The organism is Streptomyces sp. NPDC056987 (assembly GCF_042673865.1).
Classification (GTDB): Bacteria; Actinomycetota; Actinomycetes; order Streptomycetales; family Streptomycetaceae; genus Streptomyces.
In genome coordinates, this window is the sequence record NZ_JBHURV010000005.1 from 257,926 (window position 1) to 312,607 (window position 54,682).

41 protein-coding genes and 4 pseudogenes are annotated in these 54,682 nt (G+C 69.3%); 19 read left to right on the plus strand and 26 right to left on the minus strand.

Features of this window, described 5'->3' with window-relative positions; genetic code table 11:
- Positions 1-272 precede the first annotated feature (272 nt).
- Positions 273-558: pseudogene (locus ACFTZC_RS08820) on the plus strand (ISAzo13 family transposase); the annotation flags it as partial.
- A 22-nt stretch (positions 559-580) separates the two neighbouring features.
- On the opposite strand, the gene ACFTZC_RS08825 reads toward ACFTZC_RS08820, so the two are convergent.
- Positions 581-2,758: an RNA degradosome polyphosphate kinase gene (locus ACFTZC_RS08825; protein WP_382888064.1), complete on the minus strand. Its 2,178-nt coding sequence runs from the start codon at positions 2,756-2,758 to the stop codon at positions 581-583.
- A 477-nt stretch (positions 2,759-3,235) separates the two neighbouring features.
- Between ACFTZC_RS08825 and ACFTZC_RS08830 the strand changes: the two genes are divergently transcribed.
- The 3 genes from ACFTZC_RS08830 (at position 3,236) to ACFTZC_RS08840 (ending at position 10,371) form a co-directional block, all read left to right on the plus strand.
- The gene (locus ACFTZC_RS08830) at positions 3,236-7,498 is read left to right on the plus strand and encodes a Pls/PosA family non-ribosomal peptide synthetase (protein ID WP_382888065.1); all 4,263 of its coding nucleotides are present in this window, start codon (positions 3,236-3,238) and stop codon (positions 7,496-7,498) included.
- On the plus strand, positions 7,495-8,844 hold the full coding sequence (locus ACFTZC_RS08835) for a M1 family metallopeptidase (protein WP_382888066.1): 1,350 nt from the start codon (positions 7,495-7,497) through the stop codon (positions 8,842-8,844). The genes ACFTZC_RS08830 and ACFTZC_RS08835 overlap by 4 nt, the downstream gene beginning before the upstream one ends.
- Positions 8,845-9,615: 771 nt before the next feature.
- On the plus strand, positions 9,616-10,371 hold the full coding sequence (locus ACFTZC_RS08840; RefSeq protein WP_382888067.1) for a transposase family protein: 756 nt from the start codon (positions 9,616-9,618) through the stop codon (positions 10,369-10,371).
- Positions 10,372-10,425: 54 nt separating this feature from the next.
- Here the strand turns inward: ACFTZC_RS08840 and ACFTZC_RS08845 are convergent.
- A pseudogene (locus tag ACFTZC_RS08845) lies at positions 10,426-11,354 on the minus strand (LysR family transcriptional regulator).
- A 112-nt stretch (positions 11,355-11,466) separates the two neighbouring features.
- Between ACFTZC_RS08845 and ACFTZC_RS08850 the strand changes: the two are divergent.
- The 3 genes from ACFTZC_RS08850 (at position 11,467) to ACFTZC_RS08860 (ending at position 12,603) form a co-directional block, all read left to right on the plus strand.
- Complete coding sequence (locus ACFTZC_RS08850; RefSeq protein ID WP_382888114.1) at positions 11,467-11,994, plus strand: sugar O-acetyltransferase; 528 nt, start codon at positions 11,467-11,469, stop codon at positions 11,992-11,994.
- Positions 11,995-12,137: 143 nt separating this feature from the next.
- On the plus strand, positions 12,138-12,260 hold the full coding sequence (locus ACFTZC_RS08855; RefSeq protein WP_382888115.1) for a transposase: 123 nt from the start codon (positions 12,138-12,140) through the stop codon (positions 12,258-12,260).
- A 97-nt stretch (positions 12,261-12,357) separates the two neighbouring features.
- Complete coding sequence (locus ACFTZC_RS08860) at positions 12,358-12,603, plus strand: VOC family protein (RefSeq protein ID WP_382888069.1); 246 nt, start codon at positions 12,358-12,360, stop codon at positions 12,601-12,603.
- A gap of 442 nt (positions 12,604-13,045) precedes the next feature.
- On the opposite strand, the gene ACFTZC_RS08865 is transcribed toward ACFTZC_RS08860, so the two are convergent.
- Positions 13,046-14,005 carry a helix-turn-helix domain-containing protein gene (locus ACFTZC_RS08865; protein ID WP_382888070.1) on the minus strand — a complete coding sequence of 320 codons (960 nt, stop codon included), beginning with the start codon at positions 14,003-14,005 and terminating at the stop codon, positions 13,046-13,048.
- 70 nt (positions 14,006-14,075) lie between these two features.
- Between ACFTZC_RS08865 and ACFTZC_RS08870 the strand changes: the two genes are divergently transcribed.
- Positions 14,076-15,353: an MFS transporter gene (locus ACFTZC_RS08870; protein WP_382888071.1), complete on the plus strand. Its 1,278-nt coding sequence runs from the start codon at positions 14,076-14,078 to the stop codon at positions 15,351-15,353.
- A gap of 835 nt (positions 15,354-16,188) precedes the next feature.
- On the opposite strand, the gene ACFTZC_RS08875 is transcribed toward ACFTZC_RS08870, so the two are convergent.
- The 5 genes from ACFTZC_RS08875 to ACFTZC_RS08895 all read right to left on the minus strand — a co-directional run bounded on the left by ACFTZC_RS08875 (position 16,189) and on the right by ACFTZC_RS08895 (position 23,504).
- On the minus strand, positions 16,189-16,827 hold the full coding sequence (locus tag ACFTZC_RS08875) for a DAK2 domain-containing protein (RefSeq protein WP_382888072.1): 639 nt from the start codon (positions 16,825-16,827) through the stop codon (positions 16,189-16,191).
- 1,963 nt (positions 16,828-18,790) lie between these two features.
- The gene (locus ACFTZC_RS08880) at positions 18,791-19,399 is read right to left on the minus strand and encodes a barstar family protein (RefSeq protein WP_382888073.1); all 609 of its coding nucleotides are present in this window, start codon (positions 19,397-19,399) and stop codon (positions 18,791-18,793) included.
- A gap of 578 nt (positions 19,400-19,977) precedes the next feature.
- Positions 19,978-20,964, minus strand: coding sequence for a hypothetical protein (locus tag ACFTZC_RS08885; protein ID WP_382888074.1), 987 nt, complete (start codon positions 20,962-20,964; stop codon positions 19,978-19,980).
- Between the two features lie 83 nt (positions 20,965-21,047).
- Entirely contained in the window at positions 21,048-22,616 is a 1,569-nt protein-coding gene (locus ACFTZC_RS08890; protein WP_382888075.1) for an ISL3 family transposase, read from the minus strand.
- Between the two features lie 177 nt (positions 22,617-22,793).
- Positions 22,794-23,504, minus strand: coding sequence for a hypothetical protein (locus tag ACFTZC_RS08895; RefSeq protein WP_382888076.1), 711 nt, complete (start codon positions 23,502-23,504; stop codon positions 22,794-22,796).
- Between the two features lie 95 nt (positions 23,505-23,599).
- On the opposite strand from ACFTZC_RS08895, the pseudogene ACFTZC_RS08900 reads away from it, so the two are divergent.
- Positions 23,600-23,850 (plus strand): annotated as a pseudogene (locus ACFTZC_RS08900) (NADP oxidoreductase); the annotation flags it as partial.
- A gap of 165 nt (positions 23,851-24,015) precedes the next feature.
- Here the strand turns inward: ACFTZC_RS08900 and ACFTZC_RS08905 are convergent.
- Together ACFTZC_RS08905 and ACFTZC_RS08910 are read right to left on the minus strand one after the other, a co-directional pair.
- The gene (locus tag ACFTZC_RS08905) at positions 24,016-25,005 is read right to left on the minus strand and encodes an NAD(P)-dependent alcohol dehydrogenase (protein ID WP_382888078.1); all 990 of its coding nucleotides are present in this window, start codon (positions 25,003-25,005) and stop codon (positions 24,016-24,018) included.
- A gap of 438 nt (positions 25,006-25,443) precedes the next feature.
- The gene (locus ACFTZC_RS08910) at positions 25,444-26,304 is read right to left on the minus strand and encodes a hypothetical protein (RefSeq protein ID WP_382888079.1); all 861 of its coding nucleotides are present in this window, start codon (positions 26,302-26,304) and stop codon (positions 25,444-25,446) included.
- Between the two features lie 146 nt (positions 26,305-26,450).
- On the opposite strand from ACFTZC_RS08910, the gene ACFTZC_RS08915 reads away from it, so the two are divergent.
- Positions 26,451-26,585: a hypothetical protein gene (locus ACFTZC_RS08915; protein WP_382888080.1), complete on the plus strand. Its 135-nt coding sequence runs from the start codon at positions 26,451-26,453 to the stop codon at positions 26,583-26,585.
- A gap of 787 nt (positions 26,586-27,372) precedes the next feature.
- Here ACFTZC_RS08915 and ACFTZC_RS08920 read toward each other — a convergent pair.
- Positions 27,373-27,600, minus strand: coding sequence for a hypothetical protein (locus ACFTZC_RS08920; protein WP_382888081.1), 228 nt, complete (start codon positions 27,598-27,600; stop codon positions 27,373-27,375).
- Positions 27,601-28,316: 716 nt separating this feature from the next.
- Positions 28,317-29,285 carry a nitrilase-related carbon-nitrogen hydrolase gene (locus ACFTZC_RS08925; protein WP_382888082.1) on the minus strand — a complete coding sequence of 323 codons (969 nt, stop codon included), beginning with the start codon at positions 29,283-29,285 and terminating at the stop codon, positions 28,317-28,319.
- Between the two features lie 49 nt (positions 29,286-29,334).
- On the opposite strand from ACFTZC_RS08925, the gene ACFTZC_RS08930 reads away from it, so the two are divergent.
- From ACFTZC_RS08930 to ACFTZC_RS08950, 5 genes are all read left to right on the plus strand, one after another.
- Positions 29,335-30,273 carry a LysR substrate-binding domain-containing protein gene (locus ACFTZC_RS08930; RefSeq protein WP_382888083.1) on the plus strand — a complete coding sequence of 313 codons (939 nt, stop codon included), beginning with the start codon at positions 29,335-29,337 and terminating at the stop codon, positions 30,271-30,273.
- 703 nt (positions 30,274-30,976) lie between these two features.
- Complete coding sequence (locus ACFTZC_RS08935; RefSeq protein ID WP_382888084.1) at positions 30,977-31,993, plus strand: STM4015 family protein; 1,017 nt, start codon at positions 30,977-30,979, stop codon at positions 31,991-31,993.
- 504 nt (positions 31,994-32,497) lie between these two features.
- A complete protein-coding gene (locus tag ACFTZC_RS08940) occupies positions 32,498-32,977 on the plus strand; it encodes a hypothetical protein (RefSeq protein ID WP_382888085.1) in 480 nt (159 codons plus the stop codon).
- A gap of 486 nt (positions 32,978-33,463) precedes the next feature.
- A complete protein-coding gene (locus ACFTZC_RS08945) occupies positions 33,464-34,159 on the plus strand; it encodes a DUF402 domain-containing protein (protein ID WP_382888086.1) in 696 nt (231 codons plus the stop codon).
- An 89-nt stretch (positions 34,160-34,248) separates the two neighbouring features.
- Complete coding sequence (locus ACFTZC_RS08950; protein ID WP_382888087.1) at positions 34,249-34,740, plus strand: DUF4265 domain-containing protein; 492 nt, start codon at positions 34,249-34,251, stop codon at positions 34,738-34,740.
- A 12-nt stretch (positions 34,741-34,752) separates the two neighbouring features.
- On the opposite strand, the gene ACFTZC_RS08955 is transcribed toward ACFTZC_RS08950, so the two are convergent.
- Positions 34,753-35,361 carry an SUKH-3 domain-containing protein gene (locus tag ACFTZC_RS08955; protein ID WP_382888088.1) on the minus strand — a complete coding sequence of 203 codons (609 nt, stop codon included), beginning with the start codon at positions 35,359-35,361 and terminating at the stop codon, positions 34,753-34,755.
- A gap of 646 nt (positions 35,362-36,007) precedes the next feature.
- Between ACFTZC_RS08955 and ACFTZC_RS08960 the strand changes: the two genes are divergently transcribed.
- On the plus strand, positions 36,008-36,184 hold the full coding sequence (locus ACFTZC_RS08960) for a hypothetical protein (protein WP_382888089.1): 177 nt from the start codon (positions 36,008-36,010) through the stop codon (positions 36,182-36,184).
- A 69-nt stretch (positions 36,185-36,253) separates the two neighbouring features.
- Here the strand turns inward: ACFTZC_RS08960 and ACFTZC_RS08965 are convergent, their stop codons facing one another.
- The 4 genes from ACFTZC_RS08965 to ACFTZC_RS08980 form a co-directional block, all read right to left on the minus strand.
- Positions 36,254-37,456, minus strand: coding sequence for an aminoglycoside phosphotransferase family protein (locus tag ACFTZC_RS08965; protein WP_382888090.1), 1,203 nt, complete (start codon positions 37,454-37,456; stop codon positions 36,254-36,256).
- A gap of 174 nt (positions 37,457-37,630) precedes the next feature.
- Positions 37,631-37,954, minus strand: coding sequence for a hypothetical protein (locus tag ACFTZC_RS08970; RefSeq protein WP_382888091.1), 324 nt, complete (start codon positions 37,952-37,954; stop codon positions 37,631-37,633).
- Positions 37,955-38,020: 66 nt separating this feature from the next.
- Complete coding sequence (locus ACFTZC_RS08975; protein ID WP_382888092.1) at positions 38,021-38,779, minus strand: hypothetical protein; 759 nt, start codon at positions 38,777-38,779, stop codon at positions 38,021-38,023.
- 290 nt (positions 38,780-39,069) lie between these two features.
- Positions 39,070-40,053 (minus strand): ATP-dependent DNA ligase, encoded by a 984-nt coding sequence (locus tag ACFTZC_RS08980; RefSeq protein WP_382888093.1) that lies wholly within the window; start codon positions 40,051-40,053, stop codon positions 39,070-39,072.
- Between the two features lie 23 nt (positions 40,054-40,076).
- Between ACFTZC_RS08980 and ACFTZC_RS08985 the strand changes: the two are divergent.
- Positions 40,077-40,308 (plus strand): annotated as a pseudogene (locus ACFTZC_RS08985) (IS5/IS1182 family transposase); the annotation flags it as partial.
- Between the two features lie 76 nt (positions 40,309-40,384).
- On the opposite strand, the gene ACFTZC_RS08990 reads toward ACFTZC_RS08985, so the two are convergent.
- The 6 genes from ACFTZC_RS08990 to ACFTZC_RS09015 all read right to left on the minus strand — a co-directional run bounded on the left by ACFTZC_RS08990 (position 40,385) and on the right by ACFTZC_RS09015 (position 46,295).
- Positions 40,385-41,404, minus strand: coding sequence for an SGNH/GDSL hydrolase family protein (locus tag ACFTZC_RS08990; protein WP_382888094.1), 1,020 nt, complete (start codon positions 41,402-41,404; stop codon positions 40,385-40,387).
- Between the two features lie 191 nt (positions 41,405-41,595).
- Entirely contained in the window at positions 41,596-41,841 is a 246-nt protein-coding gene (locus ACFTZC_RS08995; RefSeq protein ID WP_382888095.1) for a DUF6207 family protein, read from the minus strand.
- 294 nt (positions 41,842-42,135) lie between these two features.
- Positions 42,136-43,698, minus strand: coding sequence for a carboxylesterase/lipase family protein (locus ACFTZC_RS09000; RefSeq protein ID WP_382888096.1), 1,563 nt, complete (start codon positions 43,696-43,698; stop codon positions 42,136-42,138).
- 15 nt (positions 43,699-43,713) lie between these two features.
- A complete protein-coding gene (locus ACFTZC_RS09005; RefSeq protein WP_382888097.1) occupies positions 43,714-44,355 on the minus strand; it encodes a GPP34 family phosphoprotein in 642 nt (213 codons plus the stop codon).
- 114 nt (positions 44,356-44,469) lie between these two features.
- The gene (locus tag ACFTZC_RS09010; RefSeq protein WP_382888098.1) at positions 44,470-45,129 is read right to left on the minus strand and encodes a response regulator; all 660 of its coding nucleotides are present in this window, start codon (positions 45,127-45,129) and stop codon (positions 44,470-44,472) included.
- Complete coding sequence (locus ACFTZC_RS09015; RefSeq protein ID WP_382888099.1) at positions 45,129-46,295, minus strand: sensor histidine kinase; 1,167 nt, start codon at positions 46,293-46,295, stop codon at positions 45,129-45,131. Before ACFTZC_RS09015 ends, ACFTZC_RS09010 begins: the two co-directional genes overlap by 1 nt.
- 328 nt (positions 46,296-46,623) lie before the next feature.
- Here ACFTZC_RS09015 and ACFTZC_RS09020 point away from each other — a divergent pair, with 328 nt between their 5' ends.
- On the plus strand, positions 46,624-47,589 hold the full coding sequence (locus tag ACFTZC_RS09020; protein ID WP_382888100.1) for a replication-relaxation family protein: 966 nt from the start codon (positions 46,624-46,626) through the stop codon (positions 47,587-47,589).
- Positions 47,590-48,112: 523 nt separating this feature from the next.
- Here ACFTZC_RS09020 and ACFTZC_RS09025 read toward each other — a convergent pair.
- Positions 48,113-49,294, minus strand: a complete 1,182-nt coding sequence (locus ACFTZC_RS09025) for a hypothetical protein (protein WP_382888101.1) — start codon at positions 49,292-49,294, stop codon at positions 48,113-48,115.
- Positions 49,295-49,647: 353 nt separating this feature from the next.
- Here ACFTZC_RS09025 and ACFTZC_RS09030 point away from each other — a divergent pair, with 353 nt between their 5' ends.
- Complete coding sequence (locus ACFTZC_RS09030) at positions 49,648-49,809, plus strand: hypothetical protein (RefSeq protein WP_382888102.1); 162 nt, start codon at positions 49,648-49,650, stop codon at positions 49,807-49,809.
- A 1,267-nt stretch (positions 49,810-51,076) separates the two neighbouring features.
- On the opposite strand, the gene ACFTZC_RS09035 is transcribed toward ACFTZC_RS09030, so the two are convergent.
- Together ACFTZC_RS09035 and ACFTZC_RS09040 are read right to left on the minus strand one after the other, a co-directional pair.
- Complete coding sequence (locus ACFTZC_RS09035) at positions 51,077-53,587, minus strand: Helicase associated domain protein (protein ID WP_382888103.1); 2,511 nt, start codon at positions 53,585-53,587, stop codon at positions 51,077-51,079.
- Positions 53,588-53,610: 23 nt separating this feature from the next.
- Entirely contained in the window at positions 53,611-54,126 is a 516-nt protein-coding gene (locus ACFTZC_RS09040; RefSeq protein ID WP_382888104.1) for a hypothetical protein, read from the minus strand.
- Between the last annotated feature and the right edge of the window lie 556 nt (positions 54,127-54,682).

The window sequence follows — 54,682 nt, forward strand, 5'->3', positions numbered from 1 at the left end:
CCTCGACCAGGGATGGAGCGCCGTGCTCCTGCCCGTGCATGCCCGTGAGGAGCTTGGCGGTGCCGTCGATCTCGGTCTGCTGAACGCGGCGTTCGGGGTTTGCGCTCTCACGGGGGCGCTGGTCTATGGGGCGGTGGGCAGCCGCTTTCGGCGGTGGCCCGTGTTCACGATCGCCTTTCTCATCCTTGACCTGTCCCAGGACCTGGATCAGTGCGGTGGTGTCGTAAGACCCACCACACCCACAGAACCAACGAAAAACTCAGTAGGCCCGGATTTTGGGTCACGGCCGCATCCGCCGTCGCGCGGGCCGCCCAGGTCAGCGAGACGACGGTCCGCAAGGGCGTGGACGAGTTGGAGGCCGGCGAGGAGCCAATGAACCGGGTCCGCGGGCCCGGTGGTGGTCGGAAGAAGGCCGTGGACCTTGATCCGGGTCTTCGGTCCGCGCTGCCGGCACTGGTGGAGCCTGACGAGCGGGGCGATCCGATGTCGCCGCTGGGCTGGACGGTGAAGTCGACCGGAAGCCTCGCAGCCGAGCTCACACGTCTAGGGCGCCGGGTGCCGTGCCGGTCCGGCAGACGGCTCAGGCCAGCGATCGGCAGGGCGGTTGCAGGCCCGGGTACGCAACCCGGCTGGCGATGAGCAGTTCCTGGATGTCGCGCAGGGGTGTGCCTTCGGCATCCTGCGCGTGTCTGGCCCAGCTGCCGTCCGGGCCCAGGTGCCAGGACGCGGTCCCGTGGGACATTCCGAGGTCGAGCAGCTCGGACAGCTGTGCCCGGTGTTTGGGGGCGTTGACCCGAACGAGGGCCTCGATGCGGCGGTCGAGGTTGCGGTGCATCATGTCCGCGCTGCCGATCCAGACTTCGGGGGCGCCGCCGTTGGCGAAGGCGAAGATCCGCGAGTGCTCCAGGAAGCGTCCGAGGATGCTGCGCACCCGGATGTTCTCGCTCAGCCCGGGCACGCCTGGCCGGATCGCGCAGACGCCGCGCACCCACGCGTCCACACGCACTCCCGCCTGGGAGGCGCGGTAGAGCGCGTCGATCAGTTGTTCGTCCACGATCGAGTTGATTTTGAACTTGACGTATGCGGGCCTTCCGGCCTTGTGATGCGCGATCTCGGAGCGGATGCGCGAGACCAGCGTGTCCCGCAGGCCGCGCGGCGATGTGAGCAGTCGGCGGTAGTTGTGCTGGCGGGAGTAGCCGGAGAGCCGGTTGAACAGGTTGGACAGGTCGGCGCCGACGTCCGGGTCCGCGGTGAGCAGTCCGAGGTCCTCGTAGAGCCGGGCGGTCTTGGGATGGTAGTTGCCGGTACCGATGTGGCTGTAGCGGCGCAGTGTTTCGCCTTCCTGGCGGATCACCAGTGAGAGCTTGCAGTGGGTTTTCAGCCCGATCAGGCCGTAGACCACGTGGCAGCCTGCCCGTACCAGCGTGCGGGCCAACTTGATGTTGGCGTGCTCGTCGAACCGGGCCTTGATCTCGACGAGGACCAGCACCTGCTTGCCCGCGTCGGCGGCGTCGATCAGTGCGTCGACGATCGGCGAGTCGCCCGAGGTGCGGTACAGCGTCTGCTTGATCGCCAGTACGTGCGGGTCGGCCGCGGCCTGTTCCAGGAAGGCCTGGACCGAGGCGGCGAAGCTGTCGTACGGGTGGTGCAGCAGTACATCGCGCTCGCGCATCACGGCCAAGATGTCCGGCTGCGAGGCGGATGTGACGTCGGACAGGACGTCGCACGCGGTGCCGGCCACGAACGCGGGGTACTTCAGCTCGGGTCGGTCCTGGTCCGCCAAGCCCAGCAGGCCGGTCAGGTCGAGCGGCCCGGGCAGTGCGAAGACCTCGGCCTCGGTGATGTTCAGTTCGCGTACCAGCAGATCGAGCAAGAAGGGGTCGATCGACTCCTCCACCTCAAGGCGCACCGGCGGGCCGAAGGGGCGACGCATCAGCTCGGTCTCCAGCGCTGTCAGGATGTTCTCGGCGTCGTCCTCCTCGACCTCCAGGTCCTCGTTGCGGGTAACCCGGAAGGCGTCGTGGGCAAGCGTCTCCATCCCTGGGAACAGGTACTCCAGGTGCGCGCCGATGACGTCCTCCAGGGGCACGAACCGCTGCGGGGAGACCTCGAGGAACCGGGAAAGGGACTGCGGGACCTTGACCCTGGCGAAGTGTCTTTGCCCGGAGGCAGGGTTGCGCACCACCACCGCGAGGTTCAGCGAGAGACCCGACACGTACGGGAACGGGCGGGCAGGGTCCACCGCGAGCGGAGTCAGGACGGGGAAGATCTGCTCGCGGAAGAGGGTGTGCAGGTGGGCCTGTTCCTTCGCCGACGCGTCCGGCCAGCGGATCAGCTCGATGCCCTCGGCTGCGAGATGCGGCCGGACCTCGTGCTGGAAGGCCGCGGCGTGCCGAGCCATCAGCGTGCGGGACCTGCTCCAGATCTGCTTCAGGACCTCTCCCGGGTGCGACCCGGACGCGGAGCACTGGGCCACCCCTGTCGCGATCCGATGCTTGAGACCAGCGACCCGGACCATGAAGAACTCGTCCAGGTTGCTTGCGAAGATGGCGAGGAACCTGGCCCGCTCCAGCAACGGGACCTGCGGGTCCTCGGCGAGCTCCAGCACTCGCTCGTTGAACGCCAGCCAACTGCGCTCCCGGTCGAGGAACCGCCTGTGCGGCAGCTGCTGGCCGTCCGACAGCTCCTGCGTCTGTGGTCCTGCCCACGTCAGCGGTTCGGAGTCGGTTCGTCTCGATGGCACAAGATGCGTGGTCATCAGGCTACTTTAAGTTATATATCCTTTATGTCGCCATTTGTGAATCTTGTAAGCCGTGGAGCCTCGACGGTCCGGCCGTATCGCGATCCGGCCGCCGTCGGTTCCGACTCCGCGTTCGGCTCGTTCGGCTCCGACGTGAGGGTGCGGTGGGCTTCCGTCTTCGCGGCTGCGACGCCGGATCGCGCCGCGAGCTCGGCTCGGCCGGAGCTGACGGGGCGGACCGCGGTCCGGGATCCGGATCGGTGACCCTTTCACATTGAAATACTCATACTTGTCGCGTATCTCTGGACTCGCCCGTCAGAGTGGCCACCTCATCAACAAAAGACCGAAATGATCCCTATTTGCCAGATCCTCTTGACATGGTGCAACTTGTTTTATTTTGGGGCCGAGTGTCCTGTCTGCAGGAAGACACCTGCCCGGCCCTTCGAGCCGGGCATCCGTCAGGACAGGGATCGACGGGACGAGGAGCACATGGTGGTGACCGCGCGGAGCGACATGCTGCGGGAGGAGAATCGGACCGCCGCCGAAGGCTGCGGAACCGAGCAGATCCAGTCGGCTGAAATGCCGAGCAGAGGGCCTGTCGAGGAGAGCGAGCCGGCCCTGGCCGACGGCACAGAGCCGCTCGACGCGACGGCAGTGCTCGAAGCGGCGCCTGCGGCCGACGTGGCGCCCGCGGCTGAAGCGACGCCCGCAGCCGACATCACGGCCGGGGGCGACGGCTCCGCCCCGGTGGCCGGCATCGAGCCGATCACGCTCGCCGAGAACCCCGCACCGGCCGTTGCGGCCGCCCCTGTAGCCCAGGCCGACGCGGTCGGACCGTCCGTGAGCCCGCCTGCGTATTTCCCCGGGCGCCCCGCCGCCGCGCCGCGGACGCTGCTGGACGTGTTCGAGGCCACGGTACGGGCCCACCCGCACGAGACGGCGCTCGACGACGGCCGTAACGCCCTCAGCTACCGGGCCCTGGCCACCGAGGTCGAGGAACTGCGCCGGAGGCTCGCGACCGCGGGCGTCGGCGCGGGCGACCGGGTGGGAATCCGGGTCCCGTCGGGCACCAACGACCTCTACATCGGCATCCTGGCCGCCCTCGCCGTAGGCGCCGCGTACGTCCCCGTCGACGCCGAGGACCCGGACGAGCGCGCGAAGTTCGTCTTCGGCGAGGCTTCGGTGACGGCCGTCCTCGGGGCACAGCACCGTCTCACTCTGACGCGAAGCGGTGCCGCCCCCACCCCCCAGCGCCCTCCCAGGCCCGAGGACGACGCCTGGATCATCTTCACCTCCGGCTCCACCGGAAGGCCCAAGGGCGTCGCCGTCACCCACCGCAGCGCGGCGGCGTTCGTCGATGCCGAGGCCGGGCTTTTCCTGCGGGAGAAGCCGATCGGGCCCGGTGACCGGGTGATGGCCGGCCTGTCGGTCGCCTTCGACGCCTCCTGCGAGGAGATGTGGCTCGCGTGGCGCAGTGGCGCGTGCCTGGTACCTGTACCGCGCTCCCAGGTCCGCGGCGGCGCCGACCTGGGCTCCTGGCTCGCCGAGCAGGAGATCACAGTGGTCTCCACGGTGCCCACGCTGGCCGCGCTGTGGCCGGCCGAGTCACTCGACGAGGTACGGCTGCTGATCTTCGGCGGTGAGGCGTGCCCGCCCGAACTGGTCGACCGTCTGGTCACCGAGGGCCGCGAGGTCTGGAACACCTACGGCCCCACCGAGGCGACCGTAGTGGCCTGCGCCGCCATCCTGACCGGTCGGGGACCGGTCAGGATCGGCCTGCCGCTGGACGGCTGGGAGCTGGCCGTGGTGGACGAGGCCGGCGTACCCGTGCCGATGGGCGGCAGCGGCCAGCTCATCATCGGCGGGGCCGGCCTGGCCCGTTACCTCGACCCCGCCAAGGACGCCGAGAAGTACGCTCCGCTGGAATCCCTCGGCTGGTCGCGCGCCTACCGCAGCGGCGACCTCGTCCGGGCCGACCCCGACGGGCTGGTGTTCCTGGGCCGCGCCGACGAGCAGGTCAAGCTCGGCGGCCGCCGGATCGAGCTCGCCGAGGTGGACGCCGCGCTCCAGGCGCTGCCCGGCGTGGCCGGCGCCGCCACGGCGGTCCGCACCGCCCGGCACGGCAACCAGCTCCTGGTCGGCTACGTGGTGACCACCGCCGGCTGGGATCGGGCCGCGGCCGTCGACCTCCTGCGCGCGCAGCTGCCGGCCGCCCTCGTGCCGCTGCTCGCCTCCGTCGACGTGCTGCCCACCCTCACCTCGGGCAAGGTGGACCGCGCGGCCCTGCCGTGGCCGCTGCCCGGCGCCACGGAGGGCAGCGGGAAACCGGTCACAGGGGACACCGCCGCGCACCTCAACGCTACCGAGGCGTGGATCGCCGAGCAGTGGGCCGAGGTCCTCGGCATGCCGGTCACCGACGCCCGCGACGACTTCTTCGTGATCGGCGGCAACAGCCTGGCCGCCGCCCAGCTCACCACTCTGCTGCGCTGCCGCCACCCGGCGGTTGCCGTACTCGACATCTACCAGCACCCCACGATCCGCAAGCTCGCCCGGATGCTGGAGGCCACCGCACGCACCGAGACCAGGGCGCACGAGGTCGCGCCCGTCCCGACCCGTGCCAAGATCGTCCAGCTGCTCTTGCTGCTGCCTCTGTTCACCCTGGTCGGGCTGCGCTGGACGGTGGCGTTGCTGGCCCTCGGCAACGTTCTGGCGTGGTTCGGCGGGTTCCCGTGGGCACCGACCGCCTCCTGGTGGCTGGTGACGGCCGCAGGCGCGGTGCTGTTCAGCCCGCCAGGCCGGCTCGCGCTCTCCGCGGCAGGGGCGCGCTGGCTGCTCGCCGGGGTCCGCCCCGGCAGTTACCCACGCGGCGGCAGCGTCCACCTGCGGCTGTGGGCCGCTGAGCGGTTCGCCGAGGTCACCGGGGCGACATCCCTGTCCGGGGCGTGGCTGATCCGATACGGCCGTGCCCTCGGTGCCCGGATCGGCCCCGACGTGGACCTGCACTCCCTGCCGCCGGTCACCGGGATACTCAAACTCGGCCGGGGCTGCGCCATCGAGGCAGAGGTAGACCTGTCCGGCCACTGGGTCGACGGCGACCGGCTGCACATCGGAGCAGTGAAGGTCGGCCCCGACGCGGTCGTCGGCACCCGCAGCATCCTGCTGCCCGGCACCCGCGTCGGCAAACGAGCCCAGGTCGCAGCCGGCTCCAGCATCACCGGGCAGGTACCCGCAGGCCGGCACTGGGCCGGCGCGCCCGCCGTCGAACGCGGCCGGGCCGAACGCCGCTGGCCCAAGCACCGCCCCCCGCGTCGGGCCCGATGGGTTGCTGCCTACGGCGCCAGCGGATACGCACTGAGCCTGTTCCCGATGGCCGCCGCGGTCCCCGCCCTCGCCGTGGTCGGCGCCATCATTCCGGTCGGCGCCGGCCTCGGCGGCGCGCTGCGCGGCGCGCTGGCCGCCCTGGTTCCCGCCACCTTGGCCTTCGGACTGGCCTACGCCGTGCTGCTGTGCGCCGCCGTTCGGCTGCTGAGCATCGGACTGCGCCCCGGCTGGCACCCCCTGCACAGCAGCACGGGCTGGCAGGCATGGACCGTCAGCCAGCTGATGGACGCGGCCCGGCAGTGGCTCTTCCCACTCTACGCAGGGCTGATCACCCCCAGCTGGCTACGCGCATTGGGCATGAAGATCGGCCGCCGGGCCGAGGTGTCCACCGTGCTGGCACTGCCGAGCCTGACCACCATCGGCGACGGCGCCTTCCTGGCCGACGACGCCCTGGTCGCCCCGTACCAGCTCGGCGGCGGCTGGCTGCGGATCGGCGCCGCAGAGATCGGCGAGCGGGCCTTCCTCGGCAACTCCGGGATGACCGCCCCCGGGCGTACCGTGCCCGACCGCGGATTGGTGGGTGTGCTGTCGGCCACACCGAAGAAGACCAAGAAGGGCCGCTCCTACCTGGGGATGCCGCCGGTACGCCTGCCCCGCTCGGCCGACAGCGCCGATCAGAGCCTGACCTACGCACCGCCGGCCCGCCTGGTGTGGGCGCGCGGCCTGGTCGAGGTGTGCCGGCTGGTCCCCGTCCTGGCCTCCGGGGCCCTTGCCGTCCTGACCCTGGCCGCACTCGCCGAACTGGCAGAGGCCGGCTCCCCGCTCTTGACGGCGCTGGCCTCCGGCGTCGTGCTGCTGGCCGCAGGCACCGCGGCGGCCATCGTGTCCATCAGCGCCAAGTGGTTGCTCGTCGGCCGGTTCCGGGCCGTGGAACGCCCGCTGTGGAGCGGCTTCGTGTGGCGCAACGAGCTCGCGGACACCTTCGTCGAGGTACTGGCGGTGCCCTGGCTGGTCGGCTCGGTGACCGGCACCCCGGCGATGAGTCTGTGGCTGCGCGGACTGGGGGCCACGATCGGTCGGGGCGTGTGGTGTGAGAGCTACTGGCTGCCCGAGGCCGACCTGGTCACCCTGGAGGACGCGGTGAGCGTCAACCGGGGCTGTGTCCTGCAGACCCACCTCTTTCACGACCGCATTATGCGGATGGATACGGTGGTCATGCGCGCAGGCGCGACAATCGGACCGGGCGGGATCGTGCTACCGGGCTGCGAGGTCGGCGCCCGCAGCACGCTGGGACCGGCCTCACTGGTCATGCGCGGCGAGTCCATCCCGCCGGACAGCCGGTGGCTCGGCAACCCGGCCCAGGCCTGGGCCGGGCATGGTGAGGCACGTCCCGACGCAGCACGATCCGCGGACCACGAGAGAGAGCAAGACCGTTGAGGCAGAAGCAGGCAGCCGCCCCGGACACGGACCCCTACTTCCCCGCCCACGGTGACACCCGCTACCGGATCCACCGCTACGAGCTCGCGCTGGCCTACCGGCCCACAGCCAACCGGCTCAGCGGGACCGCACGCCTCAGCGGCGTGGCCGACCGCGGGCCGCTGCGTGAGTTCTCCCTGGACCTGGCCGACTTCCGGCTGAACCGGGTGACGGTCGACGGCCGCACCACGCACTACACCCACCGGGGCGGCAAACTGCGGATTCGCCCGGAAAGGACGCTGGAGGCAGGAGCGGCGTTCACCGTCGAGGTGCACTACGCCGGCAATCCGGCACCGATTCGCAGCCACTGGGGCGGTCTGGGCTGGGAGGAGCTGACCGACGGCGCGCTGGTCGCCAGCCAGCCGATCGGCGCCCCCTCCTGGTACCCGTGCAACGACCGCCCCGGAGACAAGGCGTCCTACCAGATATCGCTCACCGCACCGTCCCCGTACACCGTGGTCGTCGGCGGCCGACTGCTTGCCAGGACCACCCGGGCCAGCAGCACCACCTGGGTGTACGAACAACCCGCGCCCACCCCCAGCTACCTGGTCGGCGTCTCCATCGGCCGGTACGAAACCGTACCGTTCACCAGCCGGGCCTCATCGTTCGACGCCCGCCGGCCTGTGCCGCAGACGGCATACGTACCGGCCCGGCTGGTGCCCGAGTTCACCAGGGACTTCGCCCGGCAGCCACAAATGATGAAGTATTTCGAGGATGTCTTTGGGCCGTATCCGTTCAACGAGTACGCCGTGGTCGTCGCGGACGAGGAACTCGATGTCCCGGTGGAGGCGCAGGGGCTGGCCACCTTCGGGACGAACCACCTCGACGGGCAGGGCGGCTCGGAACGCCTGGTCGCCCACGAACTGGCTCACCAGTGGTTCGGCAACAGCCTCACCGTCGCGGACTGGCGGCACATATGGCTCAACGAAGGCTTCGCCAAATACGCGGAGTGGCTTTGGTCCGAGCATGCCGGAGGTCCAACCGTCCAGATCCTGGCCGCGCGGGCACACGCCCATCTGCGGCAGCATCGGCAGGACCTGCGGCTCGCCGATCCGGGACGGCGATTGATGTTCGACGACCGCTTGTACGCACGCGGCGGGCTGGCAGTCCACGCCGTGCGCTGCGCTCTGGGCGAGGACCCCTTCTTCCGGATGCTCAAGGGCTGGACGACGATACACCGCCACGGCCTGGTGACGACCACCGACTTCGCAGCCCACGCCCAGCAGTACACCGCCCGGCCGCTCGGCCCGGTCATCGACGCGTGGGTATGGCAGTCCGTGCTGCCGCCACTGTCGACTCCGGGATAGGCCAGCGCGATGGTCTGCGGGGGAGTGCCAGTAAAGCGTCGTCATTTCGATGTCGGAGGCGTGGCCCTAGCCTCGCGCTTTCATGAAGTGTGCTGTTCGGAGCGTGAGCATGAGAGGTAGAGGTAGGGCTGACCTGCAACGACAGGATCTCTGAGGACGCTACGACCGCGAGTCGGGGAGCACTTCTCAGGTGAATCGCTGCGTCGGATCGCACATGCATGTCCGCGTAAAGCGGCGGTTGTGGAGTGGTTACCCAGACCGGGTTGAACGTTGGTGGCGGCGGGCTGTCGCCAGACAGCATCGGGATACCCGTAACCTTTGCGACACCCTCCTGGCCCTTGCCTTCGTGGTCGCGCTACGCCGGAACCGCTAGAACGACATCAGCCTGCCCGTGGGGCATAGTGACCGCGACGGGTGGCCGAGGGATTCCATCGACAGCCTTCCGATTGATCGAGGAGGATCGTTCTCAGCAGGGGCGGCCGTGGTCGATCAGCGTGTATCCGCAGCGGACACGCCGCAGCGTTGCCCCAGCAGAGGTGGAGGAACTCTCCCCCGGAATCGAGGTCAACCGGAGAACCACACAGTTCTGGCGACCCAGGCCATAGCCAACAAGCACGCCATGCCCGCCGCCAGAAGCACCGGGACAGCACTGAGCCCTTTCCAACCTGGCTGTGGCGTCGGTGTGTTGGTGGGTAGGGGTTGTACGGAACAGTGAAGTTCCTGGTAGACGGGTTCTCGACCAAGATCACCCGTGTCCGCCAGGAGCTTCGCGTGCTTGTCTGCCCGTCGTCGATCGATCTGTCCAGCCGCACGCTGCAGCACCTGACGAGGCAACTGGCCTCTCACCGGCGGGAGACAGGTACGCGATGGCGGCGTCCGCCCGTCGGTCGTCAGGCCCTGCTCGCCCTGGCCCACCTGCGATGCGGCGACACGTGCGCCCAGTTCGCCGCGGGGGTCGAGATCGGTATCGCGGCTGTCTACCGCTGCACACGCGAGGCCGTCGAAGTGCCGGCCGCTCAGGCGCAGACCCTGGCCGAGGCAATGACGACCGTCCGGACGAAGGCGTACGTGATCCTGGACGGCACCCTCCTGCCCATCGACCGGATCGCCGCCGACACCCCGTACCACTCCGGAAAACAGAAGCGCTACGGCATGAACGTCCAGGTCGTCACGGATCCCTTCGGTCGACTGCTGTGGGCTTCCGCGGCCCTGCCCGGCTCCACCCACGACCTGACCGCCGCGCGCGAACACGGCATCATCGACGCGCTCGCAACGGCAGGGCTGAAGTGCTGGGCGGACAAGGCGTACCAAGGGGCCGGCCGCAATGTCCGCGTACCTTTCCGGGGCCGCCGGCTCAAGCGCTGGAAGCGACGGCACAACAGCACCCACGCCGAAATCCGGTGCCTCGGCGAGCAGGCCATGGCCGTCCTGAAGGGCGGGCGCCTGCTGCGCAAGCTCCGCTGCAGCACCAACCGGATCACCAACATCGTGAAGGCCGTCGTCGTCCTTCACCACGCCTCAACTTGAGGTTGGAAAGGGCTCCCTCTGCCCTCGGACGTGTCTGTTAACTCGGTCGTCCGGTCAGCGGTCCACCCAGTCCGGTGCCCACACGTCGTGCGGGGTTCGCGGGCCTGCGGTGCGCAGATGGCCGCGTAGCGCGGTCAGCACGGGGTGCTGGTCTCCGCTGCGGAAGAGCAGCATGTGCGGGTAGACCGGGGTCGGATTGTGCAACGGGATGCGCCGTAGGTCGTGGGTCTGCGGCCACAGGTACCGGTCACCTCTGCCGATGAGGGTGGCCAGAGAGGCCGAGTCGGCCAGCGCGTCCATCAGGGCCTCGTCACCGAAGTTGGGGCCGAGCGCGTCGATGCTCAGGCCGAAGGCCTCGGACAGCGCCTGGTAGAACGCCGCCCACTCCGTGCCTGGCCTGATCCCGGGGATCCAGATGCGGTGGCCGGCCAGGTCCGCAGGACTGACCCAGGGGGCGTTCGCCAAGGGGTGGCCGGGCCCGACCAGGAGCTCCAGGGTGCGTCCAGGAGTCGTTCGGCGCTGATCCCGGCCGGGACCTGGTCTGCCGGCAGGGCACGGAAGGACGCGTCGACGGTCCCTTCGAGCACCGCCTGGGCGGCCTGGGCAGCGTTCTCCTTGCTCAGCGTGACCGCGTCCAGGTCTGTCTCGGGGTGGGAGCGGTAGAACCGGTAGACGGCCTGGGCCGGGGAGATGCGCCGATTGAGGACATCGACGCGCAAGGGACGGCTGCCGGGGCGCACGGCCTGTTCGGCCTGCTCGACGGCCGCCAGGACCTTTTTGGTGTGCGGCAGGAAGACCTGCCCGTCCAGGCTCAGCCGGGAGCCTCGGGAGGTTCGCACCAGGAGCGTGACCTCGAGGTGTCTCTCCAGGGCTGCGATCCGCTTGGAGACCGCCTGCTGGCTGATCCCCAACTCGTCGGCCGCGGCTTGGAACTGGCCGGTCCCGGCGACGGCCGCGAACGTCCGCAGCGCTTCAACATCCACGCTTTCACCCTACCCACAACCGTTGGTTGTGGCTGTTGTGGTGCCGGGTTGTTTGATCGATTGTCCTGCGCGGTGGTGGGATCAGCGCATGTCTACCCGCACAGAGCAGGTCATGTATGTCCGGACGCCTGAGTTCACGCGTCATGCGGAGCGGATCGTGGAGGTGACCGATGCGACGTCTCGACTGAATGTGCTTCCGTTCAGCGACAGCGAAGGTCGCGCGGAACTACTTTCTGTTGTGTTCGGTGGCCCGCTGCCGGAGTCCGTGGTGATCTACCCGCCGTTCTTTACCGAGTACGGGCTGAACACGACCTTCGGGGAGAACGTCTTCGTCAACCAGGGGTGCACCTTCATGGACAGGGGAGGCATCCGTATCGGCAACGGCGTCATGATCGCCCCGAAGGTCAGCCTTATCACGGGAGGCCATCCACTGCCCCTGGCCGAGCGCCGCGAGTACCTCTCCTTCGCCCCGATCGTTATCGAGGACGACGTCTGGATCGGGACGGCTGCCGTGATCACGCAGGGGGTGAGCATCGGGGCCGGTTCGGTGGTCGCTGCCGGTGCGGTGGTCACTCGTGATGTTCCTGCCGACACCGTGGTCGCGGGAGTGCCCGCCCGGGTGATCAAGGCCATCGACTGAGCCCTGCCGAACTGCCGGGCCGGGTGCACAGCACCTCTACGGTCTGATCCTGATGCCTCGTCATGCCTGCCTGACCGGCCGGCAGTGGGACCGCATCCGATACCGGTCGTCCCGGCATGCCGTGGGCCGGTCACCGCCGCATGATGGAGGCGATCGTCTACCGGTACCGTACCGGTATTCCTTGGCGAGACCTCCCAGCCAGGTTCGGGTCCTGGAAGACCGCGTGCTCGGCGTCCTGCTCGCCCGCGCGGAGGACGATGGGCTGATCGACTGGCGGGTGGCGGTGGACTCCACTACCACCCGGGCCCACCAGCACCCATCGCCCCGAGAAGTGCCGGGGGACGTCCGGCGGACACCCGGCCGATGCCGTCACTGGCGGACTGGCATCTCACTACAGGGGGCTGGCTCTCGGTCTTCGAGGACACCGAGCGTTTTGGTTCGGCGCTCCTGAATCTTGAGGTTCCTGATCTGGACGAGGCTCTTGCACAGCTCAAGGAACGCGGTTTGGCTGCGGGGCCGGTGCAGGCCGGCGGTACGCGCACCCGGTTCGCTGCCCTGGAAGACCCGGACGGCAACCGGGTCACCCTCCTGGAGAACCCCGTGGCCTGACCCTCGGACAGCGCAGGGACAGGGCCGCGCTGACGGTCAGCACTTCTTGGACCAGTCGGTTCGGGGGCCTGTGCGGGTGGCTCTGTTCACGTCGCAGAGCAGCATTTCTGTCCTTGGACAACGAAGTCAGGCGTTGATCAGTTGTCCGACCTGGGCGGACCGGGTTGGGTGGCAAGAACCTTGATGACGGCTGGTTGGCTTCGGCTGCGCGCGACGGGGCTTCGGTGAGCCAACCAGCAGGTCTGACTCGGCGGCACGCTCAGCGGACAGAGAGTTCCGGTCCACACTCACCACGGTTGGTCTCGCACTCGCTGATCGGGCCGGCGTCTGCCTGGCCAGGGTCATCGGGGTGGACGTCAGTCGTTTCACGGTTCTGCGGCCGCGTGATCGTTGCGGGGCTGTCGTAGGAGGACGAATTCCGATGGTTGAACTCCCGCCGTGATCAGTTGCCCGACAGTCTCTGCGGGGTGGTGGCCCGGAAGGCGCGCCGGTACGCCGCCGGGGTCATTGCCAGCGCCCGGTGAAAGTGCTGGCGCAGGCTGTCCGCGCTGCCCAGCCCGCTGCGCTCCGCCACCGTGTCCACTCCCAGATCCGTCGTCTCCAGCAGTTCCCGCGCCCGCGCCAGCCGCTGCTGGTTGAGCCACTTCAGCGGGGTGGCGCCCACCTCCGCCGCGAAGCGGCGGCCGAACGTCCGCGTGCTCATCCCCGCCCGGGATGCCAACTCGGCGATCGTCAGCGACCGGTGGAGCCGGGACAGCGCCCAGTCCAGCACCGGCCCGAGGCTCTCCGCCTGCGGTGGGACAGGAGCTGGCGGTAGCGCGTACTGAGTCTGGTCGCCCTCCCGATGCGGGGCCACGACCATCCGGCGGCCGACCTCCGCCGCCGCTGCCATGCCGTAGTCGCCGCGCACGATGTGCAGGCACAGATCGATGGCCGCGGCCGTGCCCGCACTGGTGAGGATCGAGCCGTCGTCGACGTACAAGGAACGGTCGTCGACGCGTATGTACGGATAGCGGCGGCGCAACTCCTCCGCGTACATCCAGTGGGTCGCCGCCGGACGCCCGTCCAGCAGCCCGGCTGCGGCCAGCACGAACGCCCCCGAACAGAGGGAGGCGATCCGCGCCCCGCGGGCATGCGCCTCACGCAACGCCTTGAGCAGGGCGGCCGGCGGTTCGTAGCCGTCCATCATGCAGGCAGGGACCACGATCAGATCCGCCTCGCACAGCGACTCAAGGCCGTACTCGGCCTCCAGGCGCAGACCGCCAGGGGCGCGCTGGGCGCCTTGCGAGGAGGTGGCGCACAGCGTCAGCTCGTACCCCTCGCCCGCGAACACCGCGCACGGCACGGCCAGTTCGAACAGCGAGGTCTCCTCCAGCAGGATCACCACCACACGAAGCACCATGGCGCAAATCTAGGGGAAACTGACGTTTTCGCCAATGGTGCGACGGAGACGCCGACCGGATGGTGGGGGCATGGCATGGAACTCACTGACCACACCCGGCCACCGCCTGGCCCTCGCCGGGATCTCGGCGATCGGCGTGACCTTCGGTTTCGCGCGGTACGGATACGGCCTCTTCCTCCCCGAACTGCGCGAGGAGTTCGGACTCTCCGTCTCCCTCGTCGGGCTGATCGGCAGCGCCACCTACGTCGGCTATCTGGCCGCACTGCTGATGGTGGGCGCCCTCATCGCGCGCTGCGGGCCGCGCCCGCTCGTTCTCGCCGGCGGGCTCTCCGCCGCCGTCGGAATGGCGCTTGTGGCGCTCGCTCAGGGGCCGGGGCTGCTGATCACCGGGCTGATCCTCGCCGGTACGAGCTCCGGCTGGACCTGGGCCCCCTACTCCGACGCGGTCGACCGGATGGTGCCGACCGGGCGGCGCGAGCGCCTTTTGGGCACCATCGCCAGCGGCACCGCCTTCGCCGTCGTGGTCGCGGGCCCCCTGGCGCTGCTCGCCCACGGCAGCGGATGGCGGTACGCCTGGCTGGCCTTCGCCCTGGCAGCGCTGGCATCGACCGCGTACAACGCCCGTGTGCTACACAGAGGTTCGGGCCGACGGACACGGAGCAGCAGTCGGCCGACGTACCGTCGCAGCGCACTGCCGCTCCTGCTCACCGCCGTCATCTACGGCCTCGTCGGCGCCGTCTACTGGTCTTTCGCCGTCGAAGCGGTCACCGACGCGGCGGGTACCGGTTCCGCAACCGCGCCCCTCTTCTGGTCCCTGATGGGCGCGGCCGGCACGGCGGGCGCGCTGACCGGCCACGCCATCGCGCGGTACGGACTGCGCCGTGTCCACACCGGGCTTTTCTTCGGCATCGCCGTCGCGGTCGCCCTGCTTGGCCTCGCTCCCGGCTCGCTCCCCGCAGTCGCCCTCTCTGCCCTGCTCTACGGCCCGTGCTTCATGGCTGGATCCGGGATGCTCGGGGTGTGGAGCTACCGTGTCTTTCCCGAGCGGCCCTCCGCCGGCTTCAGCCTCACCGTCTTCTTCCTGGGGCTGGGCACGGTCGCGGGACCTGCGCTGCTCGGCGCGTACGCCGAACTTCATGGCCTGCGAGCAGCGTTCCTCGTCACGGCGGGCGCCACGGCACTTGCCCTGGTGTGCGCTCCGAGCCGTAGCACGCGCGAGCACGAAAGCCATCAGGGAAAGGACCAGGACACCGGGACTTCGGAGCGGGACCGAGGCCAACCCGCCAACGCGTTTACCTCACAGGACGAGATTCGTTGGCAAGGAAGCGACAAGGACTGGGTTCGCTGACAAACGCCTCGATTGAATGACCGCAGACAGACCTCCTCGGGAGGCGCTTGCCTCACCCGGATCTCGATGTCGATGAGAACGGAAGGCACCCGCCAGCACTCGGCAACGGCGGGACGACGGCCGCCCCCTACGCCCGTAGCCAGCGCTTTTGTCACGGGCCCCGAACGAGCGGCACACGGCGTCTCGCCGGTCGGCATCGAGCCGCCGTCCGAAGCCATCGACCTTCGACGTGGGCAGCGCCTCCCGAACTGCCCGAGAAACGCTGCTCCTCGTCATCGACAGAGCCAGTCTGACCGACTCGGGAAGCGGTGGGGGGCTTGGAGGCCATGACCTAGACGGTAGCCGAGCAGATACACAGGGCCGGGAGGGGGCCATGGCTGCCTGCCCGCAGGGTCTCTTCAGTGCCTGTAGGCGACAGGGTGGGCTGCGATGCGGGCGCGGTCGCCTGACGGCTGTTGAGTCCGGACCATGCAGGCTGTTCGCTGAGTCCGCCGCATCTTCCAGCCGGCCGGAGAGTTCCGCCAGCTGCCGCCGACCGAGGTGCTGCGTGAGATCACCGAGGATCAGTGGCTGAGCACCTACCGGGGTCGGGACGTCGGCATAGTGGGGGCTCGCGTCGCGCCCGACATCGTCCCGGACGCGGCCGCACTGGGCGTGGCCTCCTGGCGCTGGCGCAACAACACCGCGGTGGAAGACCACCATCTGGAAACAGACATGCCGGTGGCGTGCCCCAACACCGTCGCCACACGCGTTACCCCCCCTGCAGAACGTCCTCGACCTCGCCTCCACCGGGCCGTCCCACCTGGCAGACGACGGACATCCTGAGCCGGTCGGACTACAGCGTGTCGCAGTGGGGAGCGAGCGCCGAAGCGCTCAGGCCGCTGGCGAGGTAGGTGTCGACGGTGTGAAAGTCAACGGTCGACATGTGGGCTTCATGGTGTGAGTCGACGGGGAAGCGGTCGCCCAGGCGGCGGGGGAGCGCTACCAGGTCACCGGCCTCGGCGATGTTGGCCCAATGGCGAATGCATGGGGACCGTGTTCCGTTGCCGGACGTGTCGGGCGCCGGATCCAGCATGTCGAACACGGCTCCGGGTACCCCGAGCGGAGAGCCGACCGTAACCAGGACCTCGACACCGAGACCGGGATGGGCGCGGGATCGGAGGTCGGCGGTGGTGGCCGCGCCGTTGAGAGCGGCGCGGGCGGCGGCGGTGAGGGCCGCGGTGCGTTCGCCGTCGGCGGCGGTGAGGGTGTCGGCAGCGGGGGCGAGCGCGTCGAGGAGGGGCGAGTCGCCGATCTGCGCGCCGCCGATGCGGCTGATGGTGGCCAGCGCGTTGGTGCTGGCGGCGGCCAGTGCGGGGATGTCCGCCGTCGTCTCGTTGCCGAGTGCACGGGACAGCTGGTCGAAGAAGAGTCCGAACAGGGGGCCGCTGGTGCCGCCGACGTGGTCACGGAACTTGGCGGCGAGTGCGCTCATGCCGGCGGTGCCGTCCTGGCGGGCCGTGCGGCGGCGCCCTCCACTCCGCGGGCCCAGTTGTCGCCGAAGTCCCCGTCCCTGACGCTCTGGTCGAGCCGGGTCAGGGCCGCGTGCACGATCTTCGTGAGCCGCGAGAGGCGTTCCAGCGTGTCGCGTCGCCCGGGCGTTCGCGCGGCGGGCGCTCGGACCGGTGTGTCCTCGGGCCCGGCATTGCCGGTAGCGTCGCCGCTGGTGTGGGGGCTGGCGGGCCCGGGGAGGTGCAGGGCGGTCTGTGAGGGAGTGGACCACAGGTCGAGCCAGCCGGGGCGGAGCGCGGTGAGCTCTCTTTTCGCTCAGCCCTGGCCACGGCGGACCCAGGTTGACCCGTGCGCCCATTCGAGGGCCTTGCGGACGTGCTGCGAGCCGGAGGCGGCGTGGAGGGCATGTATGCGGAGCGAGGTGACCTTGGGATTCGTGAGGAGATCAGCTGTGTACGCAGTCGTTCGGCGGTACGAAGGGGTAACTGATCCTGCCGAGGCGGCACGCCGAGTGGGGGATGGATTCGTGCCCCTTCTGCGTCAAGTCCCCGGTTTCGTGGCCTACTACTGGGTCGACGCCGGAGATGGAGTGATGCTCTCCACCAGCGTCTACGAAGACCAAGCAGGGGCCGACGAGTCAGTCAGGAGGGCGGCGGACTTCGTACGGGACAACCTCGCGTCACTGCTTCCCCACCCTCCTCAGGTCACAGCCGGCCCGGTGGTGGCTGGTGGGTAGCGACCTGCGCGGCGGCGCCGGGCCCGCAGTGTCCTCGTGCTGCTGACCTGGCGATTCACGAAACTCCGGGCAGAGCCAATTTCGAAGATCGTCATCACCCTGCGCCTGGACAAGCTCCACCAGGCCAACGAAGCCCTACACCGACAACTCCAGCACGCCGATGCCACCGTCACACTCCTGCCCGCCCCGCCGTAACGAGGTCGTTAGCGTCTTCCGGTCGGCGCCTGCCGCTTCTCAACGGCCAGTCCTTGACCCCGCTGCACGACCCATCTGCGGGGCTTCCGATGACGAGGCATCACCAGGGGTTCACACTGTTCAGCCTGTCGGCCTTCCCCGTGACCTTTAGCTCCCAGATGGAACGGGAGCCCTTGGGCCTGGAGACCTGAGCTTCGCCCCCCCGCCGTTACCAGCGACGCACGTCAGGCCGGGGACAGATCCTCGAACACTGATCCGTAACTACACCTTCGGCATCAGCCGACCTCCTTCGATGAAGCTCACTCAACTCGTGCGACTTTCGTGTCGCACCCCGGCCTCGGAGTACTACGGCGGCTCCGCCCCGTCCCCAACCGATCAGCGGTCGATGCGCTCAGCCCCGGCAGCCTGATGGAGACAGGTGACAGGGCGAGGTTTGGGACGGCTCCCGTGTTCACTGTGGTTCGCTCGATGAAGGAGGAGCCCGACTGTATCCCTGCGGCATCGCCACGAGTACGCCGCAGGCTTTCCTCGTGCGCCTTTCGGCCAGCTTTCGTATACCGGCCCAGGAGTTGTCAGACCACCCGAAAGGATGACCTGCATACGCACCGCTACCGGCCCTGATCTGCCAGGTTCGAGCCGGAGGCACTTTAAGAGACGTAAAACGCCGGTTCCTCGCGTACTCCTCTCCATCACGCTTGCCGGACCCGCCCCATCTGGCAGTACTGGAATCGTCCCGGCGTTGTCAGGGCCGCTCTCACCCTCCCCGGCATCACCCGGATCAGGCTGCCCTCAGCTTCAACCCGACTGCTGCGACAGCGGGTTGGTGCAGGTCTTCCACCTCCACTCGAACCAACAGCGCCTCACGGCGCAAACAAGATCAGCGCCAGAGCCCACAACTTCGTACGCGGTAGTGCACTCAAAGGAGTACGCGGACACCACCTCGGCATCCCCGCACGCCGCCGTCCGCAGGAGTCCGAATGACGTCCCCAGACCGATGCCTCGAAGCAACGAGCTGTCACCGAAGGATGACGCTCACACCTCGTTCCTCGAAGATCTCCAGGAGGAGGTCGAACATCACAAGCTCGCGATCACCAGCGGGCACGCGTTCCGCCAACCGCGTCCGCGCCTCGGCAGAGAAGTCCCAGTGCAAGGTGAACGGAGTGGTCGCGCCCCAGCCGCCTCTCAGACAGTCGTCCAGAGCGTCCAGGTTCCAGCCGAAGTAGCCACCGGGTCCGTTGATGGCCTCACCGATCGCGCAGTAGAAGGTGTCCCGGTCAACGATGTGTCGGCCGTCCAAGGTGAACACCTGGCCTGCAGACGCATCGGACTTCCCTTGGCGTTGGTACTCCCGGGACCACAGGGCCACCGACAGCCACGCGTGTCGGTCCTTGGGTGCGAGTTCGTGCCACATTCCGGTGTGGTTCAGGTGACCGCTGCGGACCAGCTCCCACGGTTGTTCCGCTCCGGGCAGGGCGTTGTCGCACCAGAGCGTCACCGTGGGGTCGACGAGGCCGGCACCACTGGCGGAGGGCCTGACGTCGATGACGGTGACCTCGTTGACGAAGTAGGACCCCATGGTGGCACCGTCACCGTCGAGGAGCTCGAACCAGGCGTTCCCCGCCACGGCACGACGACTGCCGACGTGGTCAACGCACCTCAGTAGGCCACCCTGCGGGAGGCAACCCGCGAGATGCACTCGGCGAGCTCCTTCCTCATCCGGCAGCGGCGTGAACAAACCCTCGGCCTCGTGAGCGAAGCCCCAGAAGTCGCTGTCGTCCTCGTCCGAGGTCAGCGAGTACTTCTGCCCCTCGCTGCTCCGCCCTGATGTTCGCATCGCACCCCCAAAGAAAGTGCTGATCTTACCGACGACGGGGGACTTGCTCGGCAGTCGCCGAGTCCACCACCCCTGCCCGCATCTCATCCATCTCGGAGGCCCTTTGACGAGTCACATACCCGCCTTCACCCGTGAGAGTGAAGTGCAGAGAAGTGAAGGTGAGTGCAGACGTGGCACCCACCCCGGCCGGTGCCCCAACCTGCACGGACAGCCCGCGTACGGCACCGGCTCGCGCGTCGTCCTAACGACCGCGCACCTCGATCACACGCCGGAGAACTGCGATCCTATTGGTAGCCCCGGCTATCGGAACCTGCGGAATGCTGAGGAGCAACAGGCGGCGATCGCGTCGGGAGGGTCTGCTGTCGCCGTCAGGATCGCGGGGCCCATGGGTCGTCGTGCGCCGTCGGATCAGACTGTTCGGGGTGGAGCAATTCTTGGACGCAGCGCCGCAGTCCCGTCTCGTTCGATCCGCCGGCGGCGGCCATCCAGGGCAGGTCGTCCATGGCGTGGGCGCGCTCGTCGGTGGAGAGGTTGTCGACGACGGCGCGCAGGTCGTCGGGGGCGGGTTCGTCAGTGAGGCAGAGCCAGCCGATCGCGGCGGCCAGCCGGTCCTCGGGAGCTTGCGCCCGGTCCCGCCAGCGTTCTCGCATCCACACGGTGGTCGGCGGATGGGGGTGGGCACGGGTGCTTTCGGCCGTGGCGAAGACCAGGGCGGCGCGGACAATCGGGTCCTGCTCGGCGTCGAGCCAGGTGCGGAAGGCAGCACGGACCGCGCGGTCGAGGTCGGTAGCGGCGGCCAAGGCGTAGGCGGCGCGGATCCGGATCGCAGGCTCGGGGTCGTGCAGAAGGGGCTTCAGGAGGGTGGCGTCGGCGGTGACCGCGGCCCGGGCGGCGGCAACCGACCAGCCCGCCGGGTAGCCGGTCACCTCGACCCCGTAGTCGTCGTAGAGGTCCTCGTGCTGGGTGTCGGCGCGGTGGAGCAGCAGTTCGCTGCGGGAGGCGACGCCGAAGTAGCGGGCGCGGGCCGGGGAGGAGACTTCAGCGAGCGCGTCGGCCCGGCATGGGTGTCGGGGGTCGGCAGCGATCCGGATCAGGAATGGTACGGCGAGCACAGCGGCGGCCCGCATGTCGTTGGTGCACAGGCCGCTCACAACACCCGTTCCGGTGCGAACGGATGAACTGCCAGTACAGAGCAGGTCAATGGCCTCCCTGACGTGATCCCCCTGCGGGAAGTTCTCCCAGGGGACTTCATCGAGCAGGAAACCGTCCTTGACCTCGGGCCGCATCGCGGCCACCACCGCACGCACATCGAACGGCCCGCCCACGAATGAGGACAGGTCCGCCCCGTCCGCCAACGCTCGGCACATCGCGAACGTCGGATCAGTTCCCCACTCGCCCACGTCACACCACCCCGCCCGCTGAGTCCGATCGGAGTAGATCATGCCCGAGCGGACCGACATCGCTGTCGAGGCACTGCCCACGCGCCGACGGGGGGGGCGAACGCGAGGCCGGTGCTTCCCCAAGCAGGCCGTACGGACGGGTGATCGTCAGGCCTTGCTGTTCGAAGCTGGACGTTAAACGACAAGCTGACGGAAAGGGTTAAATGACCGGTCCTCGGCGGGTCAATCGCCTCAACGGCGAATTCCCGCGTCAGAATGACCGCACTATCCCTTACCGGCCCGGATCCCTCGATTTCGGGGCAGTTGGCCAGGACGTTCTTCAGATGGAGGTGTTCGGTCTCGGAGAGGGCTTCCGGGCGGCGGAGTACCCACCCGGCGACGGCCCGGGGCGAGGGCGGACGGGCTGTCACGGGCCGCGGCGAGGTGCGCTTCTGGCGGAGGTAGGCGCGAACGCGCTGGTAGCTGCCCTGATAGCCGAGCGGGACGATCTCTTCCCACAGTTTCCAGGCGTTGGTGCGGCCCTCGTTCCAACGGTCGTCGAGGTAGGGCTTGTACTCGTCGAGGACGGAGGCCCGCATCTGCCACTGACCGGTGAAGAGGTCTTCCGGCCGGGCGGCGTCCGCGTACCGTTTGACGGTTCGGCTCGTCATGCCGAGCTGCCGCTGGATCGCGCGACGGCTATGCCCTGCCTCGACCAGGGCGTGGACAGTGGCGTGGACGGTTCGGGTGCGGTCGGCAAACCGGTGGCCGGTCGGCCACGGTGAGCCGGACGACTCCTCAGTCGGGTCGGTCTCCGCCTCGGTCGGTTCAGGCGTCTCGGGTACCAGGACTCGCAGACATTGCCGGTGCTGGGCGATGCTCCGCTCGGCGGCCTCGCTGAGGTTGTGCCAGAGGTGCCACCGGTCCGCGACCTGCACGGCCTGCGGAGCACCGGCGCTGGCTCCCTCGGCAAAGAACGGTGCACGGTCCCGGCAGACAACCTCGATTCCGGGCCGCTGGACCAACCACGCGGCCAGGCTCGATGACTCCCGGTCGGGCAGCAGATCGACGGGCCGGCGGGTTTCGACGTCGACGAGGACGGTGCCGTAGTGGCGGCCCTTGCGGGTGGCGTATTCGTCGACGCCGACCACCCGCGGAGCGGGCACTTCCGGCTCGGGAAGCGCGTCGAGCAGCCGCAGGACGGTGCTGCGACTGACAGGCGCACCAACTATGGCGGCCAGGCGGGAGCCGGCCCGGCCCGCGAGGGCGAGACCGATCGCGGCCAGGGTCGAGTTCAGCCGCTCGGTCCGCTGGCTGTTCCTTCGGGTCAGGCCAGGTATCTGCTCGACGAACGTGCGACGTCCGCACTCGGCGTTCCGGCAGGTGAACCTGCGAACCCGCAACTGGAGTACGACACTTCGCCCCGCACTCGGAACATCAGCAGGAAACCGCAGGTAGGAACCGTGAACCCGGGCAGACCACGTTCCACAACCCGGACACGAGGCACCCGCGGCCGTGCACCGCACATCAACACGCACTATCGCGACATTCACGTCCACCGACAGCACCGCGACGTCCGCGATCGACGGGAACAACAACTCATCCAGCCGGAGCAAGATCTCATTCACAGCACCGCACTGTCAGCCCAGTCACTCGCGCTACTGCTCGTTTTGAGGCAACTTCCCGAGGTACCACAAGTGGTTCAGTCTGCACTCACAGTGCTCGGGCACACAACCTGAGCCAGAGCCACTACTCGTGAATAAAGCCACTGGGACGGCACCGGAAGCCAGTGCCGCCTGACCGGATCAGCCACCGAACGGCGTGAGACAGGCATCCAGTGCTCTGCGCTGCGCGTCCGGCAGGTGATCACCCAGTGGATCCTCGCGCGGGCTGTGTTCGCCTGCGCAGATCCAGGCACGCTCATCCTCGTCGAACGACCACGGCGCGGCTCCCCACATCGGGTGCCCCTGGAGAAGGCAACGTGCGAGTGCGTCGCCGTCGTCGGGGGCGCCCTGAGCGGTCAGCGCCTCCCGCACCAGAGTGACGGCTTCAGCCGGGATGTTCGTGTCGCCCAAGACGGGTAGCAGGAGAAGTAGCCGTGCGTGCGGGGCGGTGACTCCGTCCCCGCCCTCCGGTGCCGGCAGGAGCGCGGCGAGTTCGGCCCAGCACAGGCCCGGGCCGATCCGGTCCCCATCGGTGCTGGCCAGGACCAGGTCGTTCGTCCACCAGTCGGGGTGGACGATGAAGTAGTCGGTGGAGGCGTACTCCTCACCGCTGTTGTAGTGCACGACGATGCTGTGCCCGCCCGACAGCGGGATCCGGAACGTGGGCCAAGCGGTCTTGCCGCTCAGGCGCTCCAGCATGCCCTCGACGTCCGCCGGGTCAACGCCGAAGGAGCCAACGTGCGAGCCGTCGTACATCTCGACCAGGTGGGCAGCCCAGAACTCCGGCTCTGCCAGCAACGGCAGACCGTCCACCACGGGAGAAGAGGCATACAAGCGCCTTGCCATGACCATAGCCTGATTCTTGCGCTGGATGATTCCGTCTGTTCGACCAACCCCGCGCCAACCCGTGATCAGCTTGACGCGTTGGCATCGTGAGGTGTCTCAGCTGCCACGAGGGTGTGTGGTGCATGTGGCCGCCGGTCTTCGACGGGCGGGCTCCTCGTCGTAGCCGTGTGCGGGGACGAGGAGATGGCCCTTGCGTGTGTACATGAGTTGGTACGTGATCTGGGCTGTGAGCCCCGTGGTCGGCGGCGGTCTCGAGCGTGCGGGATTCCTGGAAGCGAGCGCCGCGCTGTTCATCGCGCTGTGGGGCGGCGGAGGAGCGGTTGCCCAGGCAATCGCCCCTCCGCTGGAATAGGCGGACGGGCCGAGCCGCCAGGAAGCGCAGGGCGGCGCGGCGGCAGTCCGTCGGGGGCTCTGAGAGCGGCGGGGCGAAGTGGTTCCGGGCAGGGGTCTGGTGTCGGTGAACGGCGGGGCGGATCGGCTGGTCTCCTGGGGGTGAGTTGGGCCTGCGGGCCGTACGTCAGCGCACCGTGATGACGGTCTTGCCGCGGGAGTGGCCCTCCTCCATATGGCGTATGCCCTCGGTCGTGTCGGCCAGAGGGTGGGTCCGGCCGATTACGGGGGTGACCTGACCGGCCTCGATGAGCGCGATCACGGCGAGCAGATCGTCTTGGGCCGGACCGCCCGGGGTCGCCGGGATGATCGGGCGCAGGCTGTGCCGGGTGACGGTGTTGACAGCGGCCAGTGCCAGCGTGGAGCCGATTGCCCCGAACACCCGGCCGGGTGAACCGCCGCCGTTGGCCACCAGGATTCCGGTCGGGGTGAGCGCCCGACGCAGTCTCCCGAGCGGCAGGTTGCCCACGTTGTCCAGGATCACGTCGTAGCGAACGTGTCCTTCGGTGAAGTCTTCGCGGGCGTAGTCGATGACGTGCGCCGCGCCGAGCGAGCGCACCATCTCGGTGCCGCCGGCGCTGCACACGCCGGTGACCTCTGCGTCCAGGGCGGTCGCGATCTGTACGGCGAAGGTGCCCACGCCGCCGCCCGCTCCGTTGACCAGCACCCGTTGCCCGGCGCGGACGCCGCCCACCCTCTGGATGCCGCGCAGGGCGGTCACCGCTCCCATCGGCACGGCCGCTGCTTCCTCGAAGGACAGACGCTCTGGCTTGGGCACCAGCAACTCCTGTGCAGTGCATGCGTATTCGGCGAACGCTCCCGGGCAGAAGCCCAGTACCGGGGTGCCGGGCCGGAGCCCTTCCACGCCGGCGCCGACAGCCTCCACCACTCCGGCCGCGTCGATGCCCGCCACACGGTGCTTCGGACGGTTCAGTCCCATGCCGCCCAGCAGCCGCGCGGCGTAAGGGTCGCCGCGCATCATGTGCCAGTCGTAGGGGTTGAGCGCGGCGGCGTGCACACGTACCAGCACCTGGCCGGCCCCGGCCCGGGGCCGGTCGACTTCCCGCAGTCGCAGGATGTCCGGCGGCCCGAACCGCTCCTGGAGCACTGCCTTCATCGCCCTGCCCCCCATATCCCTGGGATCCGTCATGACCGGCACACGTCCGGCGTACGGGTGAGGGCAACGTAGGCGTGGGCGGCACAACCGTCAATGGTCACTGGTGCGATCGCAGCGGCCGATGGTGGTGAGCGCGGTGCTCCTCCAGGTGACCTTCACAGCGGACGCCGGTATCGCCGCCGACGACGAGCGTGTCCTCGGGACGGCTGTGGACCTTCACCAACGCCGTACCCCCCACTGAGCCCTCGAACGCCCGCAAGACTGGGCGACGGGCCCGGTCTGCCGCCTGCCGTTCCGTCGTCCGGTCGCATTGCCACGTCGACGACCGGCGTCCGCGTGCGTGCCGTCATCGGCAGGATGAACATCGCCTGATACGGCTCCTCGGCTTCGGCGTAGTGCTGGTGGTGAGTGTGTCCTTGTGGTGTGGTCCGGTTTTGGTCAGTCCGTGAGGAGTATGCCGGTGAGTTGCCAGAGTGTGAGCCACAGTCCCGCGGTAAGGAACCCTGCCGGCATGGGGGTCACGGCGGCCCCGATCACCACGTACGCGAGTACCGGCTGCGGGGCGTACAGTCTGTCGGGGTGGCGTGGGTCGTAGCGCACTTCGATCCTGCGTGGGTCGCGGCTGAGGATTTTCCCGCTGCCGGTGTAGGTGCGTGCCCGGCCCTCCGCATCGGTGAACCGCCAGATCTCCTTGTTCGCGTTGTTGTGTCCGGCGGAGGTCGCGGCGACCGTGATGCCGTGGCGGCGGGTGGACCAGTACTCACGTACGATGCCGCCGGCCAGTTGCAGATAGCGGCCCGCGGCGAGCAGGAGCAGTGCCCCGAGGATCGGCATGAGCCACTGGCCGGGCTCTCCCGCCGCCGCGACGTACACCACGAGGGCGGCCCAGAGGACCATCGCGCACACGGCCGCCGCGACCGCTCCGAGATGGTGTGTCAGGAACAGCGGCCACGCCGGAGCCGCGGGTGTCTCCTCGTTCACCAGTTCCATACCGTCGCGCGGGGCACGCGGCTCGGGCAGTGCTGAGGTCACTGCCGTGACGAAGGTTTTCACGGCGGCCGGGGAGGAGCGGGTGACCACGAGGACGACGGGATCGCCTGCGGCGCTGGTCAGCTCGATCTCGGCCGTGTCGCCTCTGGCGTCGGCCGCTCGTACCTCCTGGATCGCCCGTACCGGAATGCGCCGGTGGGTGCCGTTCTGTTCCAGCAGGACGGAGCGGTCTTCGAAATGGGCCGTGGTGCCACGGCCTCGCAGGATCAGGGGGAGGTCACGCCGGTATGACCACGCATGGGGCCACAAGGTTGCCCCCGGAACAGCCGTTGATCTCGCCACGGCATCCCCAACGGACCGGAAGCCAAGGGGCCTTCGGCACACCCACGTACCCCCGGCCCCGGCTCCCCGGCCCCGGCTCCATGGCTCCCCGGCAGGACCGGAAGAACCAAGGCGTGCGGGCCGACCGCCTGTCCGCCGTACGCCTCGACGGGTTCTCCGCCAGGCGGAACGCGTCGAGCGCGGTACGCCGGCCGGCGACGAGACAGCCGGTCGCGGCGCCGTTCCCGTACGCGTTCGTACCGACCTGATGGGCGACGTGTCCGCCCTGGTCGATGGTGACCATCCTCGCCCGCTCGCCCGCTCGCCCAACGCATCCCGCCCCCTGCCGGGTGCCCGGCAGGCGGGTCGCGGGGGTCCGGAGGTTGTGGACCATGAGCACGTTGGACGGGCCCCGGGCACTGATCTGTACCTTCGGCTCCACCGGGGCGGCCAGAACGCGCACGGCCGGATGCCGGCCGCGAACGCGCCGTACATCGGGTGACGGGCCCGGTCGGCCTCCACGTTGCGCCGCTGGGTGTGCCCCGGCGTCGGCCACCGTGAATCGCCGCGGATTACGCTGTAGTGCCCGATGGCGAAGCCGCCACGGTCGCTGGTTTCCTCCCCGCCGGGAGGCGAGGACGGTGGCGGCCGGCGTACCGGTGGGCAGGGGCCGGCCCGTGTCCGGGGGGCGTGGCGGATCGCGGCGGTTGCCGGGAAGCAGCTGTCCGTGGCGAGCCGGGTCGGCCGCGGCGAACTCCGCGGAGTCCGGGAAGCGGGTCTCGGCCCCAGGCGCTGCGCGCGCAGCGTCTCCACGTCGTACCTCTCCGGCGGCAGACTGTTCTCCAGTGCGACGTGCTTACCCGGGCCGGGGAACAGGGTGCTGTGGACCGCGCCCGGGTGTGTCCCGTACGACACGCCGTTATAGGGGATCCCCGGCTCACCCGGGGTTGCCCGGATCCGGTCCGTGTCCCGTGCCGGCCGTGGTGATGGAGGGCAGGAGGTCCGCGGTCTCCGACGTGGCGCACGTGGCGCACTGCCGGGCGATGTCCCGTGCGGTCACCGCCTGCCGCGCCGCCTCGGGCGGGCTGTGCAGGGTACGAACGGGATGGTGGTCACCGTGTTCTGCTCGGGTGTCAGGTCGCAGGTCAGCGGCGCGCTCTCACCGATACCTTGTGGGTCGAATCCGATCACGTCGTAGCTGTCCAGGATTTTCTGAGGAAGCGTCAGCGTGATCGGGGCGGCCCGTTCCGGCAGTCTGGGGCCGCCCGGGTTGAGGAACAGCACACCCCGGCGCTTTGGCGGGTTCTTGCTCGCCAGGGGGGGAGATCGGGATCTCGATCGTGTGCTTCTCGGGGTGGTGGTCCGGCGGAACCCCATCGTCGAGCACCGCAGGCCCGTCTCGGTGAGGCACGTGGTCCACCGCGGTGGTGCCGGCGAGGCGGCCTCCGCCGCCGACGCCGCTCCCGCGGGCCCGTAGGTCCCCGTGGTCACTGCTACGACAGCCATGACGGCGAGTGCTGCCAGGATCTCCGCACGGTATCCCCTCTTGCCCCCTTGCCCGTATCGCCCAGCGCGACTGTCTGCAACGCGGATCCGGGACAGCATCGCCGTCCCGGCCCTCACCCGTGCGATCTGTCATAGCTCTTCCGTGACGAACCGCCCCTCTGCCACCGGGTTTTCAGGCGGCCCCGAAACCCCGCGGCCGCAGGGCTGCCCCCTCCCGACGGCGAAGACCGCCGACGGCGAAGACCGGTGAGAACACCGTTGCCGCGCCCGCGGTCACCGGGCTGAGCAGCCCGGGGCCGGCCGGCGGGGCCGTGTTGCGGGCGAAGGCCCGGAACAGATCTGCCCGGATCACGCCCAGCGTGCGCGCCGCGCCGGCCGGTTCGCGTCGGCGGCGGTAGGCAAGTCGCCCCGCACCGGCCTGGGCGAGGGCGGTGGCATCATCGTCGGCCCCGTCGCCCAGTTGCCCGCCTTGACCACGAGCGGCGCGGCCTTCTTCACCGTTGTTCCGGGAGCGGCCGGCCGCTGGTGACGGTGGTGTGGGGGGATTCGTCGACATGGAGGGTGAAGATGTCGGGGCGGGCGTAGTGGCCGGTGGTGTCGAGGTCGAAGCGGGCGCGGGCGAGGTCGTCGAGGTCGAGTACGGCGGTCAGGATGCCCTCGCTGTCGCGCAGCGGCCCGGCCAGGACCTCGCCGAGCGGGGAGACGATGACCGAGCCGCCGCCGATGAGGACCGTGTCGGGTTCGTCTCCCTGGACGGGGCGGAGGTCGGCGGGCAGGGCGTCACGGCGCAGGTACTGGTTGGCGCCGAGGACGAAGCAGCGGCCCTCCAGGGCGATGTGCCGCATGGTGGCCTGCCAGGCGTCGCGGTCGTCGACGGTCGGTGCGCACCACAGGTCCACGCCCTTGGCGTACATCGCGGTGCGGAAGAGCGGCATGTAGTTCTCCCAGCAGATGGCCGCGGCGATCCGGGCGGTGCCGGTGTCGATGACGGGCAGGGTGGAACCGTCGCCCTGGCCCCACAGAAAGCGCTCGGCGGCGGTGGGCATCAGCTTGCGGTGCAGGCCCAGGTAGCCGCCGGGGCCGAAGAAGAGCGCGACGCAGTACAGCGTGCTGCCCCGGCGCTCGACGGCGCCGACCACGGCGTGGCAGCCGAGCTCGCGGGTGACGGCGGCCAGGGCGCCGGTCTCCGGGCCGGGGATCTCGACGGCCGCGGCGTGACAGCGGCGGAACAGGTCGCGGCCGGCCGGGGTGCGGCTTCCGACCGTGACGCCGAAGTCCAGGCCCTTGGGGTAGCCGCCGAGGAACGCCTCGGGGAGCACGACGACCTCGGCACCGCGGCCGGCCGCCTCGCGGAGGAGTTCCTCGGCCCGGGCCACCGCGGCCCGGGTGTCGAAGAGCGGGGCGGACGCCTGGACGACGGCGGCGGTCACGGTACGCAGGGGCCGGGGAGAGGCGGAGGTCATACGTCCGACGGTAGAAACCTCACCCTCATCCGGCAAACTGATCCTCACAATGATCGACATCTATGAAGCCGAATTCCGGAAGGCCGACCTCAACCTGCTGGTCGTCTTCGCCGCCCTGATGCGCGAGCGCAGCGTCACCCGCGCCGCCGCTGCCCTGCACCTCAGCCAGGGCGCGGCCAGCGCCGCCCTCGGCCGGCTGCGCGGACTCTTCGACGACGAACTGTTCACCCGCACCCGCACCGGAGTCGAGCCCACGCCCCGCGCCGTCGAACTGGCCCGCCGTATCGAACCGGCCCTCGGCCTGATCCACGGCGCCGTGACCGACCGGGACCCCTTCGACCCGGCCACCGCCCGGCGCACCTTCACCCTGGGCATGTCCGACGACCTGGAAGCGGTACTGCTGCCCCGCCTGCTGGCCACCACGGCCCAACTGCCCGGCATCCGGCTCGCCGTACGGCAGTCCAGCCGCAACACCGTCGCCGGCCTGATCGACCGCGCGGAGGTGGACCTCGGCGTGGCCGCCGCCCCCGCGCACGGAGCCGACCACCGCGGCCAGGACCTGTTCGACTCCGGCTACACCTGCCTGTTCAACCCCCGCCTCCTGCCCCTCGCCACCCCCCTCACCCTGGACGACTACCTGACCCACCCGCACCTGCTGATCTCCTACGACGGCCGCCGCGGCATCGTCGACGACCTCCTCGAAGCCCGCGGACTCGACCGCCGCGTGATCGCCTCCACCACCCACTTCGCCGGAGCCGCCCTCCAACTCACCACCCTCCCCGCCCTGGCCACCCTCCCCACCCACGCGGCCACCCTCCACGCCGACACCCTGGGCCTGACGACCTCCCCGCCACCCCTGCCGATGCCCGCATACACCGTCCGCTCGATCTGGCACAGCACCGTCACCGACGACCCCGCCCACGGATGGCTGCGCCGCCTCGTCCACGAGGCGGCCCGTACCGGCGATTCCGCAGAACTCCCCGGCTGACAGCACGTCAGCACCACCTCGCACACCCCACGATAAGCCGCACCCCACAATGCGCCGCATCGCCGGCCCGCCGGACATACCACGCCTGCCGGCAGGCACAACGCGCAAAATCCAGGGGCGGTGTGAATCTCCGCAACATCCTGTGCCGCCGCACGGGCCCCACCACCAGGCGGGCGATCAGCCACCCGGCTACCCCGGACAACGACGATCACCACACGGAACGCCCCCTGGAACACGGCCGTCGCGACGAAGAGAGCCACTGCGAGAACGACCGCGCAGAAACCGCTCCTCATCGCCGACGACCGCTCCCCGCGGCTGACAGCCCCACCCGCAACCCCGTACTCCGCACCGAACGGCCCCTGGGCGCTCACCGGGAGAAAGGCTGAAGCACCGCCGCAGCCCACAACCGGCTGCCCCACAGGATCCACGCCGTTCCCGCACCTGAGCACACCGGAAGCGACCTGCGTCTCGCCCGGGCACCGGCCCGGTCGACCAGCACGAGGCCCTCACCCGGCAAGAGGGCCGGTACACCCGCCGATGTGCCGGCTTCGGCGCGCGGAGGGCCGCGACGCCGACGGGGCGCCGTGAGCGCGGGGAGGCCGCCTGAACGGAGGATCTGCCAGCACACTGACGGACCCTCATGCCAGAGTGAGACCTGACAGATCTCCCCCCCTTGTCGCACCGCAGGACAGGAGCAGCCCGGATGGGTTTCTACGACCGCCTGGAGGAGCTGTACGGCCTCCCCGCCCTGACGTTCCCCGCACAGGGCGCAACGACGGTGCTGCCCGCACCCGACGCCGTGGCCTGGCGGATCACCGGCCAACCCGACGCCGTGGCCTGGCGGTTCTCTCAAGGAGAGCCCCTACCCGAGGAGGAGTCCTGGGACGAGGTCTTCGACCGCTTCTGCACCGAGGTCGACACCACACGGGTCCGTGCCCTGATCGTCGGCAACTGGAACGACCCCGATGACACCGATCCCTCCGAGGCAATCACATTACTCTTGGCCGCGCGTGACCGGCTGCCCGCCCTGCGGTCGCTGTTCCTCGGGGACATCGTGGCCGAGGAGTGCGAGATCTCCCGGATCAGCCAGACCGACGTCACACCGCTGCTGGCCGGCTTTCCCGCACTGGAGGAGTTCGGCGTGCGCGCCGGGGAGGGCAACCTCCTGGGAGAAACACTGCGGCTGGAATTCCCCGCCCTGCGCCATGACGCGCTGCGCAGCCTGACCCTGCAAAGCGGCGGCCTGCCGGCGGACGTCGTCCGCGGTGTGGGGGCGAGCGAACTGCCCGCGCTCGAGCACCTCGACCTGTGGCTGGGCACATCGGAGTACGGAGGCGACTGCAAGGCCGCGGACCTGGAGCCGTTCCTCTCCGGCGCCCGGTTCCCCCGGCTGCGGCACCTGGCCCTGCGCAACAGCGAGCTCCAGGACGAGATCGCCGCCGCCATGGCCTCCGCCCCGGTGGTCGCCCGGCTCGAAACACTCGACCTGTCGATGGGCACCCTGAGTGACGACGGCGCCACCGCCCTTCTCACCGGCCAGCCACTCACCCACCTCAAGAAGCTCGACCTGCACCACAACTTCCTGAGCGAACCCTTCCTGCAGCGGATACGCGAGACACTCGAACCCGCAGGCGTCGAGGTGGACATCGACCAGGGCGACGCGGAACAGGACGAGGATGACGACGACACCGCTCGGCGCTATGTCTCCGTGGCGGAGTGAACCCCGCGCAAGCCGCCAAGAAGTCCTTCCAGCACCGAGCCACCGGCCACAGGAGCTGACGAAAGCCGTCGAGGAAGCGCTGCGACAAGACGGTGGAAGCCTGCTCCTGCATGGAGCCCGACAGCGGATCGACGCCGTGGGGGACGCTCAGACGCAGCGCCGGCGTATCCGTCCCAGGGCGCGACGGCCAGGCCCCCGCGCCGCACCCGCCGTCGCCCGGCAGCCGGGACCGAGCCGGAAGTCGCCGGCACTCCGGCGCTGACCTTCGGGTGCCGAGCCCCACCTGGAGGTCAGGCAGGAAGCTCCCGCCGGATGGAGGTATCGCTGTGATTGTCCGACTCGTGGGCGGCCCGCTTGCCGGTCGCGTGCTGAAGACCGCCAGCTTCCCTGGGCCGGGGGTGGATCACGGCCGGTGACCGCCGACTGGGGCCTGCATGTCCCAGTGCACCGTGACCCGGTGACCGGCGTCCTCTTGGCAGAGTGCGATGTGCGGGTTTGGTGTCAGTGGGTGGGCGTCTGGCGGTGCCCGTCATCGTCACCGCCCTGGAACAGCTTACGGAGCACGGCGCCGACGCGGCGGTGTGGCGGCGGCTGGGACGGGCGGGCGAGCAGACGCTGACGGCCGCGCTCGACAACCCCGAAGGCGACGCCCTCTACCGGGACCAGGCCGCCCGCGCCGACGCGGAGCAGGAGCGGCGCCGTGCCGTTGAGCGGGAGGCGCAGCGGCCGGTGTGCAAGCGGTGCGGGAGCAAGTTCACCGACCAGCGCTGGGAGGAGTCCACTGCGCGCGGTGGGGCCTGGACGGCCGGGGACCTGTCCGTGTGCGGCACCTGCCGTGCCGACGACGTCACCCGCGAGGAAGCCGCCGCTGAAGCCGCCCGTCTCCGGGCCGCCGCGTCGCCGGAGCCGGAGGACGACCAGGATCCGGGCAGGGGCCGCGGCTGGTTCCGCCGACGGTTGTTCGGTCTCAACGAAGTTGGTTGACCGCATGCCACTGACCTGCATGAATTGGGTTAGGTGAGACGGGTGGGCCCGGTTTGGAGTCGGCGTCGGTAGAGTGCCGCCGTGCCGTATTTGCCGATGCCGCTCCAACTGGAGACTGTTCGGCTGAGCTTGCGTCCGTGGACCGAGTCCGACGTTGACGCCGTCCGGAACCGCGCCCGGCTGGTCCGCGCCCTCTATGAACGCCTGGACCGTCTGGAAGCTGCGCTCACGACTCGGGCCGTCTGACCTCCCGGCGCGAAGCCCTCGTCTGTCAGGAGGCGGCCGGGCCGGGCTGAACCGGCGGGGCAAGCCCAAAGGGAGCCTGGGTAAGCCGTCCTGAACGATGGTTTGCCCACCTCGCCTTGACGCGCTGAGGTGGTGCCCGCCCTGCCGGACGTCCCGGCCGGGCTCGCGAGGGAGGTACCCGGTGGAGCTTCAAGACGGGGGAGACGGTGGTGCGGCGCGACGTGCACAGGCTCCGGGCGGGTGTGGAGCGCGCAGGCGCTGCGGGTGATCGCCGATACCGGGGAGGCGTTGGTGACCGCCTGCGCGCCGGGGGCTCAGACGCTGTGGCCGTCGCTGTACGCCAAAGCCCGCGCCGACGGCGACCGTACGGTGCGCACCGAGGCGTTCGACGCGATGGCGACGGGTCAGTGGAAGCTGGCGCCCGGGGTGTGGCAGGAGACGGAGCTGCTGCTGTGGAAGCCGCCGGCGGCGTGGTTCAGCATCAACGCCTTCTACACGGCGGCCGGGCTGAGGAACTGGTACGTCAACTTCGAGCGCCCCGCCCGCCGTACCGAGTCGGGGTTCGACACCTTCGACCTGACCGTCGACCTTGTCATCGGCCCCGACCTGAGCACCCTCACATGGAAGGACGAAGACGGGTACGCCCACGTCCGGCGCCTGGGCATCGTCACCGACACCGAGCATGAGGCGGTAGAGCTCGCCCGCGCCCAGGTCCTCGCCCTGACGAGCAGGCCGGGCCGTTCGCGGACGCCGAACGGTGGGCATCCTGGCGCTGGAACCCGGCCTGGCCGCCGCCGCGCCTGCCCCGGCGAGAGGAAGCCGGCCTCGGAGCGGCGGCAGCGAGCCGGTGAAACGGCGCGTTTGGCCGACGCCGCCCGCACGACCGACCGCGAACTCATGGCCCAGCTCAACCGCGACCCGACTCGGCGGCCCTGAAAGCGCAGGTCAGGCCCCTAACCACATGCCCCCTGATCCACTACGGCATCATTGCGGACCAGGGCAGTCGGTCGAGGGGAGCGCACGCCATGAGGTTCATCGTCCACAACGATCCAGCCGGACGCTCCACGAACAACTACATCGCACGGGCTGACCTGGCCCCCTTCGGCATGGACGGCCAGGTCGAACAGCTCTGGCTCAAGTCAGCGAACGACGACGGAAGCTACGAGGTAGCTTGCATTCCGTTCTTCACCTATGGTCTCGCCCTGGGCGACACCGTCCTGCTGACCGACGACGACTACGTCAGCGAGGTGGTTGAGACCGCCGGGCATCGAACCCTCCGGCTGCTTTTCATCCCGGACCTGTCGACCGCCGATCTTCAGCAAGCAGCCGACCGGATCAAGGCTGAGCTCCTTGCCGCGGGGCTCTTGAGTGAATGGAGCGGTGAGCGCTTCATCGCAGTCGACATTCCTACGGGCGTCGACGTGTCCGGACTGATCGCGGTGATGGAAGATGTGGTGAACAAGGGCCAGGCGTTCTGGGAATGGGCAGCCAGTCAGCCGTTCTGCGCCCAGTCCTGACGCGTCCCAGCCTCAACCGATACGCCGGGGAGCGATGCCCAGGATGAGCCTCTCCAGAGCCTCCTGGGCTGGGCCGAACGTCGCCACCCAGGTCTCGATCAGATAGATCTCGCTGGTCTCGTCGATGCCGAGAAAGAACCGGCCCCCATCGAGCTCGCCGATGGGGAAGATGTCCCGCCTGACTGTCGCGCTCCAGTCCGCGAACCGGTCTTCCTCGACCACCGCCAGCTCGGGAGCGAAGTGGAATCGCGTCTTCGTGACATCGATGCCGGGCCCGCTGATCCACACGTCCAAGCCACCGAACTCGGACAAGAAGAGTTCGGCTGCCTCGTGCATGCGAACCAGTCCCGTTGCCTCCAGCATCTCGCGCCACGGTTGGACCGGAACACGTCTCCCTGGCCACCATCCAACCGCAGGCAACGTCTCCTCAACCGCGCCGGCTTCGCGCAACGGGGCGGCCTCCGCCTCTACCCATGCCTGATCGACGGGCACGTTCTCCGGCCAGCCCGGACGCCACCGCGCCTGCCACTCGTCGAAGTCCTCGCGCAAGAACTGCCGGTCCACTGGTTTGAGCCGCACCTGAGGCCGCTTATCAGCCCACCAGACCTCGAATTCCGCCACAGTTCCCACTGCCGGCCACCGATGCGCGTCCTCCGGAAGCAGCAGCACGTCGACGAACCCCCGACCGGCAAGCCGACGTCGACGAAGAGCCCGGTTGCGCCCGGAGTCGGTACCGCGGTCACTGTCCCAGAAAGCCTCTGCCCCAACTGCAGGTCTCTTCGGACCCGGATCCACTCTTCGACGCTGACCACGCGTCCCATCCTCGCAAGGGAAGCCGGACGGAGCGGGTGCTGCTGACCTACGAGCATGTCCGCGCCTACGAGCTGCCTGCGACCGAGGGCAGCACGGCGACCCGCGCTGGCCCGGCTTCGCCCGCCGCTACGGCTTCGACCCCCGCCGTCCGGTGCAGTGGGAGGTGGAGGCGCTGGAGCCGGCCGAGCTCCCAGCTGCGGGTTTGCCGGTCAGGGCGAACGATCGGTCTTCGCCTGGCAGATCGCCCGCGAGGGTGAGTAACGCCGTGCCCTGACCGCGTTTCTGGACGGCTGGAGCACGGCGGCACCGCGGGCGGGGGAGAGCCGTCGTAGCGCTGTACGGGCGCCCCCTGGCTCAGGCGGGCGCTGGCTCAGGATGCAGCGACGCGAGCGGAGAGCGCCGGCTCTTCTCCACTGCGCGCAGCGGTTCCCGGTCGACGTCGGGGTGGGTGGGGATGACCGTGTCGACGGAGGCCCGTGGTGCAGAGCGCGACGTCGACGGCTCCGGCCCGGCTGGTGCCGAAGCGGACCTCGATCGTCTGCGGGGAGCGGAGCCGGCCGGGCCGGGCTATGTGGTCGAAGTCGGCTTTACCGAGTCTCGGAGTGTCTGGACCGGTGCTGACCTGGACTGATGCGTCGCGTAGGTGTCCGTGACATGAGAGTCTTCCGTGTCGGCTGCCTCAACCTCACGATCAGGACGGTCAGCGGCCAGGCACGAGGCGAACAGGTAACGCGGGCGATTGGTCCGCCAGGACACGTTCCAAGGATTGTTGGCCCATCCGGCTCATGGCCGGGTTGCTTTCGACGTAGTACCAGACCAACCCCATCGCTTGAACGAAAGTCCACGCCTTGCCTCGCTGCCATTCAAGGTCGTCGCAACCCAGGTGATCGCGGAGCGCCTGTCGCGGCCCGGCCTCAAGCAAATGCCACGCGCTCACGAGATCCAGAGAAGGGTCAGCAGGCCCGAAGCCGCCAATGTCAAGAATCCCTGTGATCCGGCCGGCGGACACGAGTACGTTGCCAGGAATCAGATCACCGTGGGCCATGACGTCCTCAGCTGCACCTCGCGGCAGATCGCGCAATGTTGCCCAGACGCGACGAAGCCGGGGGACGTCCAGGAGTTGCTCACTGTGCCTGAAACAGGTTTCCATCCACGCGTCATGGGATTGAAGCTCGCCTCCTCGACCTGTGCCGGCAAATGTGCGGCCACGCGTGTCGATCGCGCGTAGGTCGCCGATGAAATCGGCCAGTTCGCGGGCGAAAGTGTACGATTCGCTTGGGTCCTCGTTGACGGCCGCGATTCCGGGCAGCCATGTCTGGACCGACCACGGAAGCGGGTAGCCTGCCCCGGGTTCACCAAGCGCGACCGGCTCGGGCGTGGGGCAACGCGTTCGGCCTGCCAGCTCGCGAGCCGCTTCCGCTTCGGCCTTCAGCCGGCGCCGCGTCGACTCGACGTCTGCGGACTCAAGAGGGAATCGAGCTGCGAGCCGGTCGCCAATGCGGAAGATGGCGTTGACCGTGCCCTGTGCAGTGATGCGCCTGACGGGCAGGCTCCGCCATTCAGGAAACTGCTGATCTACCAGCGTGCGCACTGTCTCAGGTGACACCGTCAGCTGGTTAGGGTGCATCTTCATGGTGGAAGCATCCGCGTCACGATCTTCACCTGCAACCCGCTTTTTCTTCGTGCAACCTGACCGTTGCGTCGAGGGCAGCCTTGAGTCTGTCGGCGTGGATGGAGAGAGCCGCGCTGAGCGATTCGGCGGCCGGACTGAAAGGACCTGGTCGACAGCCTGGGTACATAGGTGGAAGAAGTGCTGGAGCCGGCCGAACTCCAGCGCCTGGCCCTCGCCGCCGTCCACCCGGCCAGCCGGCGGATGATGACCGCCGACCTGCGCGCGCTGCACCCGGGCCCGAGTACGGGACGCGGTTCAGTGGCAGTTGCCCCTCGGGCCGGTACGGGCCGCTGGAGGCTGGCTGCACTGACGGCGAACGCGACTCGGTCCGCGCGTACGCCTGCCGGAAGTAGACCGCCTCCCGGCAGGCGTGTGCCGACGTCTGATGGCGGGGGAGGGCGGTGGTCAGGTGTCGCTGCGGGGGGCGTGCTCGAAGAACCGGTGGACGGTGCTGACGGGGATCTCCCGGACGCCCGTGTAGCGGCGGGGCAGCGGATCGTTGGTGGCGGCGATGACCTGGCAGGCGTAGCCGTCGGCGGACGTGTCGGAAGCGACGTCGATGAGGGTGTCGATGAGGCGGTGTCCGGTCGCCTGATCGACAGCTCCGAGGTCAGCGAGGGGTGAGTCGATGATGAGCAACGGCGGAACCCGAACCGAGGGGTCGATGCGGCCGAGGTCGCGCAGGGACAGCAGCGCCGCGACGTTGGTGATGACCCTGGGGCTTCCCATGCTTGCTCTCCCAGGTCAGGCGGATGCGAGCCCGTCACATCCGCGTCACGTGACTGGACGCGGTGCTCACCCGAGGGGGTAGATGTCGCGGTCGAAGGCAAGGCGGAACTCCGGAAAGCGTTCCCGCTTCGGATCCAGCAGATCGATCAGTGTGACCAACTGCGTCTGCAGGTCCTGCAGCCGGGTGATAGCCGGAGCGGTGTCCGCAGCCAGCCGGTCCATGTCCGCAAGGAGGACGGAGAACCATTCGGCGAAGTCGTTGTCATGCTCCAGTTTCGTGCAGAACTCCGCGTAGCCCAGACATCGACGTCGCCCCGGCTCACCGTCGGGATGAATCATCAGTTCGCCGATAGCCCGCTGCTGGACACGGAACAGGCGCAGCTCGTTGCTCACCGTGTCGATCCTGGCCAGGCTCGCGCCGATCCGTGAAATTTGCAGCATGATCTGCGTGTTGACGCGGCTCCGGCCAAGGTCGAGGAACTGGATGTCACGACGCAGGATCTCCACCCAGCCCAGATATTCGGCGAGCACGAAGACCGTGCTGCGCCGCACGAAGTGAGCCTCGTGATCGGTGCCCCGTGTGAGGAAAGACGTGAGGAAGCCGAAGCCGAGGGAGGGGCTCGTGTCGACAACGTGACCACGCAGGATGTTGTAGAGCCTGGTCTGCAGATCGAACGAGGCCCATGCCAGGGAGGCCCCGTACCGGTCCATGTAATTGTGTTGCTCCCATGACCGCAGGCGGCGTTGCTGCCAATAGCTGAAGAGCGCGGCAACCGCCGCACCGCAGACGGCGGCGATCGCCGAGACCAATGACAACGAGTCCATGCATCTCCCCCGGGAATGATGCCATCAGGCACCGCCAGGTTATGGGACAACCCTGTCCACGTTCCATGGTGCGAACCGCGCAGGAGCCGGCTGGTCGGACCGGTTCGCGGCGTAGGGCGGCACATCGGCACGCAGTACGGCCGGGGCCGCCCCGCGCAGGGCCCCGGCAGCGCGTCGGCCGCCGTGTCCGGTGGCATCGTGGCGTTCATGGAGCCGCCGCTGAAGTGGATCTTCTCCGTGAAGGGGAGGACAGGCGTCGGGCCGTAAGTGCGCCGTCTTCCAGATCCGGTTCACTGAGGCCGGCCGAAGAGGGGGACGTCGGTGGGTGCCATGTCGGTGCGGACCCGTAGCAGCCGGACCGGGTGGCGCCACCGGCCGGAGGGTTCCAGGGAGACGTCCACGGCGACCTCTACGACGACGTCCGGTTCGACGAGCCGCACGGTCAGGCGCTCGCGCGACCCCCACGCGACGCTGAAGGTCCGGCCGGTCCAGGGGTGGCCGCTCTCCGCGTGCCGGAGACCGGCGGCAAGGGCGCGTCGTGCGGGGGCGGAGAGCACGGTGGTGCGGCCGGCGTAGCGGAGGCGGCCGTCGCTGTCGAAGCGTCCGAGCAGGGCGGTGACAGGCGCGCTCGTCGTGCAGGACACCGCGCCGATGACGGCCTCGGTGGTGTGCCGCATCCGGTACTTGAGCCATCCCCGGCCGTTCGGGACGTAGCGCTGGTCCAGCCGTTTGAAGACCAGCCCCTCCATACCGGCCGCCGACCACTGGAGCCAGCCGGTGGCCTCCCGCGGGTCGGTCGTGGACGGACACAGTGTCCACGGCGGCTGAAGATCCCGGTCCGCGAAGAGCCGCTCCAGCGCCTTGCGGCGGCTCCGGTAGGGACGGGCGGTCAGATCGTCGTCTCCCTGACGCAGCAGGTCGAAGGCCACGAAGTGGGCGGGCCACTGCTGCGCGGCCCGGGCCGCGGATACGGCCGTACGGTGGGCGCGCTGCTGGAGGCGTTCGAAGGCCAGGCGCCCGTTCTCCCACACCACCAGCTCGCCGTCCAGCACGATGTCACCGGGCAACCGCCGTACCGCCGCTGCGGCGATGTCGGGGAACGCGGCTGTCAGGTCGCCGCCAGTGCGGGAGCCGACGACTACACGGCCGTCGGCCCATCGGCCGATGAGTGACCGGTACCCGTCCCACTTCGGCTCCGCGGCCCAGTCCGGCGGGAGGGCCGGATCCGCGACGGGCACAGCGAGCATCGGGCGGGGCAGCGACCAAGTCGACATGGACGACGTGTTCCACTCCGGGTCGGCGCGGGATCCGTGCCGTTGCCCCTCAGCCTTCGGGCCAGGTCGGTCACCGCTTGCGACGCGGCCGTGCTGGTAGCCGGCCGGCCGCGTTCGACGCCGAAGCGTACGAGCAGCGCAACGGGGTCGAACGCTGACCAGTGGCGCGGCCTGGCCATGCGAACCGACAGGTTCGCCATTGTGTACCAGGCCGCACTCCACCTTGCCGCCGTCCTCATCTGGCGCCGCAGATGACCGAGGTTCCAGACCTCAGTCCACCACCTGCACCTGCGTGCAGACTCTGGGGTGACCAGAGGGGCGGCGTGTGCTTTTACCGGTTGAGGACCTGCTCGACCTTGTCGGCCACTTGCTTGGCCTGGATGTCCCGGCCTCTCTCATTGGGGTGCAGGTACCACGGGAGTTTCCGGCCGAGGAGCTCGACCTGGGAGGGCTCCAGCAGGCCGCCGATACCCCGGTTGGCGCCGTCGCACGCCGTGTTGGCGCTGGCGTGGGCGTAGAGGTCCACGAAGTCGGCGCCGGCGTCTGCGACGGCCTTCTTCATGACGTCGTCCAGCCGTTTCTGGACCTGGTCCAGGAACGGCAGGGCGTCCTTGGGGATGTCGGCGAGCGGCAGCTCCGTCTGACCGGGCGCCGGGGTCAGGCACTTGTTCGTGTCCGCAGGCACGAGCCTGGGGTAGCCGACCAGGACGCGCTTGGCGTCGGGAGAGAAGTACGCGATGCGTTCGAGCAGTTCCTCCAGGTCCCATCCGGCCCGCTCGAACCGGTCGTCCAGCCACTCCTTCCCGTCCCCGGACGCGAAGAACTCGCGGCACTTTGCGGCCGGCACGTCCTCGTCCACCGGTGTTCCCGGCAGCAGAACCCCGTCGTCGCCGCGGAGCTTGGCGGAACACTGCTTCAGAATGCGGTTGAAGCCCACCGTGTTGCCGCCCATGCTGCCTACGGCCAGCTGGGTGTCGTACTTGAGCGCGTCCTGCTGCGGGGGGAGCTCTCCGAGGCCGAAGGGCAGCTCCTGCTTCTCCCAGAAGTGATGGGTGAGCGCGCCTCCGCAAGAGACGTCCGACTGGACGTCGAGCGTGACGCCCTTGTCCGCGAGGCGCCGGGTGGCGACGGCGGGATAGTTGTCCTTCGCCTGGAAGCAGAAGAACCTTTCGCTGCCCTCGTGGTTGACGGGAGCGATGCCGTAGTTGGCGGTGTAGGAGTCGCCGAAGAAGACCGTCGGCACGGGGGCGGCGGGCGCCGCGCCGGCGCTTGCTGCCGGGCCTGCGAGTGTGAGGCAGCTGCCCAACGCGACGGCCGCGGCGGCCAGCCCCCGTACTACCGGAGTTTTCATCGTCTTACGCACGGCCGAAGACATGGCTGTGCCCTTCATCTAGGCCCACGAGGGAAGAGGAACACTCAGAACGCTCCGTATTTACTCACATACGGAAAGCGACATTCCAGTCGACGTCACCCGTCCCGGCCCATCACCCCGTCGATGGGTGGTTCTTCATGGAGCCGCCGTCTGTCCACCGCTTCTGCCGTCTAGCTGCGGGTCTCCTGCGCGACGTTCTGGAGATAGGTGTCTTCATCCGGGCGTCGGCTCAGGTCTTCGTAGAGACGTGCTTTCACTCCGGCCTGTCCGGGGTTGCGGCGTACGGGGCGGGGGCCCGAGGTGGCCCACAGCCGGTCCAGGGTCATGGCCGCGTGCGCGGTGGCCTCGTCAGCGGCGGTGATGTCGATGACGAGGAGACCGGGGGCGGAGACATGCTGTCCGTCGGGGGAGTCCATGGCCCCACCGACGTCTGCCGCAGGGTGCCCGGTTCGCCGGATGAGCGTTCTTCACCCAGCCGAGCGACCGACCCCGGGCTGGCCGGCTCGCCGCGCCTCTGCGCCCCGCCCGGGCAAGCCCAAGGCGATCCTGGGCAAGCCGGCATGTCGGTGGCGGCTGGAAGGCTGGTCGGTCTGCGGCGAAGCCGCTGTGGCGGGCGCGCCCCCCGGCCCGTACGCACGCAGTAGCTCCTGAATGCGCTCGCGGTGCTGAGGGTCCGTCGGCCTGGTCGGTAGACCCTGACCTGTCCATGGTCATCCGAGGGCGTTCCAGAACGTGCAGTGGTGGCGGGGCTGTGCCGTGCGGGTAGGGACGATGTGGTCCGGTGCCAGGGACAGCACCGTCTGCCGGGACCAGTGAGGGGTCGACGGGCCGTTGGGGTCGGCGGTCCGGGCGAAGCGGGCCCAGTAGTCGATCATGATGCCGGCCAGCCGGTGCTGTGCCGCGGTCAGGTCGCGGGGGCGGCCGCCCAGGTCGAACAAGTAAGGGAGTTCGCTCGCGTGGGGCGCGCCGAGCGGGAACGGCGGTGTGCCCGGGGTGAGCGGCGGGGCGTGCTCGTCGGCGAACTCGTAGCGCCAGAGGGGCACATGGGCAGCGAGCAGGCTGTCGGTGCGCGTTGTTGGGCAGGCGAAGTCGGCGTCGCCGATGACCGCGCCGAACACGGGTCCGCCGTCGGTGCGGTGTACCGGGTACTCGCGGACGATCGCCTTCGCCTGCCCCGGGGAGGGGAAGAAGGCGGCTACGACGTCGGGCCAGGTGTCGGGGGTGATGGGATGGCCGGCCTGGATGATCCCGGCAGCCCAGCCGTTGCCCTCGTCGTGGTTGTTGCCGATGAGCACGGGGACGTGGTGGAAACGGTCGGCGGCGATGGCCGTTGCTGGGTCGAGGGGCAGCAACGGCGTGGTGTACGCGGGCTGTTGATCGGTGTTCTGAAACGCGAGCAGACGCGAGACCTCCACACGCCGCAGGCAGGCCATCACATCGGGGGCAGAGCCGCAGCCAACCTTCGCCGCGAGACCCGCGCCCGCGGCGCGCGCCGCGGACAGGGGGACGGAGGAAGGGGCGAACGGCCGGTCGAGGCGGCCTGTGCACGGGCCGCTCTCGATGATCGCCCGGTCGAAGAGCCTCGCGGCGGCGGGTGAGGCGAGCTGGGCGCAGACGCTGTAGCCGCCCGCCGACTCGCCGGCCAGCGTCACGTTGCGCGCGTCGCCGCCGAAGGCGCGGATCTCGGCGCGGACCCAGCGCAGTGCCGCCTGCTGGTCGGCCAGGCCGAAGGTGCCGGAGCCGGGCAGAGCGCTGTGTGCGAGAAAACCGAGGGCGCCGAGGCGGTAGTTGACAGTGACGACCACGACGTCGCCGCGGGTGGCCATGCGGTGGGCGTCGTAGGAGCTGCCCGCTCCGGTGGTGAAGCCTCCGCCGTGCAGCCATACGATCACCGGCCGGGGGCGTGCGGGTCGTGCGTCGTCGGGCGTGGTGACGTTCAGGTGGAGACAGTCCTCGTCGGTGCTGCCTCCGGGCACCTCTCCGGCCGACTGCGGGCAGGCGCTCGCGGGCCGGGTCGCGTCCCGTACCCCGGGCCAGGGGGCCGGGCGACGCGGCGGCTCCCAGCGCAGCCTGCCGACCGGGGGAGCCGCGTAGAGGATGCCCTCGAAGGTGCGGTAGCCGTTGTGGGCGGCGCCCCGCACCGCGCCGTCGTGGATACGTACCGTCGTGGCGGGAGGCCGGACGGGATGGGTCGGTGGCGCTGGGGACCAGGCCGTCGCGAGCACGGCGGTCAAGGCGCAGCCCAGGATGGTCAGGACGCGGTGCATGCTCATGGTCTCCCCGTTCGGTCAGCTGCCGCCCATACCGCCCTGCGCGGCGATCATGGTCGTCGACAGTGTGCGTACCGCTTTCTCCAGGCCCGGCGCGTAAGTGGCGAGACGCCCCGTGCAGGCGTCGATACGGCCCCGGAAGGTCTTGTGGTCCTGCCGTGAGACAACCGACCGGATGCCGCCCGCCGCGGCCAGTGCCAGGAGCGCGGCGTCGGCGGCGGGAAGCTCGGTCACGGGACCGTCCCCGTGCAGTGCCACGGACACGCGGGCCCGCAGTGCGGCAGGCACGGCGCGGTCGTTCACGGTCAGCCGCCGGGTGAAGAAGCGGGTGCGGGGCGTCTTCACCGTGAGAACTCCCGCCGCGGCGAGCCGGTCTTCCACCTGGGTCAGGGTCTGCTTGCGGTGGCGGCGCACGAGGCGCTTCCAACCGTGCCCGGCGGCAGCATCGCTGAGCACGCCGTCCAGAACCGGGTCACCGGTCGGTTGTGCGCCGGACACAGTGACCGTTCCCCCACGGTCCTCCTCCAGCCGGCCGCGCAACGCGAGATCGATCAGGGCGGCGGTACGGACCAGCAGCTCCGTGCGGGAACGGTTGTAAGGGCCTTTGGCCGCGTCGTCGTAGGCGAGCAGATACATGAGGCAGGCCAGGTCGTCGTTCACACCTCGACGCTATCTCCGGGCACACTGGCCACGGATCGGCCACGGGGACGGGACGGCACTGGGAACGCAGGAGGACCGCGTCCTGGTCTCCTCCCTGAGGAGGAGGCGGCGTTGTCAGGGGCGGCGCGGCTCGACCAGGCCGTGGTCGTAGGCGGCAACGACGGCCTGGACGCGATCGCGCAGACCCAGTTTGCGCAGCACCGCGGTGACATGGTTCTTGATGGTGGCCTCCGACAGACGCAGCCGCTCGGCGATCTCCGCATTCGACAGCGCCTGACCGATCAGGGTGAGCACCTCCCGCTCGCGTCCGGAGAGGTCCTGCAGAGACGGCGGCGGCGCCGCGTCGGGCGTGGCGCGCAGGAACCGGCTGAGGACGCGGCTCAGCACGGCCGGCGCCAGCAGCGCGTCGCCGCGCGCGGTGAGACGGATCGCGTTGACGAGTTCGGCGGGGTACATGTCCTTGAGCAGGAAACCGCTCGCTCCGGCCCGCAGCGCGGCGACCACGTGCGCGTCCACGTCCCAGGTGGTCAGCACGAGCACCCGGGCCCCACTGCCCGACGCCCCGATCTGCCGGGTTGCCTCGATGCCGTCCACCACGGGCATGCGTACGTCCATCAGCACCACGTCGGGCGCCAGTTCCCGCGTCAGCCGCACCGCCTCCAGGCCGTCGGACGCCTCACCGACCACCTCAAGATCCTCCCGAGCGTCGATGATCATGCGGAATCCGGTACGGACCAGGGCTTGGTCGTCGGCCAGCACCACGCGCAGCGTCATCACGCGCCCTCCACCGGCAGCTGCGCCGCCACCTCGAACCCGCCTTGGGGCAGCGGCCCGGCGCGCAGGCTGCCGCCCACGAGCCGGGCGCGCTCCTTCATCCCCACCAGACCGCGTCCCGCCCGCGCTGCGGCAGAACGGATCTGCGGAGTACGCCCGTTGTCGACCACTGTGACTTTCACATACCCCCCTTCGACTGTCACGCGCACGCTCACCTTGTCAGCGCCGACCGCGTGGCGCAGCGTGTTGGTGAGGGACTCCTGGACGATCCGGTACGCCGTCAGGTCCACTGTGGTCGGCAGCCCGCCGGTGGCACCCTCACGGTGTACGTGCACGGTCATCCCAGTCATCCGTACGGTGTCGGCCAGCTCATCCAGGTACGCAAGCGAAGGCCCCGGCTCCCGTTGCTCCCCGGCCCCGTCCTCTCCCACGTCGGCCCCGAACGCACGCAGCAGCAGGCGCAGCTCGCCCAGCGCCGAGCGTGCGCCCGTCTCAATGGCCCGCAGCGCCACACGGGCCTGATCAGGCCGTTGGGTGAACACATCGTCGGCGGCGCTCGCCTGAACGACCATCACCGACAGCGTGTGCGCCACGACGTCATGCACCTCGCGCGCGATCCGCGCACGCTCCTCCACCACAGCCCGGCGCATCTCCGCCCTCATACGCGCCTGCTGCGCCCTGCGCCACTGCCCCGCAGTCCACGCCAAAACCACCGTCAGCAGATAGACCGCCAGATCCGCCAGGCCGCCCGCCCCGAATGCCAACGACGCCGGCAGACACATCGCCGCCAACGCTCCCACCGACACCCGCCGCGGCCTGGTGGCCGCCACCACGCACAACGCGACCTGCGCCGCCAGAAGCGCTCCCGTCAAGGTCACCGCAGGCAGCAACGCCCACACCGCGAGCCCCGTCGCCGCATTCACGGCCAGTACGGCAACCGGGGCACGCGTCTGCCACCTCAGGGCACAGACCTGGACAATAACCAGGGCCATGGCCACGAGCAGTCGCCGGCCGTGCTCCGCGCCGGCGACGAGCACCGAGGTGCCCAGGACAGCGAGCACCAGACTCGCCGCCCCCCACCACAGCGCCCGGGCAGCCCGCGGCGGCACCTCTCCCCGTGCTTCCCCAGCGAACACGTCGTCCGACCGTCTGCTACAGCGATCCACCCCCCGACCCTAACCAGACTCGAGGGCTTGGCCGCTCAGGAGACCAACGTCTCACGATGGCCGTCGATGCCGACAGCCGTGTTCCCACTGCCGAAGCCACTTCCGTTCGCATCTACCACGCACTGGGCATTTCTCCTGCTCACCACGGCTTTTCGGGCCTCCACCGAAGTGTCACGACCCTCTTGTCCTCCCTTGTTTGTGAGTGGGGTGTCGGTGGTGGGGGAGAACATCGGGTCCGGAGGGCTGGTCCCCGGTCGCGTCCGGGGGCCGGCCGCGAGCGACGAGCGCACCCGGGGACAGGCCGGGTGCGGATGGGAGGGCGGGGCTGATGGCGGGCAAGCGCGAGGCGAACGAGGCGGGATCGAGTAACGCGCTGCGCGCGGATGTGCTGCGCGTGCTCGGGGTGTTCAAGGTCGCCACGGCCGACCAGATCCAGCGGCTGTCCTCGCCGCACCTGACGTACCGGCACACGACCAAACCAACCTCCGCCAAGCGGAAGGAGGCCCGTACGGCCTCGCACCGTGGCGCGGTGAACGATCTGCGCAGGCACGGCCTGGCCGTCGACGGCGGCCGTACCCGGGGCGGGGAGGAGGTCCGGCTGCTCACGAAGGACGGGTTGGCCGCGGCCGCGATCGACCTGGACCGTGAGCCGGAGGAGATGGGCGGCATGCCCAAGAGCGCGGGCCGCTCCGGCGCCTCCCACCCGATGACGGTGAACGAGACGGTCATCGCCCTGATCCGCCCCAAGCCCGACCTCGACCTGGTCGCGGGAGAGCCGGCCGAAGCCCGGGTTACCGCGCGGGCCGCCGTCGACGCCCCGGACGGGATCGGCACCCTCACCTCCTACGCCACCGAGGTCGCCCTCCCGGTCAAGGGCACCTGGAAGAACCCCGCGATCGGCAGCGCCCGCGCCGACATCGTCCTGACCGCCCCGGAGGCCGGGGTGCCGCTGCTGTTCATCGAGGCCGACAACTGCACCGAGGAAGCCGTCCTGATCGCGCGGAAGTTCGACAAATACATGAGGTTCTTCCAGCGGATGGAGAAGGACACCGACGGCATCGAGAAGCCGATGTGGCGCACCCGCTGGTCCGCGCCCGCAGGGGAGCAGTACGAGCGGGTGCACCCGCCGGTCTTGCTCGTCTTCCACCAGGTCGGCAAACGCTCCGCGCAGAGCCAGACCGACAAGGTCGCCGACCTCACCCGCGACCACTGGCAGGGCCGGTGGTGGCGAGGGCTTTCACTCCTACGACCGCTGCATCCCGATCGTGGCGACCACGCTGGACCTGCTGCGTGAGCACGGCCCGGCCGGCCCCGCGTTCCTGCGCTTCGGCCGCGACCACCACGAGCCGCTGAGAGACGCCGTCGGCAACCCCCGCCGCAACGCCTACCTCGCCCGCCGCCGCCAGGCCGACCGGGAGGAGCAGCGGCGCCGTGCGGTACGGGAAGCCGCGGCGCGGGAGGCATCACGGCCCGTGTGCACGGACTGCCGGCGCAAGTTCACCGACGACCGCTGGGAAGCGGTCAGGCACACCCGGGACTGGACCAGGCGCCAGACGCACCCGTACCTGTGCGAGGACTGCCAGAGCCGGGCAGTTGCAGCCCAGCAGCAGGCCGAAGCCGGCGAACACGAACACGAGCGCCAGGAGCAGGAGCGCCTCCGCCAGGATGAGGAAGCCGAGCAGGCCGGTGGAAAGACGGTGGCTGGTTCTCCCGCTTCCGCACCTGACCCGGGCAAGCTTCCCTGCCGACCGTGCGGGCAAGTCCAAGGTGACCCTGGGCAAGCCCGCGTTGTCGGTGGGAGGCTGCCCATCCGCGATCTACCGTTCCGGCGGGTGGGCAAGCCTTCCCGCGAGAGGGTCGGACTGCCCTGTGGGGCGTACGTCCGGCAGCTCTCCGTCCAACGTGTGCCGTGCGACGCTGAGAAACGCCCGACGTGCCTCCTCCAAGCGCGTGTACTCGCCTGCCATGTGGTCAAGCATCGCCGTGCGACCGTCATTCATGGTGTCCCGCAGCAGTACTTCTGCTTCTTCCTCCGGCATCCTCAGGTGCTCCCGCAGACAGCTGACCGCTCTCATGTGGCATCGCTCCAGCGCCTCGTAGGCAACCTGCGGATCGGCCAGAAGCTCATCCGTTCGCGGAAGGTAGCCGGAGAGCGCCTCGATGAGCCCGGCGCGCACGGGCCGGACCACCTCGGTATGAGCCCTCCGCACGCTGTCGAGCCTCTGCTGCAAACTACTCAATGCCACCAATGCGTCATGCGCGGGAGTGGTCAGTTGCTCCATCCGGGCCGTGGCCCCGCGCTCGGCCTCCACAACGGCGTAGAACGATCTCCACACCCTGGCCGCATAGCCGTCGTCGGTCGCCAGAGAAACGAGTTCGTCACAGCACGCCTTCATCTCCACGGCAGCCTCGACCATTGAGGCCGGCCCTTCAAGCTCCAGCACAACCAGTGCCCGCTTCAGAGCACGGCGCGCGGAGACCAGGTCCTGCTCGACGCCTGAGCCGTCCAGCATCTCCTCGGCCAGGCCCGTCACCTCCTCCGCCGCGAGGAGGAACACGGAACACGCTTCTCTGCGCACGCCCCGGCGCCACTGGTCGTGCGTGGAGTCGGACTGAGCACGCACCGCGTCCACAGCGGCCTTGTACGTCGCCTCCGCCTGTGCGAGACCAGCATGATGCGTCGCATCTGCCGCCTTCAGCGCCGCGCGTAACTGCCACCGGCCGATGAGCAGAGTAGACGGAATCCCCACACCCGCGACTACGGCTGCGGCGACCGCTGCGACCTCCTGTAAGTCCATACCGAAATCCTGCCAAGAAGCCGACCGTACGGAAGTGCAGACCTGCGACGTACTGGTCGGCGATCGTTGGACGGCACGGACGCGGAGCCGCACACCGTCCCCGGTACGCCACAGCACCGTCCGGTGACCGTCGACCTTGATCTCGTACGCCCACGGCCCCGTCGGCAGCTCGGTCACCGGCCGCGCCAGGGCGACATCCACAGGCCACTCCACATCATCAGCCTGCGCCCGCCGACCACCGGCCGCCTGACGGGCCACCTCACATCGCCAGCAGGGGTCTGCAATGTGATTGCTGGCTGCGGACATGCTGTCCGATTCACCCGTCGAACGGGGAGTGGAAAAACGAGTGAGAACTAACTCCCAGCCCGGTTTCTTGAATTCGTGCCGCCCGCATCGGGGGAGCCCTATAGAGTCACAGCGGGGAAATCGCCCGCGCCGCGATCCGTACTGCTGCGCCTGCTGGGAGGCGAGGGCCGGAGACCTGGTCGCCGGAACTCGCTCACCAGGAGGCACGCGGTCAGCGCGTGTCGCGAACGAAAGGATGCATGCACCTCATGTGTTCGATTCCTCCGGAGGGGGCCGGTGCCCCCGAGGAGCCGCTGGCGCCGTGGCGCCGGGCGCTGAACTGGTTACACCAGGTGGCATCACCTGTGGTGGCCCCGGTCACGGTGCTCGGCGCGATCGTGCAGATCACGGTTGAGCTGCGCGGCGGGTGACTCACCCGGACCTGCTGATACCAGGTCCGGGTGAGCGATCCCGGAGCCCGTCACATCTCAATGTGGCGGGCTCTCCTGTTCTCCGTCATTGGAGAATGCCATTCGTAATGCCAAGACTCAATCTATCGCGTGTCTTGTGAGTCATCAGTCGACTGCGACTCTAATCGCCGTACTCCAATGTGTCTTCCTATTGAGAATCTATTGAGGATCTAGACATGTCATTCTGGTGCAAAACGTAATCATTTGATGCATCGCAGTGAGCCCTCACATACGCCGACACGTTGCTCGAAGCGGCGCCAGTGGCCGGGCAGAGTGGTTCTGCCCGGCCACGGTGGCTACTCCCAGAGCCGAGGTAGCGCGTTCCACAAGGCTCTGAGCCAGTCGGGCGGGTCGGTGAGGAACTTGTCCACCAACCGGGCCGTGATGGACCGAACAGCGCCCTGAACGGCACCTTGGCCTATCGCGGCGGCCAGGCCAGCACCGGCAGCGGGCTGCTGCGGAACGGGCGCGGGGTCGGGAGGCTGGACGGGCGCGGGAACGTTGTCCCGGGTCATGATGCTGCTCCCTTGAGCAGAGGGGTCGAGGACAGCGGACACCTGCGTGGTGTCGTCCGCGGGGGTGTGCGCCGCACGGTCGGCAGTCCTGCTGCGGCTCTCTGCCTGAGAGCTTCCCTGTGGGGTCTCGGCCCTGGCCCAGGGTGGCGTGTTCAGCGTAGCGGCGATCGGCGCGGGTGTTGCCCCGGGTGTCTGGCGAGTGGTCATCGGTACTGCCTCCGGCGTGAGTTCGACATTGCGGGCGGGACAGTGACAGGGCTCAGGTGCTTGCGTCTCGTCCTCCCGGGCACGGCTTCTTCACTCCGTAGGGCCGCAAGCCCGGCCCCGGACAGCAGCGGCCGGAAAGATCCCGGGGCACGACGAAGGCCCGGACGCCTGGGTCCGGGCCTCTCCTGCCGAAGTCCCTCCAGCGGGTCGATCGCCAGTAAGGGAGTCGGCAACCTTCCGTCTACTCGTGCTCTCCCCGGGAGCGCTTGGCGCCCCAGTCCGGATCGCGTACAGGCGCCAGCATCCCGGGGCGAGCATGATGCGCCAGCTGGTGCGCGGCGTGGTGACGACGTGGACCAGGACGACGACGGCCTGCCGCCCGGCGCCGCCTCGGACCTACGCTTCGCTGACGCGGGCTTGATCGGCCGCCCCGCCCGGACGCTGCCAGGGGCGCAGCCGCCCGAGCAGGTAGCCGGCCGCGAGGGCGGCGGTGACGACGGCGCCCATCACGACCACCGCATCCCGACCGCGGACAGCAGCTCCATCCGCTCCGGCGTCAGCGTCGCCGCCCTGCTCCGCTGGTTGCTGACCCAAGCCCCCAGCTTGTGCTCCCGCTCCTCTTGGTCCTCGCCGACGATCCGCTCGACGTGCTTCCTCGGGACCTGAAGGTGCCCCTCACGCTCGTAGAACTGCTGGGCGGCCTCGTAGTGCATCGCCCACTTGTCGGCCTGCGTACGGCGCGGCGGCGGCTTCTCGTCCTCGGTCGCGGGCTCGATCCCGAGGACCTGTTCGCACATCCACTGCTGCACGGTCGTGAGCTGGTCCCAGCCGTACCGCACGGACTGCACCCACCGCCCGAGATCCTCGCCCTGGCACAGGACTTCGCCCGCCTCGGTGGGCAGCGCCTCGCCCGCGTCCAGGTGCATCCGGACCAGGTGGAAGCACCGCTGCCACGTCACCGGCCAGCTCGGGCACCAGGACGCGTCGATTTCCTCCAGCTGCTCGCGCCGCTCGTCCGACAGCGCCCCGGCCGACGACTCCACCGTCAGACCCTCCGCGCGCCGCCGCTCGATCTCCGCAGCCTTCCGGGCTGCGGCCCGCGCATTCTTCAACCAGATGCCCACCGCCGCGCCCTGGAAGGTGGCGTCCAGCGGGGCCAGGAGGTGCCCGTGTTCGGCGGCCCACCCGCGTGCGGCGGCCAGGCCCTCGTCCCACGCGGCGTCGAAGTGCGACCAGATCATGCCGAGCTTCTCCAGCTGGACGGCGCGGTCTTGGTCCATCTCGCCGCGGGCGTAGAACCGGCGGGCGTCGGCGATCCATTGCCCAAGTGGAAAACCTGCGAGCGTGGCCGGCCACCCCGCGGCTTCCGCCTCCTGGTCGTCGACGGCGGGCACGCGGAACGTGAACGGGACGCGGAGGTCGCCGTGTTCGCGGGCGTAGATGACGGCGGCTTCCACGCCGCGCCGCCAGTGCTCATGCTCGGGGTTGAGGACGCGCAGGTTGATGAACGCCGCGAGAGCGGCCGGGTCGCGGGGCGTGGAGAACTTCAGCAGGGCCTTGGCGGGGGCACTGACGCCCCCGGAGCTCTCGCCACCCCCCTTGCTGCTCTTCCCGCTCTCGTCCTTGGCTACGGGCGTGTAGCGGCTCGGGGCCTGCTGCTCCGCGAGGCTCTCCACGATCCTCGCGTCGTGCGCCCGCAGCGCCTCCAGCAGCTTGGCCAACCCGCCGAACGCCCGGGAGGTGAGCATGTTGTCCGCGGTCTCGCCCGGCCCGAGCAGCACCGGCACGACCAGGCTGGCCATCTTGCCCTCGCCCGGCTGCATTCGCAGTGCCCGGCCGACGGCCTGGACGAGGTCGGGCATGGAGCCGCGCACGTCCGCGAAGTACACGGAGTCACATCGGGATGTATCGACGCCTTCTCCGAGGACCTTTACAGACCCGAGGTAGCTCTTCTCCACGATGGTGCCGTCGGTGGCGATACCGTCGGCGAACTCGTCCAGCACACGGCGGCGGTGCAGGGGCTTGTGCTCGCCGCACAGCCAGTTGGCCCAGATCGTGCGCGGATACAGCTGCGGGTCGGCGGCGTGCAGCTGCGCGGCGACGTCCGGGAGGCCGGCTGCGAATGCCTCGGCCTCTTTCACGACATGGTGGAAGACGAGTGTGCGCTGGAAGGCCTCCTCCGCCGAGGCCTTCACCAGCGCGGTCTGGAGCGCGGCGAGCCGGGCCCCGCGCACCTGTTCGGACCGTGCTTCGGCACCCAAAAGCTGCGCAGCTTGGAGCTGGGTGTCGGTGACGTCCACGCATACGACCTGGTAGGGGGCACAGATTCCCCGGTCGATGGCCTCCGAGAGCGTCAAAGTGAACGCCCTGCTGCCGAACGGGGAGCCCGGGGAGTCATCCATGCTCGCCACCAGCTCGCCCGGCGCGCCCTCTTGGTCCTCGTCCCCGAGCTGCCACAGGCGGGGCGTGGCCGTCATGTAGAGCCGGCGCAGCGACAGGATCCGGGTGTTGTCGTGGACGACGGCCCAGGGCTTCCCGATCCGGCCGGAAACCCGGTGCGCCTCGTCGACCACGATCAGGTCCCAGCCCGTCAGGCCCACGCGGTGTGCGCGCTCCAGGGTGCCCAGGCCCAAGGAGGCGTACGTGGCGAACACGGTGACGTGGTCGAACGGCTTCACCCAGGCGACCAGCTCGTCCGCGTCCGTGGTGTTGGGGAAGACCACCTCGTCCCCGCGCAGCGAGGACACTCCGATCATCGGGCCCCCACGTCCGCCCTCGCGCCAGGCGGCCTCGGTCTGGGCGAGCAGATCCAGCGAGGGCACAAGGACCAGTACGCGTCCCGCGTGGAGCTCCTGCGCGCTGCGGGCGGCAACGAGGGTCTTGCCGGATCCGGTGGCCATGATCACCTGAGTCCGGAGCCCGCGCTCAGGCACAAAAGATCTTGCAGGGAATTCGAGAGCCTTGACAATGGCATCGACGGCTTCCCTCTGATGAGGACGGAGCGTTTTCTTTTCCACCGAAGCGTCCTTTCTCCTGCAGATTATTGTCGTCCCCGTCGCGGGTGTGAAGCCTGCTGGGCCAGGACGGCTCCGGCGAGGTCGGTGCGCAGCTGATCGAGGAAGCCCCGGAGACTGGTGGCTGTGCAGCGGTAGCCGTCGAGCTCGTAGCTGTCGTTGGTGAGGGCGCCGAGCGTGAGGTGGTAGATCCCGCCGCTGATGTGACTGACCGCGTACATACCTCCTCCGCCGTCTGTGCCGAACACTGTCACGGTGTCATGAACGGCCCCAGCAAGCTTCTTGGGGTAGTTGCCAGCCTCGGCCTGCGACACGAGTGAGGAAGCGTCATCGATCCAGATGCCACTGCCCAGATCAGGCAGGACGACAGAGCCGAGCTGGGCGTAGTACTCCTGGAGTGCCTCGGCTGCCCCTGCGCGAACGAGCAGTGCGACAGCGGCCGTACCCTCCTCAGCGGTAACGAGACGCACCTCGTGCTCTGCAGGCGGGTAACCCTGGGCAGCCTGGAAGCCGGCCGAGAATGCGTTCGCGAGCTGAGCCATATCCTCACCCCACCTCATGCAGATATACGGTGTCATTCACGGTCAATGACCGCCCATCCACTGGGTAGCAATAATTCCAGAGTCTATCAGTAATCAATTTTGATGCATCACTCGTCCACGCTGACCTACCGTCAAGCCCAAGCAGAATCACATGACCAGAGACCACCCTGACTTCCCATCAAGACAACCACCCCCGTAGCCCCCTGTTGCCAGCCAGTGCGCCGCGCGAAGCGTGGCGCACCAACCGCACGCAGTGCGGAGGTGGCTGGAGCGCAGCGGAAGCCCCCGACCGGGGCGAAGCCCCGGCCCAGGCCGCAAAGAGGCCGCCTGTCCCTGAAGCGCAGCGGAAGGGACACCAACTCGCTCGCGAAGCGAGCGAGTTGAGCGAGTTGAGCGAGTTGAGCGGGGAGCGAAGCGAGCCGCCAGCGCTCCTGCGGAGCAGGAGCGCAACACCCGCGCGCAGCGCGGGTGTTCGCTTGCACATCGCGAAGCTCTATCGTAATTTCCATTACCATCGCTTCAATGATAGGCGGGAAGGGAACGTTTTCTCTGTTCG

Bases quoted from the DNA above. Each gene is read 5' to 3' on its own strand.
- ACFTZC_RS08865 (WP_382888070.1), bottom strand. From the start codon at position 14,005: ATGGTGCTTCGTGTGGTGGTGATCCTGCTGGAGGAGACCTCGCTGTTC.
- ACFTZC_RS08850 (WP_382888114.1), top strand. From the start codon at position 11,467: ATGTATGTCCGGACGCCTGAGTTCACGCGTCATGCGGAGCGGATCGTG.
- ACFTZC_RS09040 (WP_382888104.1), bottom strand. From the start codon at position 54,126: ATGGCTCAGCTCGCGAACGCATTCTCGGCCGGCTTCCAGGCTGCCCAG.
- ACFTZC_RS08930 (WP_382888083.1), top strand. From the start codon at position 29,335: ATGATCGACATCTATGAAGCCGAATTCCGGAAGGCCGACCTCAACCTG.
- ACFTZC_RS08950 (WP_382888087.1), top strand. From the start codon at position 34,249: ATGAGGTTCATCGTCCACAACGATCCAGCCGGACGCTCCACGAACAAC.
- ACFTZC_RS08875 (WP_382888072.1), bottom strand. From the start codon at position 16,827: ATGAGCGCACTCGCCGCCAAGTTCCGTGACCACGTCGGCGGCACCAGC.
- ACFTZC_RS08960 (WP_382888089.1), top strand. From the start codon at position 36,008: ATGACCGTGTCGACGGAGGCCCGTGGTGCAGAGCGCGACGTCGACGGC.
- ACFTZC_RS08855 (WP_382888115.1), top strand. From the start codon at position 12,138: ATGGAGGCGATCGTCTACCGGTACCGTACCGGTATTCCTTGGCGAGAC.
- ACFTZC_RS09020 (WP_382888100.1), top strand. From the start codon at position 46,624: ATGGCGGGCAAGCGCGAGGCGAACGAGGCGGGATCGAGTAACGCGCTG.
- ACFTZC_RS08925 (WP_382888082.1), bottom strand. From the start codon at position 29,285: ATGACCTCCGCCTCTCCCCGGCCCCTGCGTACCGTGACCGCCGCCGTC.
- ACFTZC_RS08970 (WP_382888091.1), bottom strand. From the start codon at position 37,954: ATGGGAAGCCCCAGGGTCATCACCAACGTCGCGGCGCTGCTGTCCCTG.
- ACFTZC_RS08975 (WP_382888092.1), bottom strand. From the start codon at position 38,779: ATGGACTCGTTGTCATTGGTCTCGGCGATCGCCGCCGTCTGCGGTGCG.
- ACFTZC_RS08870 (WP_382888071.1), top strand. From the start codon at position 14,076: ATGGCATGGAACTCACTGACCACACCCGGCCACCGCCTGGCCCTCGCC.
- ACFTZC_RS08990 (WP_382888094.1), bottom strand. From the start codon at position 41,404: ATGAAAACTCCGGTAGTACGGGGGCTGGCCGCCGCGGCCGTCGCGTTG.
- ACFTZC_RS08980 (WP_382888093.1), bottom strand. From the start codon at position 40,053: ATGTCGACTTGGTCGCTGCCCCGCCCGATGCTCGCTGTGCCCGTCGCG.
- ACFTZC_RS09000 (WP_382888096.1), bottom strand. From the start codon at position 43,698: ATGAGCATGCACCGCGTCCTGACCATCCTGGGCTGCGCCTTGACCGCC.
- ACFTZC_RS08935 (WP_382888084.1), top strand. From the start codon at position 30,977: ATGGGTTTCTACGACCGCCTGGAGGAGCTGTACGGCCTCCCCGCCCTG.
- ACFTZC_RS08905 (WP_382888078.1), bottom strand. From the start codon at position 25,005: ATGAAGGCAGTGCTCCAGGAGCGGTTCGGGCCGCCGGACATCCTGCGA.
- ACFTZC_RS08825 (WP_382888064.1), bottom strand. From the start codon at position 2,758: ATGACCACGCATCTTGTGCCATCGAGACGAACCGACTCCGAACCGCTG.
- ACFTZC_RS09010 (WP_382888098.1), bottom strand. From the start codon at position 45,129: ATGACGCTGCGCGTGGTGCTGGCCGACGACCAAGCCCTGGTCCGTACC.
- ACFTZC_RS08860 (WP_382888069.1), top strand. From the start codon at position 12,358: ATGCCGTCACTGGCGGACTGGCATCTCACTACAGGGGGCTGGCTCTCG.
- ACFTZC_RS08995 (WP_382888095.1), bottom strand. From the start codon at position 41,841: ATGGACTCCCCCGACGGACAGCATGTCTCCGCCCCCGGTCTCCTCGTC.
- ACFTZC_RS09030 (WP_382888102.1), top strand. From the start codon at position 49,648: ATGTGTTCGATTCCTCCGGAGGGGGCCGGTGCCCCCGAGGAGCCGCTG.
- ACFTZC_RS08895 (WP_382888076.1), bottom strand. From the start codon at position 23,504: ATGGTCATGGCAAGGCGCTTGTATGCCTCTTCTCCCGTGGTGGACGGT.